Annotated in this window: 48 protein-coding genes and 2 pseudogenes (1 of these 50 running past the window's edge); 26 read left to right on the forward strand and 24 right to left on the reverse strand. The window is 60.1% G+C overall.

What is annotated here, in order from left to right; genetic code table 11:
• The 6 genes and pseudogenes from QZ460_RS09445 to QZ460_RS09470 form a co-directional block, all read right to left on the reverse strand.
• Nucleotides 1–589: pseudogene (locus tag QZ460_RS09445) on the reverse strand (metalloendopeptidase); the annotation flags it as partial.
• Between the two features lie 11 nt (nt 590–600).
• On the reverse strand, nt 601–1173 hold the full coding sequence (locus QZ460_RS09450) for a DUF3109 family protein (protein ID WP_290541332.1): 573 nt from the start codon (nt 1171–1173) through the stop codon (nt 601–603).
• The gene (locus QZ460_RS09455; RefSeq protein WP_290541333.1) at nt 1170–2153 is read right to left on the reverse strand and encodes a D-alanine--D-alanine ligase family protein; all 984 of its coding nucleotides are present in this window, start codon (nt 2151–2153) and stop codon (nt 1170–1172) included. Before QZ460_RS09455 ends, QZ460_RS09450 begins: the two co-directional genes overlap by 4 nt.
• Nucleotide 2154: 1 nt before the next feature.
• A complete protein-coding gene (gene nadD, locus QZ460_RS09460; protein ID WP_290541334.1) occupies nt 2155–2964 on the reverse strand; it encodes a nicotinate (nicotinamide) nucleotide adenylyltransferase in 810 nt (269 codons plus the stop codon).
• A 1-nt stretch (nt 2965) separates the two neighbouring features.
• Complete coding sequence (gene gmk, locus QZ460_RS09465) at nt 2966–3529, reverse strand: guanylate kinase (protein ID WP_290541335.1); 564 nt, start codon at nt 3527–3529, stop codon at nt 2966–2968.
• Between the two features lie 206 nt (nt 3530–3735).
• The gene (locus QZ460_RS09470) at nt 3736–4596 is read right to left on the reverse strand and encodes a YicC/YloC family endoribonuclease (RefSeq protein ID WP_290541389.1); all 861 of its coding nucleotides are present in this window, start codon (nt 4594–4596) and stop codon (nt 3736–3738) included.
• A 347-nt stretch (nt 4597–4943) separates the two neighbouring features.
• Here QZ460_RS09470 and serC point away from each other — a divergent pair, with 347 nt between their 5' ends.
• The 8 genes from serC to QZ460_RS09510 all read left to right on the forward strand — a co-directional run bounded on the left by serC (nt 4944) and on the right by QZ460_RS09510 (nt 12563).
• Nucleotides 4944–6017, forward strand: a complete 1074-nt coding sequence (gene serC / locus QZ460_RS09475) for a 3-phosphoserine/phosphohydroxythreonine transaminase (RefSeq protein ID WP_290541336.1) — start codon at nt 4944–4946, stop codon at nt 6015–6017.
• A gap of 83 nt (nt 6018–6100) precedes the next feature.
• Nucleotides 6101–7024 carry a 3-phosphoglycerate dehydrogenase gene (locus QZ460_RS09480; protein ID WP_290541337.1) on the forward strand — a complete coding sequence of 308 codons (924 nt, stop codon included), beginning with the start codon at nt 6101–6103 and terminating at the stop codon, nt 7022–7024.
• A gap of 82 nt (nt 7025–7106) precedes the next feature.
• Nucleotides 7107–8354, forward strand: coding sequence for a DUF1015 domain-containing protein (locus QZ460_RS09485; protein ID WP_290541338.1), 1248 nt, complete (start codon nt 7107–7109; stop codon nt 8352–8354).
• Between the two features lie 540 nt (nt 8355–8894).
• Nucleotides 8895–9122, forward strand: a complete 228-nt coding sequence (locus QZ460_RS09490; RefSeq protein ID WP_290541339.1) for a 4Fe-4S binding protein — start codon at nt 8895–8897, stop codon at nt 9120–9122.
• Nucleotides 9123–9125: 3 nt separating this feature from the next.
• Nucleotides 9126–10220: a 3-methyl-2-oxobutanoate dehydrogenase subunit VorB gene (locus tag QZ460_RS09495; protein ID WP_290541340.1), complete on the forward strand. Its 1095-nt coding sequence runs from the start codon at nt 9126–9128 to the stop codon at nt 10218–10220.
• 6 nt (nt 10221–10226) lie between these two features.
• The gene (locus tag QZ460_RS09500) at nt 10227–10994 is read left to right on the forward strand and encodes a thiamine pyrophosphate-dependent enzyme (RefSeq protein WP_290541341.1); all 768 of its coding nucleotides are present in this window, start codon (nt 10227–10229) and stop codon (nt 10992–10994) included.
• Nucleotides 10995–10998: 4 nt separating this feature from the next.
• Nucleotides 10999–11544: a 2-oxoacid:acceptor oxidoreductase family protein gene (locus tag QZ460_RS09505; RefSeq protein ID WP_290541342.1), complete on the forward strand. Its 546-nt coding sequence runs from the start codon at nt 10999–11001 to the stop codon at nt 11542–11544.
• A gap of 326 nt (nt 11545–11870) precedes the next feature.
• Nucleotides 11871–12563: a peroxiredoxin gene (locus tag QZ460_RS09510; RefSeq protein ID WP_290541343.1), complete on the forward strand. Its 693-nt coding sequence runs from the start codon at nt 11871–11873 to the stop codon at nt 12561–12563.
• A 115-nt stretch (nt 12564–12678) separates the two neighbouring features.
• Here the strand turns inward: QZ460_RS09510 and fmt are convergent, their stop codons facing one another.
• The 4 genes from fmt to QZ460_RS09530 are packed head-to-tail and all read right to left on the reverse strand — an operon-like array spanning nt 12679 to nt 17184.
• Entirely contained in the window at nt 12679–13650 is a 972-nt protein-coding gene (fmt, locus tag QZ460_RS09515; RefSeq protein ID WP_290541344.1) for a methionyl-tRNA formyltransferase, read from the reverse strand.
• A gap of 3 nt (nt 13651–13653) precedes the next feature.
• Nucleotides 13654–14877 carry a bifunctional 3,4-dihydroxy-2-butanone-4-phosphate synthase/GTP cyclohydrolase II gene (locus tag QZ460_RS09520; RefSeq protein WP_290541345.1) on the reverse strand — a complete coding sequence of 408 codons (1224 nt, stop codon included), beginning with the start codon at nt 14875–14877 and terminating at the stop codon, nt 13654–13656.
• Complete coding sequence (locus QZ460_RS09525) at nt 14852–16354, reverse strand: LptF/LptG family permease (protein WP_290541346.1); 1503 nt, start codon at nt 16352–16354, stop codon at nt 14852–14854. Before QZ460_RS09525 ends, QZ460_RS09520 begins: the two co-directional genes overlap by 26 nt.
• A complete protein-coding gene (locus QZ460_RS09530) occupies nt 16351–17184 on the reverse strand; it encodes a metal ABC transporter permease (RefSeq protein WP_290541347.1) in 834 nt (277 codons plus the stop codon). Before QZ460_RS09530 ends, QZ460_RS09525 begins: the two co-directional genes overlap by 4 nt.
• A gap of 98 nt (nt 17185–17282) precedes the next feature.
• Here QZ460_RS09530 and mtaB point away from each other — a divergent pair, with 98 nt between their 5' ends.
• From mtaB to QZ460_RS09565, 7 genes are all read left to right on the forward strand, one after another.
• Nucleotides 17283–18581, forward strand: coding sequence for a tRNA (N(6)-L-threonylcarbamoyladenosine(37)-C(2))-methylthiotransferase MtaB (gene mtaB, locus QZ460_RS09535; protein WP_290541348.1), 1299 nt, complete (start codon nt 17283–17285; stop codon nt 18579–18581).
• Nucleotides 18582–18616: 35 nt separating this feature from the next.
• On the forward strand, nt 18617–19405 hold the full coding sequence (locus tag QZ460_RS09540) for a hypothetical protein (protein ID WP_290541349.1): 789 nt from the start codon (nt 18617–18619) through the stop codon (nt 19403–19405).
• A 7-nt stretch (nt 19406–19412) separates the two neighbouring features.
• Nucleotides 19413–20858, forward strand: coding sequence for a TrkH family potassium uptake protein (locus tag QZ460_RS09545; protein ID WP_290541350.1), 1446 nt, complete (start codon nt 19413–19415; stop codon nt 20856–20858).
• Between the two features lie 8 nt (nt 20859–20866).
• Nucleotides 20867–22414, forward strand: coding sequence for an SPOR domain-containing protein (locus QZ460_RS09550; protein ID WP_290541351.1), 1548 nt, complete (start codon nt 20867–20869; stop codon nt 22412–22414).
• A gap of 86 nt (nt 22415–22500) precedes the next feature.
• Nucleotides 22501–22971 (forward strand): NfeD family protein, encoded by a 471-nt coding sequence (locus QZ460_RS09555; RefSeq protein WP_290541352.1) that lies wholly within the window; start codon nt 22501–22503, stop codon nt 22969–22971.
• Between the two features lie 8 nt (nt 22972–22979).
• Nucleotides 22980–23951 carry a flotillin-like protein FloA gene (floA, locus tag QZ460_RS09560; RefSeq protein ID WP_290541353.1) on the forward strand — a complete coding sequence of 324 codons (972 nt, stop codon included), beginning with the start codon at nt 22980–22982 and terminating at the stop codon, nt 23949–23951.
• A 68-nt stretch (nt 23952–24019) separates the two neighbouring features.
• Nucleotides 24020–24838, forward strand: a complete 819-nt coding sequence (locus QZ460_RS09565) for an alpha/beta hydrolase family protein (RefSeq protein ID WP_290541354.1) — start codon at nt 24020–24022, stop codon at nt 24836–24838.
• Nucleotides 24839–25077: 239 nt separating this feature from the next.
• Here QZ460_RS09565 and QZ460_RS09570 read toward each other — a convergent pair whose 3' ends face one another.
• Complete coding sequence (locus QZ460_RS09570; RefSeq protein WP_290541355.1) at nt 25078–25890, reverse strand: CDGSH iron-sulfur domain-containing protein; 813 nt, start codon at nt 25888–25890, stop codon at nt 25078–25080.
• 232 nt (nt 25891–26122) lie between these two features.
• Here QZ460_RS09570 and QZ460_RS09575 point away from each other — a divergent pair, with 232 nt between their 5' ends.
• The 3 genes from QZ460_RS09575 (at nt 26123) to QZ460_RS09585 (ending at nt 30264) form a co-directional block, all read left to right on the forward strand.
• Entirely contained in the window at nt 26123–27556 is a 1434-nt protein-coding gene (locus QZ460_RS09575) for a hypothetical protein (protein WP_290541356.1), read from the forward strand.
• A 100-nt stretch (nt 27557–27656) separates the two neighbouring features.
• A complete protein-coding gene (locus QZ460_RS09580; RefSeq protein WP_290541357.1) occupies nt 27657–28859 on the forward strand; it encodes an MFS transporter in 1203 nt (400 codons plus the stop codon).
• Nucleotides 28860–28926: 67 nt separating this feature from the next.
• Entirely contained in the window at nt 28927–30264 is a 1338-nt protein-coding gene (locus QZ460_RS09585; RefSeq protein WP_290541358.1) for a fimbrillin family protein, read from the forward strand.
• Nucleotides 30265–30303: 39 nt separating this feature from the next.
• Here QZ460_RS09585 and QZ460_RS09590 read toward each other — a convergent pair whose 3' ends face one another.
• From QZ460_RS09590 to QZ460_RS09620, 7 genes are all read right to left on the reverse strand, one after another.
• Complete coding sequence (locus tag QZ460_RS09590) at nt 30304–31512, reverse strand: homoserine dehydrogenase (RefSeq protein ID WP_290541359.1); 1209 nt, start codon at nt 31510–31512, stop codon at nt 30304–30306.
• Nucleotides 31513–31527: 15 nt separating this feature from the next.
• Complete coding sequence (gene metX, locus QZ460_RS09595; protein ID WP_290541360.1) at nt 31528–32541, reverse strand: homoserine O-acetyltransferase; 1014 nt, start codon at nt 32539–32541, stop codon at nt 31528–31530.
• Entirely contained in the window at nt 32541–33827 is a 1287-nt protein-coding gene (locus QZ460_RS09600; protein ID WP_290541361.1) for an aminotransferase class I/II-fold pyridoxal phosphate-dependent enzyme, read from the reverse strand. Before QZ460_RS09600 ends, metX begins: the two co-directional genes overlap by 1 nt.
• 572 nt (nt 33828–34399) lie before the next feature.
• Complete coding sequence (locus QZ460_RS09605; protein ID WP_290541362.1) at nt 34400–34981, reverse strand: TetR/AcrR family transcriptional regulator; 582 nt, start codon at nt 34979–34981, stop codon at nt 34400–34402.
• Nucleotides 34981–36351 (reverse strand): TolC family protein, encoded by a 1371-nt coding sequence (locus QZ460_RS09610; RefSeq protein WP_290541363.1) that lies wholly within the window; start codon nt 36349–36351, stop codon nt 34981–34983. Before QZ460_RS09610 ends, QZ460_RS09605 begins: the two co-directional genes overlap by 1 nt.
• 3 nt (nt 36352–36354) lie before the next feature.
• Nucleotides 36355–39540, reverse strand: a complete 3186-nt coding sequence (locus tag QZ460_RS09615) for an efflux RND transporter permease subunit (RefSeq protein ID WP_290541364.1) — start codon at nt 39538–39540, stop codon at nt 36355–36357.
• A 3-nt stretch (nt 39541–39543) separates the two neighbouring features.
• The gene (locus QZ460_RS09620) at nt 39544–40764 is read right to left on the reverse strand and encodes an efflux RND transporter periplasmic adaptor subunit (RefSeq protein WP_290541365.1); all 1221 of its coding nucleotides are present in this window, start codon (nt 40762–40764) and stop codon (nt 39544–39546) included.
• A 162-nt stretch (nt 40765–40926) separates the two neighbouring features.
• On the opposite strand from QZ460_RS09620, the gene QZ460_RS09625 reads away from it, so the two are divergent.
• The 7 genes from QZ460_RS09625 to QZ460_RS09655 all read left to right on the forward strand — a co-directional run bounded on the left by QZ460_RS09625 (nt 40927) and on the right by QZ460_RS09655 (nt 49628).
• On the forward strand, nt 40927–41775 hold the full coding sequence (locus QZ460_RS09625; protein WP_290541366.1) for a helix-turn-helix domain-containing protein: 849 nt from the start codon (nt 40927–40929) through the stop codon (nt 41773–41775).
• A 335-nt stretch (nt 41776–42110) separates the two neighbouring features.
• A complete protein-coding gene (gene gpmA, locus QZ460_RS09630) occupies nt 42111–42857 on the forward strand; it encodes a 2,3-diphosphoglycerate-dependent phosphoglycerate mutase (RefSeq protein WP_290541367.1) in 747 nt (248 codons plus the stop codon).
• A 221-nt stretch (nt 42858–43078) separates the two neighbouring features.
• On the forward strand, nt 43079–43813 hold the full coding sequence (locus QZ460_RS09635) for a DNA alkylation repair protein (protein ID WP_290541368.1): 735 nt from the start codon (nt 43079–43081) through the stop codon (nt 43811–43813).
• A gap of 15 nt (nt 43814–43828) precedes the next feature.
• Entirely contained in the window at nt 43829–44713 is an 885-nt protein-coding gene (locus tag QZ460_RS09640) for a fimbrillin family protein (protein WP_290541369.1), read from the forward strand.
• 9 nt (nt 44714–44722) lie between these two features.
• Nucleotides 44723–46417, forward strand: coding sequence for an IdeS/Mac family cysteine endopeptidase (locus QZ460_RS09645; protein ID WP_290541370.1), 1695 nt, complete (start codon nt 44723–44725; stop codon nt 46415–46417).
• A gap of 247 nt (nt 46418–46664) precedes the next feature.
• A complete protein-coding gene (locus QZ460_RS09650; RefSeq protein ID WP_290541371.1) occupies nt 46665–48209 on the forward strand; it encodes a 4Fe-4S binding protein in 1545 nt (514 codons plus the stop codon).
• Nucleotides 48210–48221: 12 nt separating this feature from the next.
• Nucleotides 48222–49628: an aldo/keto reductase gene (locus QZ460_RS09655; protein WP_290541372.1), complete on the forward strand. Its 1407-nt coding sequence runs from the start codon at nt 48222–48224 to the stop codon at nt 49626–49628.
• A gap of 115 nt (nt 49629–49743) precedes the next feature.
• Here QZ460_RS09655 and QZ460_RS09660 read toward each other — a convergent pair whose 3' ends face one another.
• The 5 genes and pseudogenes from QZ460_RS09660 to QZ460_RS09680 all read right to left on the reverse strand — a co-directional run.
• Nucleotides 49744–51141 (reverse strand): efflux transporter outer membrane subunit, encoded by a 1398-nt coding sequence (locus QZ460_RS09660; RefSeq protein WP_290541373.1) that lies wholly within the window; start codon nt 51139–51141, stop codon nt 49744–49746.
• Nucleotides 51138–54236, reverse strand: coding sequence for an efflux RND transporter permease subunit (locus tag QZ460_RS09665; RefSeq protein ID WP_290541374.1), 3099 nt, complete (start codon nt 54234–54236; stop codon nt 51138–51140). The genes QZ460_RS09660 and QZ460_RS09665 overlap by 4 nt, the downstream gene beginning before the upstream one ends.
• Nucleotides 54237–54242: 6 nt before the next feature.
• Nucleotides 54243–55508, reverse strand: a complete 1266-nt coding sequence (locus QZ460_RS09670; RefSeq protein ID WP_290541375.1) for an efflux RND transporter periplasmic adaptor subunit — start codon at nt 55506–55508, stop codon at nt 54243–54245.
• An 81-nt stretch (nt 55509–55589) separates the two neighbouring features.
• Nucleotides 55590–56057 carry a hypothetical protein gene (locus tag QZ460_RS09675; protein WP_290541376.1) on the reverse strand — a complete coding sequence of 156 codons (468 nt, stop codon included), beginning with the start codon at nt 56055–56057 and terminating at the stop codon, nt 55590–55592.
• Between the two features lie 33 nt (nt 56058–56090).
• Nucleotides 56091–56510 (reverse strand): annotated as a pseudogene (locus tag QZ460_RS09680) (DUF4357 domain-containing protein); the annotation flags it as partial.
• 249 nt (nt 56511–56759) lie between these two features.
• Here QZ460_RS09680 and QZ460_RS09685 point away from each other — a divergent pair.
• Nucleotides 56760–57074: a hypothetical protein gene (locus tag QZ460_RS09685; protein ID WP_290541377.1), complete on the forward strand. Its 315-nt coding sequence runs from the start codon at nt 56760–56762 to the stop codon at nt 57072–57074.
• 166 nt (nt 57075–57240) lie between these two features.
• Here QZ460_RS09685 and QZ460_RS09690 read toward each other — a convergent pair whose 3' ends face one another.
• On the reverse strand, nt 57241–57671 hold the 3' portion of the coding sequence (locus tag QZ460_RS09690; protein ID WP_290541378.1) for a CRISPR-associated endonuclease Cas6. 253 nt of this gene lie beyond the right edge of the window; only the last 431 of its 684 coding nucleotides appear in the window; its start codon lies beyond the right edge, outside the window; it ends in the stop codon at nt 57241–57243.

Below are 57671 nucleotides of genomic sequence, written 5' to 3' on the forward strand. Positions count from 1 at the left end.
CGTATTTGCCGTGCGGGTGCACCGAGCCCTGACACGGACAATGGTAGCTGCTCAGTGAGTCGACCAGGTCGATCACCACCGATTTGGGCATTCCCGACATGTCGACATTCTTATAGGGGAAGAGCGTCGTCGTGTCCCAGTATTTTTCGAAAATCGTGCTGTCTTTGGCCACCTCACGGTTGAGAATGTATTTCCAGCTGTTGTTGCTGTAGAGTATCACCTGAACGGCTTCGTTTTCCGTGGCGAGGGTGTCGAGCACGGTCAGGCCGTTGGAGTCGAAAATGGACTCGATCTTCGTGGGCTGGAGACGGAGACGGAGTGCCGCCACGGAATCGGCCGCGGCCTGCTCCGGGTCGATGACCGCTGCGGGCTTGGCGGGCAGGATCTCTTCGTCCGAGCAGTCGGCCGTGAGGACGATGCTCTGCAGCGAGTCGATCACTGCTGCCTGACGTGATGCCACCAGGCGCAGCGAATCGGCCGCGGCGACTTCGCGCGAGGCAACCGCTGCCGTCCGGGAGTGTTTGGGTTTGCGCGCCATCGCGGTGAAGACCATCGAGAGGGCGATGCAGGTAAGAATGTATTGTTTCATGGTCTCTTCTTTTATTGTTGTCTGATCAGTTGTGCGGCGGCTTCCAGCGCCTTGTAGAAATCCTCGCCGAAGCGGCGGATGATCGGCTCCCGGAGGGCTTTGTAGACCGGGATACCCAGTTGGGCGCCGCAGCGGCGGGCCGGGGAACACACCGACCAGCGGTGGTAGTTGAGCCCCACCGTGCCGTTCGAGAAACGCATCACGCGGATCGGATAGAGATGGCACGAAATAGGCTTGCGGAACGGGGTTTTGCCTTCGGCCCACGCTTTTTCGATGGCGCAGAGCGTCACTCCGTTTTCCGTGTAGGTATAGGCACACTGGGCGTCGTCCACCAGCGGCGTGGTCAGATCGCCGTCCTCGTCCACGACCATGAATCCCTGACGCTCGACGGACTCGATGCCCTCAGCCGTCATATAGGGCTTGTAATTGGGGTATTCGCGCTCGAGGATCTCCACCTCGTGGGCTTCGAGCGGCGCGCCGGCGTTGCCTTCGACGCAGCAGATGCCCTTGCACTGCGCGATGTCGCAGGCAAAACATTCGCGCAGCAGGTCGGCGCTTACGATTTTGTCGTCTATCTCGATCATTGGCGGCAGGTGTCGGCGATGATGATGTCGTAGAGCTCCCCGAGCGACATGCCCATTTCGCGGACCTGTTTGGGGACGATGCTTCCCCCGCTCATGCCGGGGATCGAGTTCAGCTCGATGAAATAGGGCACGCCCGAGGGGGTGACGATGAAGTCTACACGCACGACGCCCGAGCAGCGGCAGATGCGGTAGGCCTCGCGGGTCATGCGGTGCAACTCGGCCTGCACCCCGGGAGCGATCTCCGCCGGGGTGATCTCCTCCGAACAGCCTGCGGTGTACTTGGCTTCGTAGTCGAAGAAATCTTTCTTCGGGACGATTTCCGTGATCGGAAAAACATACTCCCTGCCGCCGGCGACGAGCATGCCGCAGCCCATTTCGCGGCCCGTGATGCACTCTTCGATCAGGATTTCGTCGCCCTGGGCAAAAGCCGCTTCGATGGCCGCCGGAAGCTCCTCCGGGATGTGTACTTTCGTCACGCCGAACGACGATCCGTTGGCGTTCGGCTTCACAAACAGGGGCATTCCCAGTTGCGCGACGATCCTCGCCGGGTCGAACGCTTCGCCGCGGCGCAGGAAGACCTCGCGGGCCAGGTTGACACGCCCTGCAAGCGTGCGTTTGGTGGTGATCTTGTCGAAGGTGATGACCGACGAGGCCATCGAGCACGACGAATAGGGAACGCCCATCATGTCGAGATAGCCTTGGAGCCTGCCGTCCTCGCCGGGGGTGCCGTGGATGAGGATCAGCGCATAGTCGAACGCCTTGTGCACGCCGTCGACGGTGATCGAAAAATCATTCTTGTCCACCTGCCACTGCCGCCCGTCGGGGCCCGTGTGGTGCCAGTCGCGGCCGTGGAGGTCGACGACCGTGATGTCGTATTTCGTGTGGTCGAGGGCCGCCTCGATCTGGGCGGCGCTCTGAAGGGCGATGTCCCGTTCGGGCGAATCACCGCCTGCCAGGAGGGCTATCTTCAAACGTGTCATTTCAGGGGTTGTATATATCTTTGTATCGGAATTCCAGAATCTCCTGCACCATTCGGGCGAACTCCTTGGCTTCGACGTGCGTGTCGTCGATGCGCAGCGCCGCGTTGAAGTCGTTGAGCGCCGGGCCCCATGCCCCCATTCGGTAATGGAGCTTTCCGCGCTCGACATAGAGCGCCGTGTTCCCGGGGTCGGCGGCGATCTGAGCCCCGAGGGCCGCGATGCGCGTCGCGGGGCTCCAAAGCCCCTTGCGGCGGATGTAGGCGATGACCTCCTCGTCGAGCATGGCGCCGACATCCTCGCCCCGCCCGATGCGGTTGCGCACGTCCGTCGAGGCGAACTCCTGCAGCGGAGCGTCCGCCAGCAGTGTGATGCGCCCTTCGAATCCGTCTGCCGGTTCTCCGCGCCGCGGGTAGACGTAGATCGGGTATTCGAGGATCTGTTCGTACTCCTTCCATCCCGCCAGGCGCGCTATCTGGTCGCTGCCCATCAGGATCGAGAACTGCATGTCCGACCCGAAGTTTTCCTCGAGGTAACGCAGGGTATCTATTGTGTATGAGGGTTTCGGAAGCAGAAACTCCACGACCGAAGGTTTGATGCGCTCCGGGTATTTCGAAGCGCCGCAGGCGATCTCGGCCATTTCGAAACGGGCCATTTCGGGCGCCAGTTCCGAGGGTTGTTTGTAGGGGCTTTGGGGCGAAACGACCAACACGGCCTCGTCGCAGAGACCCTGCTCGACGACATATTCCGCCAGCGCGATATGGCCTTTGTGCACGGGGTTGAACGACCCGAAATAGAGCATGACCCGTTTCATCCTACCGCGCGATGAATGGGTCGAGGATGCCGCACGTCCGGCTCACGGCCTCGTCGAGGCAGTCGTTGACCACCACGTGGTCGAATTCCGGAGCTTTCGTCAGTTCGAATTCGGCCTTGGCCACGCGGCGGTCGATCACCTCCGGGGCGTCCGTTCCGCGTGCGACGAGCCGTCGGCGCAGCTCCTCGATCGAGGGCGGCATGATGAATACCGAGCAGGCGTCGTCGCCGAAGATGCGCTTGAGGTTGATGCCGCCGATCACGTCGACGTCGAAGACGATCACATGGCCCTTGGCCCAGATGCGCTCAACCTCCGAACGCAGCGTGCCGTAGCAGGTTCCCTTGTAGACCTCCTCCCACTCCACGAAGCGGTTGTCGGCCACGGCCTGCATGAACTCCTCGTGCGAGAGGAAGTGATAGTCCACCCCGTCGCGCTCCTGGCCGCGGGGGGCGCGGCTGGTCGCCGAGATGGAAAATTCGAACTGCGGATAGCGCTCCAGCAACCGGCGGACGATGGTGGTTTTGCCCGAGCCGCTCGGGGCCGAGAATATGATTACCTTACCCATAAAATTTCAAAATTCATCATTGTCATTGAGTTCAACCTGCTACGAGTCTTGGCGCGGCTGACTGTCTTTTCCTTCGGGAGAAGGGCTGGCGCGGCCCTGTCTGCAAATGGCGCCTTGGGCGGCAGGAGGTGCGGTCCAAGGCGACCGGGGCGCGGGGAATGCGACTTCCGTTGAGGCGGGAATCGGACACTCCGTGGCCCCGGGCCTTACAGAATGTTCAGTACCTGTTCCTTGATCTTCTCCAGTTCGTCCTTCATTCTGACGACGAGAATCTGGATGTTCGGCTCGTTGGCCTTCGATCCCATCGTGTTGATCTCGCGGCCCATCTCCTGTGCGATGAAGCCCAGCTTGCGGCCTGCGCCCTCCTCCGAAGAGGCCACCTCCCGGAAGTAGTTGCAGTGGTTGGTGAGGCGCACCTTCTCCTCGGTGATGTCGAGCTTCTCCAGGTAGAAGATCATCTCCTGCTCCAGGCGGTTGTGGTCCACATCGACGGCCAGCTTCGAGAGGTTGTCCAGGATGCGGGCCTTGATTGTCTCCGTGCGGGCCTGCTCGAAGGGTACGACCTCCTCGCGGTACTGCTCGATCAGCTCCACGCGGCGCAAGAGGTCAGCGATCAGGATGGCTCCCTCCTGCACCCGGAAGGCGTCGAGTTGGGCGGAGGCCTCTTCCACGGCTGCGATCAGCCCGGCGTGTTCCTCCTCGGAGATGGCTTCGGCCTCGGTAGCCACGACATCCGGCAGGCGCATGATCACGGGCAGGATGGCGTCGTAGTCGGCGTCGATGCCCGAGAACGCAAGCGTGTCGTTCATCTGGCGGAGGTATTCGCGGAACACCTCGCGGTTGATGCGCGCCGGAGTCTCGACGGACTGCGACTCGACCGAGACGAAGACGTCGACCTTGCCCCGCTGGATCGTGCGGGCGATCAGGTTGCGGATTTCGTATTCCGACTGCCGGTAGACGGCCGGGAGGCGCAGCGATAGGTCCAACTGCTTGGAATTCAGCGAACGGATCTCGACCGTGATTTTCTTATTCCGGAGTACGGCCTCACCTTTGCCGAAGCCGGTCATTGATTTTATCATTGTGTACGGAAACTTGTAATTTTCGGACAAAGATACAAAAAGCCGAGCGCAAAAACAAGTTTACTTGTATTTTGCCGGGCGGGGCCGGTTCGGGCGGCGCGAGGATCGGCCGAGTCGGGTGCGGGACCTCTTGATTTTGCATTTTGCCGGTCCGGGGCCGGTCCGGGCGGGGTTTTATCCCCGGGGAAAGGCGCAAAAACAACCCGAAATGGGGCTCATTTTTCCTGCGGATAGAAAAATATTCGGATATCTTTGGATTACTGGATTTTTTTTATTTATATTTGTGTTAGCAAACTAACAGACAGAAGTCAGATCATTCAAATCACATACGAATTATGAAAAAGCACAATTTCAATGCGGGACCTTCCATTCTGGCAGACGTGGTCATCGAAAATGCAGCCAAGGCAATCCTCGATTTCAACGGATCGGGTCTTTCGCTGCTTTCGATCTCGCACCGGACGAAGGATTTCGACGACGTGATGGCTGAGGCCGACGTTCTTTTCCGCGAATTGCTTCACATTCCCGACAACTACAAGATCATCTACCTGGGAGGCGGTGCGAGTACCTATTTTTATGAAATTCCCGCCAACTTCCTGGGCAGGAAGGCCGGTTATGTGAATACGGGTGTCTGGGCCAAAAAGGCCATCAAGGAGGCGAAACGTTACGGCGAAGTGGAAGTGCTGGCTTCGTCCGAGGACCGCAACTTCACCTACATTCCCAAGGGATTTGCCATTCCGGCCGATCTGGACTATGTACATATCACCTCCAATAATACGATCTACGGTACGGAGTACCACGAGGATCTCTCGTCGCCCGTGCCCCTGATCGCCGACATGTCTTCCGACATCCTTTCGCGTCCGGTGGACGTTTCGAAATACGCCATGATCTACGGCGGCGCGCAGAAGAACCTGGCTCCCGCGGGCGTGGCGTTCGCCATCATCCGCGAGGACATGCTGGAGCGCATCGTCCGCGACCTGCCGACGATGATGTCGCTGCGCACCCATGTCGAGAACAACTCGATGTTCAACACGCCTCCCGTGTTCCCGATCTACATCCTGAAGGAGACCCTGAAATGGCTCAAGTCGATCGGCGGCGTCGACGAAATCTACCGCCGCAATCAGGAGAAGGCCGAGTTGCTCTACGCCGAGATCGACCGCAACCCGCTCTTCCGCGGTACGGTCGAGAAGGAGGACCGTTCGCTGATGAACATCTGCTTCGTGATGGCCGAAGGCTACGAGGAGCTGGCTCCCGAGTTCCTGGAGTTTGCCAAGAGCCGCGGCATGGTCGGCATCAAGGGGCACCGTCTGGTGGGCGGCTTCCGCGCATCGTGCTACAACGCCCTGCCGAAGGAGAGTGTCGAGGCACTGGTGGCCTGCATGCAGGAGTTCGCCGAGGCGCATAAGAAATAGCGCCGATGTGTCCGACCATCGTCCCGCTGATGCGGGATACAAAAAAAGAACAGGATATTTGTTTCACTTCATTGATCGAAACTATGAAGATACTGGTTGCAACGGAGAAGCCCTTCGCCAAAAAGGCAGTGGACGGAATCCGCAGGATCGTCGAGGAGGCCGGATACGAACTGGTGCTGCTCGAAAAATACACCGACAAGAGCCAGCTGCTCGAAGCCGTGGCCGACGTCGATGCACTGATTGTCCGCAGCGACAAGGTGACCGCCGAGGTCATCGCCGCAGCGAAAAACCTGAAGATCGTGGTCCGCGCCGGCGCGGGTTACGACAATGTGGACCTCGGGGCGGCTTCGGCGCGCGGCATCGTGGTGATGAACACCCCGGGGCAGAATTCCAATGCCGTGGCCGAACTGGCTCTGGCCATGATGATTTTCATGTCGCGCAACCGCTTCACGCCGGGCACGGGCGCGGAACTCCAGGGCAAAACCCTCGGTATCCATGCCTACGGCAACGTCGGCCGGCTGGTAGGCCGCAAAGGCAAGGCCCTGGGCATGAATGTCGTCGCCTACGATCCGTTCATCACCGACGATGCGCTCTTCGAGGCCGACGGTGTGAAGAAAGTGGCGACGGTCGAGGAACTGTATCGGGTTTCCGACTTCCTTTCGCTGCACATTCCCGCCACGGCGGAGACGAAAGGCTCGATCGGCTACGACCTGATGATGTCGATGCCCAAGGGCGCGATGCTGGTCAACACCGCCCGCAAGGAGGTGATCGATGAGCAGGGCATCGTGCGTGCCATGACCGAGCGCGAGGACCTGAAATACATCACCGACATTGCCGCCGGCAATCAGGCCGAGCTGGACGAGAAGTTCGGCAAGCGGGTGTTCGCCACGGCGAAGAAGATGGGCGCCGAGACCGCCGAGGCCAATGTCAACGCGGGACTCGCGGCAGCCAATCAAATCGTTGATTTCCTGAAAAACGGCAACACCCGTTTCCAGGTCAATAAATAGAAACCAACCGTGAGAAAAGGCGGGTGCGCATATCAATCATATGACGGCCCGCCTTTTCCACCTTAAAAACAACCGATGCATTATGGTTAGAATCAAACCTTTCCGCGCTGTCCGTCCCCCGAAGGAGTATGCTTCCGAGGTGGCTTCGCGCCCTTACGACGTACTCAACTCCGCCGAGGCGAAGGCCGAAGCCACAGAGCGTTCGCTGCTGCACATCATCAAGCCCGAAATCGACTTCGACCCCATTGCCGACGAGCATTCGCAGCCCGTCTACGACCGTGCGGTCGAGAATTTCCGCCGCTGGCAGTCCGAGGGCTGGCTGCAGCAAGACCCCGAGGAGTACTATTACATCTATGCGCAGACGATGGAGGGACGCACGCAGTACGGCCTTGCCATGTGCTGCCATTTCGAGGACTATCTCTCGGGGGCGATCAAGAAGCACGAGCTGACGCGTCCCGACAAGGAGGAGGACCGCATGATCCACGTCCGTAACCAGAAGGCCAACATCGAACCGGTGTTCTTCGCCTATCCCGACCATGCCGAGATCGACGCCATCGTCGCCGACGTGGTGAAGAACAACGCCCCGGAGTACGATTTCACGGCCGCCGACGGCTTCGGACACCAGTTGTGGGTGATCCGCGACCGGAAGACCAACGACCGCATCACGGAGATTTTCGCGGGCATCCCGGCGCTGTACGTCGCCGACGGACACCACCGCACGGCCGCCGCTGCGCGCGTGGGACAGGAGTGCCGCGCCAATAACCCGAAGCACACGGGTTGCGAGGAGTACTGCTATTTCCTGGCCGTGACCTTCCCGGCGGGCCAGCTCCGCATCATCGACTACAACCGTGTGGTGAAGGATCTGAACGGACTGACGTCCGCGGAACTGCTCGAGAAACTGAAGGAGTCGTTCACGGTCGAGGACAAGGGGACGGAGGAGTACCGCCCCGCGGCACTGCACAACTTCTCGATGTACCTCGATGGCCGCTGGTACAGCCTGACGGCCAAGCCGGGCACCTATGACGACAACGACCCGATCGGGGTGCTGGACGTCACGGTGCTGTCGAACCTGGTGCTGGACCGGATCCTGGACATCAAGGATCTGCGCACCTCGAAGCGGATCGACTTCGTGGGCGGAATCCGCGGTCTGGGCGAGCTGAAGCGCCGTGTGGACAGCGGGGAGATGAAGGCGGCCTTCGCCCTCTACCCCGTCTCGATGCAGCAGCTGATCAACATTGCCGACACGGGTAACATCATGCCGCCGAAGACCACGTGGTTTGAACCCAAACTGCGGTCGGGGGTGGTGATCCACTCGTTCGACGAAAAATAGCCGACAGGGCCGCCCGAAAAGGCGGCTCTTTTTTTGCGAGAGGGCCCGCAAGGGGGCAGCAAAGGGGGCGAGGAGGTCAGCGAGAGAGGCCAGCGAGGAGGTCAGCGAGAGAGGACCAGCGAGAGAGGCCAGCGAGGAGGTCGGTGAGGAGGTCGGTGAGAGGGTGCCAGCGAGAGGGTGCCAGCGAGAGGGGCGAGGAGGTCTGCGTGAGAACCAGCGGGGGAACCATTGGAAAGCCTGCGGAAAATCTGCGGAGATCCTGCGAGGTCCGGGGCCTTTCTGGAGCCTTTCCGGGGCCGGATTGCTGGAATTGTTCCGCGCGGGTCCGCGGTTCCGGCGTGCGGGGTGAATACTCTGGAGATTCCGGTCCGAATGGCCGATGACAGCAAACGGTTTTGTATGCAGGAGGTTCGCTCGGGGACATGCGGATTTTTCTGCTTTTTGTTTGTCGTTTCTGTCGAAAGAAATATTGCATTCCGAAGCGTTTTCTCCGATTATTTTGTATATTTGTAAGCAACTTAACAATACAATACAGGCGTTATGGCAAAAATCAAAGGAACAATCGTTGTCGACAAGGAGCGATGCAAGGGGTGCGGGGTCTGTGCGTCCGCCTGCCCGTGCAGCGTGCTGGCCTTGTCGGCTGAGGTCAACAGCAAGGGGTATCCCGTTGCGTGGATGGTCAATCCCGATGCCTGCACGGGCTGCGCCTCCTGCGCGGTGATTTGTCCGGATAGCTGCATTACGGTTTATCGTCAAAAATTCGAGTAGGCTATGGCAGAGAATGAAGTGAAACTGATGAAAGGCAACGAAGTGATCGCCCATGCGGCCATTCGCTACGGTTGCGACGGATATTTCGGATACCCCATCACTCCGCAGTCGGAGGTGATGGAGACCCTCATGGAACTCAAACCGTGGGAGACAACGGGCATGGTCGTTTTGCAGGCCGAGTCGGAGATCTCCTCGATCAACATGGTCTACGGAGGCGCATCGGTCGGAAAACGGGTGATGACCTCCTCGTCCAGCCCCGGCATCAGCCTGATGGCCGAGGGGTTGAGCTACCTGGCAGGCGCCGAGCTGCCCTGCCTGATCGTCAACTGCCAGCGCGGCGGCCCGGGATTGGGTACGATCCAGCCTTCGCAGGGCGACTATTTCCAGGCCTGCAAGGGCGGCGGCCACGGCGATTTCCACATGATCGTGCTGGCTCCCAATTCGGTGCAGGAGATGCACGACCTGGTGTTCGAGGGTTTCGACCTCGCGTTCAAATACCGCAATCCGGCGTTGATCCTCGCCGACGGTGCCATCGGTCAGATGATGGAAAAGGTGGTGCTCGCGCCCCAGCGTCCACGTAAGACCGACGAGGAACTGAAGGCCGAATGCGGCTCGTGGGCCGCGCAGGGCAAGCCGGCCGATCGGCCGCGCAACATCGTGACCTCGCTCGAATTGCAGTCGGAGAAGATGGAGGTCATCAACAAGCGGCTGCAGGAGAAATACAAGGCCATGGAAGAGAACGAGGTGCGTTACGAAGCCATCGAGTGCGACGATGCCGACTATGTCATCGTGGCTTTCGGCTCGTCGGCCCGCATCTGCTCGGCGACGGTCGAAATGGCCCGTGCCGAGGGGCTGAAAGTCGGCCTGCTGCGTCCGATCACCCTCTACCCTTTCCCCAAGAAGCAGCTTGCCGAGATGGCCGCACGGGGTGTCAAGGGATTCCTCTCGGCGGAACTCAACGCCGGGCAGATGGTCGAGGACGTGCGGCTGGCCGTCAACGGCATGGCTCCGGTCGAGCATTACGGGCGTCAGGGCGGCATGATGTTCAATCCGGACGAAGTGCTTGCCGCGCTCAAGGACAAACTGATTAAAAAGTAGAAGACGATGGCAGAGGTTGAAATCAAAAAGGAGAATCTGGTTTACGCAAAACCGAAACTCATCACCGATAACGTCATGCACTACTGCCCCGGTTGCAGCCACGGCACGGTGCATAAACTCATTGCCGAGGTCATCGAGGAGATGGGACTCGGCGCGAAGACCGTGGGCATTTCGCCCGTGGGCTGCTCGGTGTTCGCCTACAACTATATCGACATCGACTGGATCGAGGCGGCGCACGGGCGTGCGCTGGCCGTCGCTACGGGAGTGAAGCGGCTTTGCCCGCAGAATCTGGTCTTCACCTATCAGGGTGACGGCGACCTGTCGGCCATCGGCACGGCGGAGTCGATCCATGCGGCGGCGCGCGGCGAGAATGTCGTGGCCATCTACATCAACAATGCGATCTACGGCATGACCGGCGGACAGATGGCTCCGACGACCCTCGTGGGCATGAAGACCGCGACGACCCCCTACGGGCGCGATCCGCGGCTGAACGGCTATCCCTACAAGATTGCCGAGATGATGGCCCACCTCGAGGGTGCGACCTACATCACGCGGCAGAGCGTGCATACGGCGGCCAATGTGCGCAAGTGCAAAAAGGCGATCCGCAAGGCGTTTGAGAATTCGATGGCCGGCAACGGTTTTTCGCTCGTGGAGGTCGTCTCGACCTGCAACAGCGGCTGGAAACTTTCGCCCGTGGCTTCGAACCAGTGGCTTGCCGACAACATGCTGCCCTTCTATCCGCTGGGCGACATTAAAGATGTTAAAAAAGAGTAACGCTATGAAAGAGACGTTGATAATTGCAGGATTCGGAGGACAGGGCGTCCTCTCGATGGGTAAGATTCTGGCTTACTCGGGGGTGATGCAGGACTTCGAGGTGACGTGGATGCCCTCCTACGGTCCCGAGATGCGCGGCGGCACGGCCAATGTGACGGTGATTCTTTCCGACAGGAAGATTTCGTCGCCTATCGCCCATGAATTCGACACGGCGATCATTCTCAACCAGCAGTCGATGGAGAAATTCGAGCCGATGGTCAAGCCGGGCGGCGTGCTGATCTACGACACGAACGGCATCACGCGGCATCCCGTGCGCAAGGACATCGAAGTCTATGCGATCGACGCCACGGCCGAGTGTGCGAAGATGGGTCAGGCCAAACTCTTCAACACGATGATTCTGGGCGGTTACCTCAAGGTGCGCCCGGTCGTTTCGATGGAGAACGTGATGGTGGGTCTGAAGAAGTCGCTTCCCGAGCGGGCCTGGAAGATGCTTCCGGCCAATGAGGAGGCCATCCGCCACGGCGGAGGGATCATCCGCAAGGTGCGTTGATCCTGCGGAATGAGAGTTGCAACGCCCGGCTTTTCGGCCGGGCGTTGCTGTGTTTTTTGGGGGGCGGGCATTCTTGCTGTTCCTGACTTCCCGATTTCCCGATTTTCCGACTTTGGGCTGAAGGCCGATCCGGGAGAATTTGGATTCCGTGATGGCTCCGGCCACAGCAGCAATGCCCCCATCCGGGTATGTCCGGTAGATTGATGACCGATACGGTGTTGAAACGGTGGATTGTGGGCCGGCAAAGACTCCGGTCCCGGAGAACGAACTCCGGCCGGGCATCGACTTTGCATGTTCGGGTATGAACTTTTAAAAAACTCCGCTTTATGGAAAGGAACGAACAGCAGATGCCGCGGCTCGGCGAGCCGGTTCCGGCATTCGAGGCCATGACCACCAGAGGAAAGATCCGCTTTCCGGACGATTACCGGGGCAAATGGGTGATTCTTTTCAGCCACCCTGCCGATTTCACCCCGATCTGCACCACCGAGATACTCACCTTCGGGGCACGTAGCGAGGAGTTTCGGGCGTTGAACTGCGAACTGGTCGGTCTGTCGGTGGACAGCCGCAACAGCCATATCGCATGGCTCAGGACCATCCGCGAGAAGATCGAGTACAAGGGCATGAAGGATGTGAGGGTCGGCTTCCCGATCATCGACGACGTTTCGATGCGGGTGGCGTCGCTCTACGGCATGATCCAGCCCGGCGAGAGCCGGACTGCCGCCGTGCGTGCCGTCTTCTTCGTCGACCCGAAGGGCGTGCTGCGGGCGATGATCTACTATCCGCTGGCCCTGGGCCGCAACATCGACGAGATCAGGCGGGTCTTGGTGGGTTTGCAGACCATCGATGCCTTCGGCGTCGCGCTGCCCGCCGACTGGCGTCCGGGCGACGAGGTGATTGTGCCGATGACGGGCGACGAGCAGGAGGAGATTCCCGAAGGGGCCAGGTGCTACGACTGGTTCTTCTGCACCAGGCCGCTTCCGAAGGAGGAGATCGGACGGAAACTCGGCGAAACGGTCTGACCCCTCCCCTCGCCTCCCCCGCCGTGCGAAACGAAAGAGGCCTCCCCGCGGGGAAGCCTCTTTTGTCGTATCTGTTCGCTTGGCTGCAATCCGGGACGGATCGACCCGCGCCATGCTATTCCCCGAAGCGGTATTGCTGTACGTCGCGCCACCCGAGGAGCAGTTCGCGCACCGCGAGCCGTTTTTTGCCCGCAATTTGCAGCTCCCCGAGGACGATCCATCCGTCGGCACATGCCACGCGGATGAAGGTCCTTCCGTCGCTTTGGAGCGTGCCGCACCTTTGTCCGTGGGCCCCGGGCTCGAACGACGCCGCAAAAATCTTGGCACTCGACACCTCGCCGTCGCTCTCGCGCTGCATCCCGGTCCACGCCGCCGGATAGGGCGACAGTCCGCGGACGAAGTCCACGATCTCGCGCCCCGGTTTGCCCCAATCGATCCGGCAGTCCTCCTTGAAGATCTTCGGTGCCGGGCGCAGCGTCGTCTCGTCGATGTGCTGCTGCTCCGTGGGGCGGATCTCCCCCGCCGCAATGCGGTCGACGGTTTCGACTACGAGCGACGTTCCGGTTGTCATCAGCTTGTCGTAGAGCGTGCCGACGTTGTCTTCCGCAAGAATCGGAACCCGTATCTGCCCGATGATGCAGCCCTTGTCGATCTCGTGGTTCAGGAAGAAGGTGGTGACACCCGTCTCGGTCTCGCCGTTGATGATCGCCCAGTTGATCGGCGCAGCCCCGCGGTATTGGGGCAGCAGCGAGGCGTGGAGGTTGAAGGTTCCCAGCCGCGGCATGGCCCAGACAACCTCGGGGAGCATGCGGAAGGCGATCACGATGCCCAGGTCGGGCTGCAGCGCCCTGATGGCCTCGATAAACTCCGGGGCTTTCAGCTTTTCGGGCTGCAGGATCGGGAGGCCCAGTTCCAGAGCTTCGGTTTTCACCTCGCTTTGGTGGAGTTTCTGCCCGCGTCCGGCGGGTCTGTCGGGTGAAGTCACCACACCCACGACGTTGTAGCCGCCGGCGACGAGCGCCCGCAGCGACGGCACGGCGAATTCGGGCGTGCCCATGAATACGATGCGAAGGTCCTTGGCGTTCATGCGTTATCGCTTTTCCAGACCCAGCGTGTGGTGCATGCGCTCCTGCTTGGTCTCCAGATAGTGTGCGTTGTAGGGGTTCGGGGCGATGACGATGGGCACGATCTCGTCGATGCAAAGCCCATATCCCTCCAGCCCGGCCCGCTTGAGCGGGTTGTTGGTCATCAGCCGCATGTGGCGGATGCCCAGTTCGCGGATGATGCTGGCACCCACACCGTAGTCGCGCTCGTCGGCCTTGAAGCCCAGCTTGAGGTTGGCGTCCACCGTGTCGAGACCCTCGTCCTGCAATTTGTAGGCGTGGATTTTGTTGCACAGCCCGATGCCGCGCCCCTCTTGATTGAGGTAGACGACGGCACCCCGGCCCTCGCGGTTGATCATCTCCATGGCCTTGTGGAGCTGCTCGCCGCAGTCGCAGCGGTACGAGCCGAAGATGTCGCCCGTGGCGCACGACGAATGCACGCGCACCAGCACCGGATCCCCTTCGCTCCACTCCCCTTTCGTCAGGGCCACATGCTCCACGCCGTTGGATTTCTGGCGGAACGGCGTGATCTGAAATTCGCCCCACTCCGTGGGCAGGGGGACCGTCACACCCTTTTCGATGATCGACTCCTCCCGGAGCCGGTAGGCGATCAGCGAGGCGATCGAGATGATTTTCAGGTCGAATTTCCCGGCGATCTCCAGCAGCTGCGGCAGGCGGGCCATCGTGCCGTCCTCGTTCATGATCTCGATCAGCGCGCCGGCGGGCTGCAATCCGGCCAGACGGGCCAGGTCGATGGCAGCCTCGGTGTGTCCCGGGCGGCGCAGAACGCCCTTGTCGCGCGCACGCAGGGGATTGATATGTCCCGGGCGGCCCAGGTCGGAGGCTTTCGTTTCGGGGTCGGCCAGCGCGCGGATCGTCGCGGCGCGGTCGTGGATCGAGACACCCGTGGTGCAGCCGTTGCCCAGCAGGTCGACCGTCACGGTGAAGGGAGTGCCCAGCAACGAGGTGTTGTTCTCCTCCATCATCCTGAGACCCAGTTCTTCGCACCGTTTCTCCGACAGCGGGGCGCACAGCACGCCGCGGCCCTCCTTGAGCATGAAGTTCACGATTTCGGGCGTGATCTTCTCCGCCGCGACGATGAAGTCTCCCTCGTTCTCGCGCTCCTCGTCGTCCACGACGATGACGGGTTTGCCGATGCGGAAGTCCTCGATGACCTCCTCTACGCTATTGAGCACAGTCTCTTTTGCCATTTCGTTTGAGTTTTATTGCTTTCGTCAGTTTCTTGATTTTCGGAACCAGTTTTTCCCTCAGCGCCTTGGCCTTCGTGGCATACCACTCCGTGTCGAGCAGCGACGAGTCGTTGGTGGCCTTGTAGGTGAGGTATATGGCTATCGGCGTGAGGATGAAGGTCGAGAGCCACATGCCGTAGACGGCGTCCCAATTACCCTCTTTGGCCAGTTTTTCGCCCGAGAGGCTGATCATGTAGTAGATCACGAAGAAGATCACCGACACCACCACCGGAAGTCCCAGACCGCCCTTGCGGATAATGGCGCCCAGCGGCGCACCGATCAGGAAGAAGATCAGGATCGAGACCGGAAGCGACATCTTCTTGTGCCACTCGACCTTCGAGCGGTAGAGCTGGTTGAGCGCCTCCTTGGCTGTCGATTCGTCGAACGCGAACATGTTGCGCGAACTCTTGGCCAGCATCCTCGCCTGGTTCCAGACACGTTCGCGTTCGCGCGTGGGCAGCATGAGGGCCGAATCCGCCGCCAGCAGGTCGCTGAAGCCCCGCTTGTCCACCTGCAGGCTGTCGGGCAGCGGCAGCACGGTGTTGTCGCGGACGAAAATCTGCTCTTTCAGCAGCGGTTCGTAGGAGGTCGTCGTGGCGGAGTTGACCTTGATCTCCAGCGAGTCGATGTCGTGCTGCAATTCGTTGATGTTCTTGGTCTGGCTGCTCGTGAACAGGTCGGCGTCGGTGCGTCCCATGGCGAATCCCGACATGGGAATCACCTGTTTCTGCAGGTCGAAGGTGTGGTGGCGCAGGCTGCTCTTGGTGAACCACTGGCTGTTGCGGGTCTGTTCGTAGGTCTCGCCGTGGAAGAGCGTCACCAGCAGGTATTTCTTGTCGTCCGACAGGCGGATATAGCCCGAGTCGGCCACAATGGTGTTCATGTTGCCGTTGGTGGCGCGGTTGTCGTAGATCAGCACGTCGTGCAGCAGGTGGGTGTCGGGCTCCTGGTGGCTCACGCGGATCGACATGTTGTCGATGCCGTTGAAGAACAGCCCGTCCTGGAATTCGAGGGCCTGTTTCTGTTGTCGGATGTCGTAGAGGGTGCTGAAGAGCTTCTTGTTGGCGTTCGGCACGAGGTTGTTGCCGATGAAGAAACTGCCGACGGCGACCAGGCTCACCAGGACGATCAGCGGCTTGGTGATCTGAACCAGCGACATGCCCGCCGATTTCATGGCCAGCAGTTCGTAGTTTTCGCCCAGGTTGCCCATGGTCATGATCGCCGCCAGCAACATCGAGAGCGGCAATCCCATCGGGATCATGTTGGCCATGAAATAGGTCATCAGTTCGATGATGATGCCGGCGCTCAGTCCCTTGCCCACCAGCTCGTCGATGTAGCGCCACACGATGTTCATCATCAGTACGAACATGACGATGAAGAACGTGAGGACCATCGGGCCGAGGTAGGATTTCAGAACGAGTCTGTGAATGGTTTTCATGCGGCGGATCGCAGTTTTTTGCTACGCAAAGATAGCAGTTTTACCGTTATAAGCGTAAGAGTGAGGGTAAATATTATGGCGGCGCCGGGCGGAACCTCGAAATTGTAGCTGGCGACAAGCCCTGCGACGTTGCCCGCGACAGCCACGAGGGGTGCCGTGAGGGCAATGGTGCGGTATGAGCGCGAGAGCGTGTTGACGATCACCACGGGCATCGTCACGAGCGAGATCAGCAGCACGATGCCCATGATGCGGATCGAGAGCACGATGGTCACCGCCATCAGCGCGGCCATCAGATAGGAGATCACGCGCGTGGGAATACCCCGGCTGCGGGCGAAATCGCGGTCGAAAGCCGTGTACATCACCGGGCGGAGCCACAGCAGCGCTCCGATGAGGATCAGTGCCGTCAGTGCGGCGAGGGCCGCCACGTCGCTGTCGGTTACGGTCACGATGCTGCCGAAGAGGTAGGCCGACAGGTCGCCCGAGGTGTAGCCCGGGCGGAGGCTCATGAAAAGTGCGCCGACGGCCATGCCGACGGACCAGATGATGCCGACGGCCGAATCCTCGCGGATGCGCCCCCGGCTGCCGGCCCATTCGATGCCCAGAGCCGAGAACACGGCGAAGATCATCGCCCCGGCGATCGGGTTGACCCCCATCCAGAAAGCGATGCCCAGCCCGCCGAACGAGGCATGGGTGATGCCGCCCGCGAGGAACACCATGCGGCGGCAGACGACATAGGTTCCGATCACCCCGCACGTTATGCCCGAAAGCACACACGCTGCGAGCGCGTTCGAAAGGTAGCCGTATTGGATCAGGTCGCTGAAAAATCCCATCTGTTCCTGTAATTGAGTGCAAATTTACGCTTTTTTATCGGAAAAGCCTCCTCCTTTCGCGCAGTTTTCGTAATTTCGTGCCGGAAAAACACGAATCCATGCAACCTCGCAGAGTCAATTTTCATACCTTGGGCTGCAAGCTCAATTTCTCGGAATCCTCGACCCTCGCCCGCGAATTCGAGCGCGGCGGTTTCGTGCGCGTCGCGCCCACGGCCGAGGCCGATATTTGCGTCGTCAACAGCTGCTCCGTCACGGAGCATGCCGACAAGAAATGCCGCAACCTGATCCGCAAACTCCACCGCCGCAATCCTGCGGCGATCATCGCCGTGACGGGCTGCTATGCGCAGCTCAAACCGCAGGAGGTGGCCGCCATAGAGGGGGTCGACATTGTGCTGAGCAACAACGATAAGGGAGCATTATTTAAACGGGTGGTTGAACTGACGGGCAAGGGCCGGGCGCAGGTCTACAGTTGCGAAACCGATTCGCTCACGTCGTTCTTCGCGGCCTTTTCGAGCGGTGACCGCACGCGCGCCTTCCTCAAGGTGCAGGACGGCTGCGACTACTGCTGTTCCTACTGCACGATCCACTATGCCCGCGGTTCGAGCCGCAACATGCCCGTTGCCGACCTGGTGGCCGAGGCGCAGCAGATCGCTGCCGGGGGCCAGAAGGAGATCGTCCTGACGGGCGTCAACACGGGGGATTTCGGCCGTACGACGGGAGAGCGCTTCATCGACCTGCTGCGGGCGCTCGACCGGGTCGAAGGAATCGAACGCTACCGCATTTCGTCGATCGAGCCGAACCTGCTGACCGACGAAATCATCGCCTTTTGCGCCGCGTCGCCGAAATTCATGCACCACTTCCACATCCCGCTCCAGAGCGGTTCGGACCGGATTCTGGGCCTGATGCGCCGCCGCTACACCACGGCGCGCTTCGCCGAGCGGATCGCGGCCGTGAGGCGGCTGATGCCCGACGCCTTCATCGGCATCGACGTGATCGTCGGCTTCCCGGGCGAGACGGAGGCCGATTTTCGGGCGACGTACGATTTTCTGGAGGGGCTCAACCCCGCTTTCCTGCATATCTTTCCCTTCTCGGAGCGTCCGGGGACCCCGGCCGTCGATCTGCCCGACAAGGTGCATCCGTCGGTCGCCACGCAGCGCGTCGCCGAACTGGAGGGTCTCTGCGGACGGCTGCACGGGGCCTTCTGCGCCCGGGCCGAAGGCACGGAGGATATGGTGCTCTTCGAAAGCACGCGCCGCGAAGGCATGATGTTCGGTTTTACGGGCAACTACCGCCGGGTGAAAGTCCCCTACGACCGTTCGAAGGTCAATGCCCTCTGCCGCGTGAAACTCGGCGCGATGGATGAAACTCACGATTTGTTGGGGGAAATTCTGGATTAATCACTATATTTGCAGGAATGGAAATTTAAAAAGCTATGACGGGTTTGCGCAAACGGGTGACGGTCGCTTTTCTGAGCATCGTCTGCCTGCTGTTTTTTTCGGGTATGGTCTCGTTTCTCGAATTGAGCCATTTGAGTCGGGATACGGGCGAGATTCTCAAGGCCAACAAGCGGAATATCGAGCTGGCCAAGGAGATGCTCGATGCTGCACATGAGCAGAATATCGCGTTGATCCGCCTTTCGGTTTTCGGCGACAGATCCTGCGACAGCCTTTGCCGCAAGAGCATGGAGCGGCTCGAAAACACGTTGCTCGTGGCCCAGAACGAGGCCCTCGAGAAGTCGTTCCTCGATTCGCTGGCCTTCGCCACAACCGAGCTGCGCCTCGTGACGGACAACTACCTGGCTTTCGGGGGTGTAGCCCGTGCCGATGAGCCGGTGGGCCTGCGTCCCGATTCGCTGGGCGGCAAGTGGTACAGCGAAGAGTACCAGGCTCTTTACGGCCGCCTTACGGCCGCCATCAAGAGTTACATGACCTCGACGCAGAGTTCGCTGGTTCCGCGCGCCGAGCAGATGAAGAAAAACGCCTACCGCGCCGTGACGCCCGTGCTGATCTCGCTGGCCGTGATGATCGCCATCGTGCTGATGCTCTTTTACTTCATGTCGGTCTACTGCGTGACGCCCATCGAGCGGATGAACAAGGGACTGGGCGACTGGCTCTCGTTCCGCGTGCCCTTCGCCGTGAAGGGCGACTTCAAGGACGAGGTGCTCGAACTCAAGGAGAAGATCGAGACGCTGATCAACATTTCCAAACAGACCAAATCCTGATGCGCTTATGCGGGTAGACGTGGTTTTACGCTATATCGGGGTCGTGATGCTCTTCTTCGCGATGTTCATGCTGCTCTCGGCGGGAATCTCCTACCTGAGCGGCATGGATTCGGCATTCTATCCCCTGCTGCTCTCTTCGCTGCTTACGGCCCTGCTGGGCGCCTTCCCGCTGATCTTCGTGGGCAAGCGCGAGCAGATTACCAACAAGGAGGGGTTCTGCATCGTCGTCGGGGCGTGGCTCGTGGCCTGCGTCGTGTCGATGTTCCCCTATCTGATCTGGGGCGGGGAGTTCTCGCTGGTCAACGCCTGGTTCGAAAGCGTCTCGGGGCTTACGACCACCGGATCGACGATCCTGAATGATGTCGAGGCCCTGCCCCGCGGATTGCAGTTCTGGCGTATGTCGTCGACGTGGATCGGCGGTATGGGCGTGGTGATGTTCGCACTGGTGGTCCTGCCGTCGATGGGGCGCAGCAAGATGACGCTCTCCAACGTGGAACTTTCGACGATGGCCAAGGATAACTACCGCTACCGTTCGCAGATCATCGTGCAGATCCTGCTGGTGGTCTACGTGGGGCTTACTGTGCTGTCGACCGTGCTGCTCAAGATGGCGGGCATGAACTGGTTCGACGCCCTGTGCCACGCCATGTCGGCCTGCGCCACGAGCGGATTCTCGACCAAGAACGCCAGTATCGCCTACTTCAACAGTCCGGCGATCGACACGATTCTGATCTTCGCGATGGCCACGGCGGGCATCCATTTCGGACTGATCTACGCCACGGTGACGGGCCGGCGCAACAACATCTTCCGCTCGGAGGTGACGCGCTGGTACTTCGGCGTGCTGTTGGCCGGCGGCGTGCTGATCGCCGTCAGCCTCTTCGCCGCGGAAATCTACCCCACGCTGACCGCCTCGTTCCGCTATGCGATGTTCCAGTTCGTGTCGGTGGTGACCACGACGGGTTTCGCCACGGCCGATTCGAATACGTGGACTTCGTTTGCCGTCATCCTGCTGATTTTCGGTTCGATCGTCTGCGCCTGTGCCGGGTCCACGGCCGGCGGTATCAAGGTCAACCGTCTGGTGCTGGCCGGGAAGATGATGCGCACGCGGCTGCGGCAGCAGCAGCACCCCAATGCCATCATCCGCATCCGTCTCGACGGTGTCATTCAGGAGAACGAGGCCCTGCACACGGTGATGACCTTTATCGTCACCTACCTGATGCTCATACTCGCCGGCACGGTCTTCGGGACGATGCTCGGCATTGATCTGACGACCAGTTTCACCGGGTCGGTGGCCTCGTTGGGCAATGTCGGCCCCGGATTCGGGGAGCTCGGCTCGATGGACAATTTCTCGGCGATGCCCACGGCGTTCAAGGTCTCCAATTCGCTGCTGATGTTGCTGGGGCGTCTGGAGATTTTCGGACTCATACAGATTTTTTTCATTAAATGGTGGAGGTAACCCAAACTATGTTTCGCAGGATTGTCATATACGCGCTGGGTACGGTTTTCTTGATCGCCGGCGGAGTGCGGGCGCAGCAGCCCGAGGTCGAAGCCCGCATTGCGGGGCTGGAGGGGAATGCCGAGTACATGTCGCTGCTCCGCGAGGATGCGCAGCTGCAGATACGCGAGGATTCGATCGTCAACGCCGTGGAGCGCATGCGCCGGCAGTTGCGCGAGGATCCGGGCAAGCGGCAGCAGTATTCGCAGGAGATTTTGCAGCTCGAAAGCCGGATTTTCGAAATCCGCAACGCCAAGGGCCGCCTGATCGACCGGATCAACACCATCGAGCAGGAGTGGGTGCTGGCCAGCCTGAACGGCGCGGCGCAGCAGCCTGCGGAGTCCGCCGAAAGGAGCCCTGCGGAGGCGATCCCCGACTCGCTGAAGGTCCGCAACCTGGTGGACAACCTCTATTTCCGCGAACACCTCCCGGCGGAGGATTATGCGGCCCTGCGCGATGCGCAGCGGCAGGAGATGCTGGCCGTGGACTATGTCAGCCGTTATTTCGCCAACCACGGCACGCTGACCGAGCTGGCCGAAACCTACGCCGCCGTGCAGACCGAGGCCGAGGCCATGGAGATCTTCGAGCGTTACAATGCCTTGCAGGGGGTGAACCGCGCACTGGCCGACTCGCTCGCCGCGACGTGGAACTTCATTTTCGACAACAAGAGCTATGCCTACGGCTATCTGCTCGACAAGATGGGCGAGGAGCAGGTGCTCGTCCGCGAGGAGGAGGCGCTTTCGGAAGCCTCGCGCCAGCTGGCGGCCCTACAGGGCGAGACGGCTTCGGATGCCGTGGCGGACTATTTCCTGCGCAAGCGGGTCGTCGTCGACTATGAGGCTGCCGTGGCTGAAGTGCTGGCGCTGGATGCCGCACGCGATTCGCTGCGCGGCGTTGCGGCGCAGCTCGGGTCCATCGACTACCGCCTGCCGAAGGTCGAGGTCGCCGAGCGCTACTTCCTCGACTACGACAGCGTGGCCTTCTCGTCGAAGCCGGTGTACACCTACCAGAATCCCATTCCCGAGTGCCGGGTCTATGCCAACGGCACGATCTACCGCATCCTGCTCGGAACGTTCAACTCCAAGCGTGCCGCCGCAACCTTCCGGGGTACCCATCCGCTCTTCTACCTGGTCAACGACGCGGGCAAGTGGTGCTACTATGCGGGCGGATTCGCCACGCTGGACGAGGCCGAAGCGGCGCAGGGGCTGCTGAAAAAGCGTGGGTTCGTGCGTCCCGAAATCGTGGTGTGGACCGACGGCACGGCCCGCAACCTTTCGATCGACTCCGAAGCGGCGCAAGTCACCTATCGGGTCGAGATCTCCGGGACCGATGCCCTGTCGGACGACGTGAAGGACGTGATTGCCGCAACGGGCGAAGGCTACGAACTTTCGCGTGTGGGCAACTTGCTCTTCATCGTGGGGACTTTCGACGACAGGGCCGTCGCCGACCGGCTTGCCGAGTCGATTCGGCAGACGGATGCCGCACTGGAGGTGAAAGTCGCCGAAATAGCGGAATAAATCGGAACCCGGATGAAATTTATTACGTATTTCGTCCGGGTTTCTGATTTTTTTGCCTATCTTTATTGCAATATTCTACAAGCCTTATGGAGATGTTCTATATTGTATTGCTCGTTTTTTTCGGTCTGCTGTTTCTGGTGGCCGAATTGATCCTGCTTCCCGGGGTGTCGATCGGGGCCGTGCTGGCATTGGTCTGTTACGGCAGCTCGGTCTACCTCGCCTTTCGAGATTTCGGCCCCGTGACGGGGGCTATCGTCGTTGCTATCATCCTCGTCCTGTCGGTCGTCGTCACCGTTGTCTCGCTGCGGGCCAAGACCTGGCAGCGCTTCTCGCTCAAGCAGGAGATCCGCTCCTCGTCGATGCCCGTCATCCCGGCCGAGGAGCTGCAGATCGGCGACCGGGGCGTGACCCTCTCGCGGCTCTCCCCGATGGGCAAGGTCGAAATCGCAGGCCGCACCTACGAAGCCAAGTCGCAGGGTGCCTATGTCGACCAGCAGTGCGAGGTCGAGGTCGTGGGATTCGAGAATTTCAGTGTCATCGTAAAAACAATCAAATAAGCTAAATTATGGATTTTCAGGGTGGAATGATCGTGTTGATCGTTTTCGTGAGCCTTTTTGCGATCTGGCTCCTCTTCTATTTTATTCCGGTGGGACTGTGGTTCTCGGCCTTGGTGTCGGGCGTGCGCATCAGCCTGCTGCAACTGGTGCTGATGCGTTGGCGCAAGGTCCCGCCTTCGACCATCGTCTCGTCGATGATCGAGAGCTCGAAAGCCGGACTGACCCTCAATCCCAACGAGCTGGAGGCCCACTACCTCGCCGGCGGCAACGTCACGAACGTGGTGCACGCGCTGGTTTCGGCCCAGAAGGCCAACATCATGCTGGATTTCAAGATGGCAACGGCCATCGACCTGGCGGGCCGCGACGTGTTCGAGGCCGTGCAGATGTCGGTAAACCCCAAGGTGATCAACACCCCTCCTGTGGCTGCCGTGGCCAAGGACGGCATCCAGCTGATCGCTAAGGCCCGCGTCACGGTACGTGCCAACATCAAGCAGCTGGTCGGCGGTGCCGGCGAGGAGACCGTGCTGGCGAGGGTCGGCGAGGGTATCGTTTCGTCGATCGGCTCGGCCGCGTCGCATAAGATCGTGCTCGAAAATCCCGACTCCATTTCGCGGGTGGTGCTCGAAAAGGGGCTCGACGCCGGAACGGCCTTCGAAATCCTCTCGATCGATATCGCCGATATCGACGTGGGCAAGAACATCGGCGCCCAGCTGCAGATGGATCAGGCGCAGGCCGACAAGAACATCGCCCAGGCGAAAGCCGAGGAGCGGCGTGCGATGGCCGTGGCTCTCGAGCAGGAGAACAAGGCCAAGGCACAGGATGCCCGCGCCAAGGTGATTCTCGCCGAGGCCGAAGTGCCGCTGGCCATGGCCGAGGCGTTCCGCAACGGCAATCTGGGTGTGATGGACTACTACAAGATGAAGAACGTCATGGCCGATACGCAGATGCGTGAGACCATTGCCAGACCCGAGAAGAAATAGTTTTGACGGATTTGTTATCCGGGGGTTCGCGTCGAGCGGCCCCTTTTTTGTAAAAGATTCCTGCGGTTATGAGAAAGTACCTTTTGATTTTGCTTTTCGTCCTTGCCGCGGCGGGAGCCTCCGCTGCGCAGATCGACACGGTGGCGGTTTTCAGCACGAAGATGCAGCGCGAAATTCCGGCGCTGGTCGTGGTCCCCGATGCGGGTGTCGGGCAGCGCATGCCCGTGCTCTACCTGCTGCATGGTTTCAGCGGCTCGTATACGGCGTGGCAGAGCATCACCGACCTGCGGCCGCTGGCCGATGCCTTCGGGATGATGATCGTCTGCCCCGACGGTGCGAACAGCTGGTATTGGGACAGCCCCCTCGATCCGACGTCGCAGTTCGAGACCTTTGTGGCGCAGGAGCTGCCCGACTGGATCGACGCCTGCTACCGGACGATTCCTTCGCGCGAGGGCCGCGCCATCACGGGGCTGAGCATGGGCGGTCACGGCGCATTGTGGGTGGCGCTGCGCCACAAGGAGCGCTTCGGGGCTGCGGGATCGACCTCGGGAGGCGTGGACATCCGCCCTTTCCCCGATTCGTGGGAGATGAAGAAACAGCTGGGCGAACTGAGCGAGCATCCGGAACGCTGGGACGCGCATACGGTGATCTGCGAGGCTGCTTCGCTTCGGGATGGCGAGCTGGCGCTGATCTTCGACTGCGGTTATCAGGATTTCTTCTATCAGGTGAATCTGAATCTCCACGAACAGCTGATGCGGCAGGGCGTGGGGCACGATTTTCTGGTGCGCCCCGGAGCGCACAACGCGGCCTACTGGTCCACATCGCTCCCCTTCCAGATGCTGTTCTTCCAGCGCTGGTTCGTCCGGAATGCCCCCGACCGGAAGTGATGGATTCGGGGCGGCGTGTGGCGTATGCCGGTGCTTCGGCCTCTGACGGGAGGGATGCAAGGCCGCTGGGGAGTTCTCCCGACGCCGCATATCCTGAGGGGCGGCATCCGCACCTGCGGCGCCTGGCTTCCGATGGTTGATGCCAGATGACCGACCGCCGGACCGGTGCCATAACCCGCAACCGTGTCGGGAAGAGACAAAAGCGAGCCCTCGAGGGCTCGCTTTCGGTTGGTGCGGGGTCAATAGACCTCCTCGGGCAGCGTTTCGCCGACCGGTTCGCCTTCGAGGTTATCGCGCCATTTGATCCGGGCATGCGTGCCGTCGCAAAAGGGTTTGTTGGCCGATTGTCCGCAGCGGCATGCGACTACGCGGTTGCGGATTTCGTAGACGTGGCCGTCTTCGCGCCGCAGGGGAATGCCGCCCCGGATCCACAGACCGCCGCTGTCGCCGATGGTGACGTCCTCGATCAGTCCGAGGCTCGGCCTGAATCCGAATTCGTGGGGGCGCATCGTCTCGCGGTCCCATGCCGTCAGACGTCCGCCGGGGCACAGCGACGCCTCGCGGATGGCCAGCCGCCGCGCCTCGGGGTTCTCCGACTGCCCGGTGAGCGTCCACGCACCGCCCCCGGAGTGGCAGAAACGCGCGAAGACGCAGTATTTCGGATTGTCGGTCAACGTGAGGGTCCCGCCTTCGACGGTTACGGCCTTATCGGTCCCGTCTTCGCTGGTTGCGCCTTCGCCGGTCCCGCCCTTGTCGGGTCGCGATTCGTCGGGCGCGGTGAGTGTCGGGTCCCAGACGGCTGTTTCGTGGCTCCCGTCGCAGTAAGGCTTGCGCTTCGAGGCTCCGCAGCGGCAGAGCGCCGTAGGTTCCGCCTCGGTCGGGAAGCGCCGCCCTTCCTGGAAATACCAGCTTTCGTTCTGCCCGTTGGGCATGATGAACTGCTCGGCCAGCGGCGGGCGTCCATAGACCAGGTAGGGCCCTTTGTCGGTCACGGTGATGCTGAAGCGCTTCCCGGCGGGAGCACCTCCCGTTTCGATTTTCAATTTCGACATACTATATGCGGTTCTGGTTCGTTAGGGAATAGGCGGCAATAATTGTTCCCAAATACGATTCTTGGAACGGGCATGAGGCTTTTATTCCGCTTTTTCGTCCCGTCGGTGCCGTGACGCTACTTTCGGGAGGGGAGGTTTTGCAAAACCGGGCGCGATTTGGTTTTGCACCCGTCCGACTTTTTATTATCTTTGCCGTTGATTTTGAAACTGGAATGAGAAAAAAATGAGCTATATGAAAAGATTTGCAGGCTTGGTTTGTGCGGTTGCTGCCGTTGTTTTTTTCGCTTCGTGCAGCAAAGACAAGGAGTCGGGAACGGTCGCGTTCGATTCTCGGACCGTTTTCCTCGATGAGGGCGCCGAAGTGACGGTGGGATTTTCGGCCACCAATATCGAGAATTTCTGGATAACCGGCAAACCCACGGGCTGGAAAGACCCCGTTATCGACGCGGCCAACCGCACCATTACGATCTTCGCTCCCGAGAAGATCGACGGCAAGGATGTCGTAAAGACGGGTTCGGTGACCCTGGTGGGCAAGGTGTACGGCGGATCGACGGCTTCGGCGACGCTTTTCGTGGGCGTGGTCGACACCGAGGATTTGAGCGGCAAGCCGGCCAACAGCTATCTGCTCAACAGGAAGGAGACCAACTACCTGATCGATGCCTCGTACAAGGGTGACCTGAGCGAGGAGGCGATCACTTCGGTCGATGTCGTTTGGCAGAGCACGTCGGATCTGATCCAGCACCTGGAGTTGAAAGACGGCAAAGTGTCGTTCTTCGTGGCGGCCGACAGCGACGACAAGGACAAGATCCGGGAGGGAAATGCCGTGATCGGAGGCTATGGCGCCGGCGGCACGTTGATCTGGAGCTGGCACATCTGGGTTGCGGACTACAATCCCGACGCCGAGGGCGGCACGGTCGATTTCAACGGTTATTCGATGATGACCCGCAACCTCGGGGCGCTGGCTTCCGACATCTCGTCGCAGGAGAAGATCCTCGCCTCGTACGGACTTTACTACCAGTGGGGCCGTAAGGACCCCTTCATCGGTCCGTCCACCTACAACGCCAGCAACGGGACATCGGCCGGCATGTACAACGGCAGCGGCAGCCGCGTCTACCTGCAGACGGCAGCTTCGAGCGCCGAGACCGGCACGGAGGCTTACGCCGTGCAGCACCCGCTGACCTTCATCACGGGCGTCTCCGGCTCGGAGAACGACTGGCTCTGGGGCACACATACTGTCGATTTGTGGTCCGATTCGAAGAAGAGCGTCTACGACCCCTGCCCCCATGGCTGGCGGGTGGCTCCGTCGGCCGTGTTCGACGGACTGAACCTCGCGAAGAGCCCCACGGCGGCCGATGCCGACAAATTCGGCTGGGAGCTGACCGATGCGCAGGGCACCTCGTCGCTGTTTATCGGCGCAGGACGCCGCCGTTACGACAACAGCACGATCCTGAACATCTACAACCCGGTTGTGGCAACTGCGCGCAGCGTGGCCGAGGAGGCGCAGCCCTGGGAGGGCCTTTATTGGACCTCCGGGACGCTGTCGGGAGCTGAAGCCCCGGCCTTCCACTTCTGGTTCGAGAAGAAAACCTCGGGCGGAGGTCTCAAAAACAAGGTTCCCTATGCGCGTGCCAACGGCATGTCGGTACGCTGCGTGCGGGAGCAATAGGAGCATCGGAACGAAATCGAACGACGGACCGGCCTTGACGCCGGTCCGTCGTTCGTTTGGTACAACAGTTGCAGGAATCGGGGTACTAAAATCCTCAATCATGAAAATCGATACAGGAAAAGGCTCTGTTACACTCGTCGTGCTGCTGGCAATCTGGTCCGTGTCGGCCATTGCGTCGCTGCCGGGACTGGCCGTCTCCCCTATTCTGGGCGATCTGAACAAGGTGTTTCCCAAGGTTACGGATCTCGAAATACAGATGCTCACCTCGCTGCCGTCGCTGCTGATCATCCCCTTCGTGCTGCTCTCCGGAAAGCTCTCCGAGGAGCGGGACAAGCTCAAGATTCTGATCGTGGGACTGTTGATCTTCTTTTTGAGCGGCGTGGCCTGCCTGTTCGCCCGTAGCATGGCGTGGCTCATTGTCATCAGTTGCATCCTCGGAGTCGGCGCCGGGATGGTCATCCCCCTCTCGACGGGTCTGATCGTCGACTATTTCACGGGGGACAGCCGCGTTCGGCAGCTGGGTTACAGTTCGGCGATCAACAACCTCACGCTCGTCGTGGCGACCGCCGTGACGGGCTATCTGGCCGAGGTCAACTGGCATCTGCCCTTCTTGGTCTATACCCTGCCGGGCATCTCGCTCGCACTGTCGTTCTTCCTCCGGAACAGCCGCTCCACTCCCGAGCCGGAGCAGAGCATCCAGATGCGCCACAAGCGGATCGACCGGAGCAAACTCGTCGGGCTGATGCTCCTCTACTTCTTCGCCACCTATGCCGTGCTGGCCATCGCCTTCTACGCCTCGTTCCTGATCGACGACTACAAGATCCACAGCTCGTTTTCGGGGGCGCTGATCTCGCTGTTCTTCCTGGCGATCATGCTTCCCGGACTGTTTGTCAACCGAATCATCCGCGTGCTGAAGCAGAACGTCAACCTTGTGTCGCTGGGGCTGGTCGGCGTGGGGCTGCTTTGCGTGGGGATCTTCCGTGACCGGACGATGCTCATCGTTGGGGCGTTGCTCTCGGGCTTCGGATACGGGGTGATCCAGCCCATCATCTACGACAAGGCGGCCATCATCGCTCCGCCCCGCTCCGCGACGCTCGCGCTGTCGTTCGTCATGGCGATGAACTACCTTGCGGTGATGATTTGCCCCTTCATCATGGACCTCTTCCGCCATCTGTTCCACACCGGGAGCGACCGCTTCCCGTTCCTGTTCAACGCGGCGCTGGTGTTCGCGCTGACCCTCGTCACCTGGTTCCGGCGCGGGAATTTCACCCTCGGGCTCGACGAGTCGTACTACAAAAACTGACCATAAATCTTGCAGATGACGCAAAAAGGTTTATTTTTGTGAAATAAAGGCACAAAAATAATCTTGAATGATGAAGAGACATCACCTTCTTGCGCTTCTTGCGGCAGGCCTCGTCGTTGTATCCGGCTGTGCCGATAAAGGGGATGCGATCCCCGGCATTCGGATCACGCCGTCGATCAAAACCCGCGTCACGGGACTCCATTTCGATACGGGCGACTGTATCGGTCTGACTGTCACCAAAAACGGATCGGATTATGTCCGGAACCGCCAGATGACCTACGACGGCTCGGCATTCGCGGCTTCCGGCCTGCTGTGGTACAACGACCAGAGCGAAGCCTCGACGCTCACGGCCTATTTCCCCTATTCAGCCTCGGGTGTTCCCGACGAATTCTCCGTGGCGCAGGACCAGACCGCGGGCTGCGCCTCCTCGGACCTGTTGGGAGCTGTGGCGAAGAACGTGACGCCCTCGGGCACACCCGTCGGGATGCTGTTCTATCACCTGATGTCGCAGCTGACCATCGTTGTCACCAATAGTTCCGATGCCGCGATTTCGGGCGTGACCTTGAGCGGATTCGTCCCGGCGGCTTCGGTCGACCTCTCGGTGCCGACCGCTGCGGCGAAAGCCGGTGCGGCGGCCGCTGCCATCAAAGCCTTCGAAGTGACACCCGACGCCTCCTACCGTGCGATTCTCGTCCCGCAGCAGGGGGCGCTGACTGTCACGATCTTGACGAGCGACGGCAAGAGCCGCAGCAAGACCCTCTCTTCGGCAAGGCTCGAAAGCGGCCGGAGGTACGACATGTCGGTGCTGGTCACCAACATCGACATCGAACTGAAGCTGAGCGGCGAGGTCAGCGACTGGACCGACGGCGGTTCGCTCGACGAGGGCGACGGCGGGACGACTCCCCCACTGGAATACGGCGGTGATACCTACCGCACGACCCGAATCGGCGGACGGCTGTGGATGGCCGAGAACCTGCGCTATCGGCCTGCGGGCACGGAGATCGGCGAGGGGGTATGGTATCCCGAGGAGGGATTTTCCGCGGTGGCGGAAAAGGGGCTTCTCTACGATTACAAGACGGCGACGGGCGGTGCCGCGGTCCGCTCCGGGGCTCCGCTGCGGGGCATCTGTCCCGAGGGCTGGCACGTCCCCGCATTGGCCGAACTCGAATCCCTCCCCTCTATAGGCCCCGAGGCCGGATTTTTCCAGTGCGCCGGATTCTGGATCCTGAACGGCACGGTGGCCCGATACGGAGACGCCAACAAGGGCTATCTGACAAGCTGCGAGGCTACGGCCGGGCGGAGCAGCTGTCTGATCTACACCACCACGACCGATCCGGTGACCGGGGACATCCCGGTCAGCTACGGGCTCTCGCTCCGCTGTGTGAAAGACGCCGCCGGCCGATAGACAATGAAAAAGGTCCCTGAAGAGGGACCTTTTTTCGGATTAATCGCGGTTCAGGAAGAAGATCGGGATGTTGGCCAGGAAGACGTCCCGGCCCGACAGTTGCGATCTTTTTTCGAGCAGTTCGCGCAGCGGGATTTCGCCGATCACGTAGTTGCTCTCCTCGCTGATGAACTGTTCGTGGATCTTCGTGAAGTTCAGAATGCCCTGCACGTCGGTCTCCTTGTAGCGGGCATAGATTTTCAGCGTGATGTCGGTCGTGTAGTCGGGTTTCTCGATGTAGTTCATCTTCTTGTACTCGTAGCGGTAGTCGTTCAGCCGCGCCATGATGTCGCTCAGGATCGACGATGCCGTGGGCAGGCTGCCCGCACCCTTGCCGAACATGAACTGCCGGTCGTAGCACTCGCCGCGGATCACCACGCCGTTGTACTCGTCGTCGACGCTGTAAATATACTTGGAGGGCGTCACGAATTCCGGCATGACGAACATCGTGAAATGCTCGTCGCTGACCTTGACGACCTGTGCCACCAGCTTGATCTTCACGTTCTTCTCCCGGGCATAGCGGATGTCCGACTCGTGGATCGTCGAGATGCCGTAGGTGAAGATGCGCTCCGGGGCGACGTAGGTTCCCAGCGCATGCACGGTGATGATCACCAGCTTGAACAGCGAGTCGTAGCCCTCGATGTCGAACGAAGGGTCGCTTTCGGCGAATCCCAGCGCCTGAGCCTGTGCGAGGGCATTGGCGTAGGAGTCCTTGTGGTCGAAGACGCGCGAGAGGATGTAGTTCGACGAACCGTTCAGAATGCCCTTGACCTCCAGCAGCAGGTCGTTGTCGTAGTACTCTTCGAGGTTGCGGATCACGGGGATCGAGCCGCATGACGAGGCGTCGTAGAGCAGTGCCACGTTGTGGGTTTTCTGAATCTCGATCAGCTCGGGGAGGTGCTTGGCCAGCATCGTCTTGCTGCCCGACACGACCGGGATGCCGCGCAGCATGGCCCGTTTGACGATGTTGTAGGCGGCATCGGCGTCGTCGATGACCTCCACCACGAGGTTGATGTCCCGGTTGTCGAGGATCTCGTCGGCCGAGGTGGTGAACAGCGAGGGGTCGACTTCGATCTTGCGCGGCTTCCTGGGGTCGCGGACGCAGATTTTCACGATTTCGGCGTGGGCGTTCTTCGATTTGCGCACCACTTCGTAGATGCCCTGTCCGACGACGCCGAATCCGAACAGTCCGATTTTGATTTTGGTCATGGGGTATCCTGTTTTTTAATTGTTCATGAAAGGCAGCAGTATGTGGTTCAACTGCTCGTGTTCGACGAGGAATCCGTCGTGGCCGAACGGCGAATTGATCTCGTGGTAGACGCTGCCGGGGATCATCGCGTGCAGGTGGCGCATCTCCTCCGGAGTGAAGATGATGTCGGTCGTGATGCCGACGACCAGCGTCCGGGCCGTGATGCGGCCGAGCGCCTGCTCCAGCCCACCCCGCCCGCGGCCCGCATCGTGCGTGTCGAAGGCATTGAGGATCGCGTAATAGGAATAGGCGTTGTAGCGGCGCCGGAGTTTTTCACCCTGATATTGCTGGTAGGTGCACGCCCGGTGTGCCGCGGGATGCTCCTCTCTGTCCTGCTGGGTGAGGTTGTAGCCTTCGGGACCGCGGTAGCTCAGCAGGCCGATGGCCCGGGCTGCCGCCAGTCCTTTCATCCCGGCGTCGTCGCGCGGCTGGCCGAAAGAGGTGTCGGCCTCGATGGCCATGCGCTGTGTTTCGTCGATGGCGATGGCCCAGGGCGAAGCCTTGGCCGCGGTGGCGATCAGTGCGAGGCGGTCGATCCGCTCCGGTTCCGAAACGGCCCATTCCACAGCCTGGAATCCGCCCACCGAGCTGCCCACAAGCGTCCCGATGCGGCCGATGCCGAGCCCGTCGGCCAGCTGACGGTGTGCCCGCACGATGTCGCGGATCGTGAAGGGCGGGAAATCCTTGTACCAGGGCTGTCCCGTGGCGGGATTCATGTGCAGCGGCCCGGTCGTGCCGTAGTGCGAGCCGATGATGTTGGCGCAGACGACGAAATGGCGCGCGGGGTCGAGGAACCGTCCCGCCTCGACCGTATGGGGCCACCAGTCGGCGACGTCCGAATTGGCCGTCAGCGCGTGGCACACCCATGCGACATTGTCCTTGGCGGCGTTCAGCGTGCCGTAGGTGTGGTAGGCGATCCGCAGTTCGGGCAGGGTGTGCCCCGTTTCGAGTTCGAACGGCCCGGGGGTTCTGTAAATCTGCGGTTCCATTATCCGATTTGTGCAAAGGCCTGTTCGAAATCCTCGATGAGATCGTCGGTGTTCTCCAGTCCCAGCGAGATGCGCAGCAGCGTGGGCGTGACGCCTGCCGCTGCGAGGTCGGCGTCGCTCAGCTGTTTGTGGGTCGTCGACGCCGGGTGGGTCACGACGCTGATCGAGTCGCCGATCATGGTCATGTTGGCCGCCAGACGGAGCGACTCGACGAAGCGCACGGTGCTTTCGAGCGTGCCCTTGAGTTCGACGGTGAAGACCGCCGATGAACCGTAGCGGTAGTATTTGCGGGCGTTTTCGTGGCTTGGGTGCGTGTCAAATCCCACGAAGCTGACCCGCTCGACCTTCGGGTGCTTGCGGCAGTATTCGGCCAGTTTCCAGGTGGATTCCACCTGATGCTTCACGCGCAGCGAGAGGGTCTCCAGTCCGATCATCATCAGGTAGGAGTCGAACGGCGAGGGGCAGCACCCCAGGTCGCGCAACCCGTCGACGCGGCATTTGACGATGAAGGCCGCCGCACCGAACGCCTCGTGGAGATTCAGCCCGTGATACCCTTCCGAAGGGCCGTCGATCTGCGGGAATTTGCCGTTCGCCCAGTTGTAGTTGCCGCCGTCGACGATCACACCGCCCATGGCCGTTCCGTGGCCGTTGATCCATTTCGTCGCGGAGTCCACGACGATGTTTGCGCCCCAATCGAACGGATTGCACAGGTAGCCTGCCGCTCCGAACGTGTTGTCAATGATCAGGGGAACGTCGCACTTCCGGGCCAGTTTGCCCAGTGCCTCCAGGTCGGGGACCGCACAGGTGGGATTGCCCATGCTCTCGGCGTAGAGCGCCTTGGTGCGGCTGTCGATCAGCGCCTCGAAATCCTCGGGACGCTCGCTCGGGGCGATGCGGCAGTCGATGCCGAGCCGGCGCAGCGACGTGCGGAACTGGTTGTAGGTGCCTCCGTAGAGGAAGGGTGCGGCGACGATGTTGTCCCCCTCGGCCGCCAGCGAGAGCACGGCGATCAGGATGGCCGACATGCCGGACGAGACGGCGAGTGCCCCCACGGCGCCATACAGCGCGGCGATGCGCTGCTCGTAGGCCGTCGTGGTGGGGTTTTGCAGACGCGTATAGATGTTGCCTCCTTCGCTTAACTCGAAGAGCCTTGCGGCATGGTCGCAGTTTTTGAACCGATAGGCTGCCGTGGGATAGATCGCCACGCCTCGGGCGCCGGTGGATTCGTCGGGCTGCAGACCCGCATGAATCTGAAGGGTTTCGAAACGGTACTTTTTTGAATCCATGATGTGGTGTTTGTGTCAGTCTTAATAAATCCGATAAAAAAATCCGGCTTCAAGGAAGCCGGACTGTGTCATTTTCAGTGCATGAAGGAGCTACACCCGGCGAAAACGGTTGCACATGCACATGGACATCATCATCGTTGCGCGGAGATCTCCGCGGCGCTGACGGTCGTATGTCGTAGGGCTGTTCATTCGCTTCTGTTGCTCTTTCGGTGCAAATATAGAAATTTTTTTCGGAAATCCCCTTTTCGGTTCGGAATTTTGATTTTGGCGAAGCGATTGTCGCGAAGGCCCTGCATCGCCTGTTTGGCGGCGAGCCTGCCCTTCCCGTCTTTCACGCCCTCCGATTCCGGGCGGAAGTTTTGCTCCGTCCCTGTACCGGGAACGGCCTGTTCCGGCCGGAAGTCCCGCCCTGCCTCTGCGGCGCCACCCTCTTTGCCGCCCACCTCGTCACCCTCCTCACTGTCCACCTCGCTGTCCTCCTCGCCCGTCCCGTCCGGGGGCAGGTTCCTTTCCGGGCATGAAAAAGCCCCGCAGTTAAACTGCGGGGCTCTTTCATGCGGAGCGCGTGCATCTCACGGTTTGCTGTCAATCAGCTCGATGCCCTTCCGGGTTGCCGCGCCGCGGAGTATCGTTCGGCAGAAGAGCCGGAGTTCCTCGCGGACCGTGCCGTTCAGACGCAGGTCGAGGATCGTGCTCATCAACTGATCGGCAAATGCCGGGGCGTCGATTTCGGGCAGTAGAAGCTCTTCCTGACGGCACGTTTCGAGGTAGTCGGTCAACTCCCTGCGCCAGAATTCCCGGTGTTCGTCGTAGTGTTCCGCGAAGATGATCTTGCGGCTGATGTCCGACAGGAAACTGTGGTCCACCGTGTAGAGGTTGTCGATGTATTCATTCGCCAGCCGGAGGACCTTTTGCAGCGTATCGCCGCCGCGCCGTTTGCGGCAGGCGACGATGCGTTCCTGCTGCTGGAGGCTCATGGCGTCGAGGCATGCGCTCACAAGGTCATTCTTGTCGGTGAACATTTCGTACAGGGTGCGTTTCGAGATTCCCAGCGTCTGCACGATCTCATCGACCCGGACGGCACGGATGCCGTTCCGGGCGATAAGCTCCTGCGTAGCGTGGATGATCTCTTCTTTGGTCACTCCCCGTTTCATTATTTTTCCTCCGTAATGTCACGTCCTCCGCCGAGAGCCTGGTAGAGGTTCACGGTTCCCTGGATTTCGTCGAAACGGTCCGCGATCTGTGACAGTTGTGCCGCAAGCAGCGACTGCTGTGCCGTCAGCACCTCGAGGTAGGTCGTCGAGCCGTGCTGCATCAGCAGTTCGGTCGACTCCACGGCGCGCTCCAGTGCTTCGATCTGCCGCACGCGGAGATCGGTCTTGGCACGGGCCGACTGGCATTGGGTGAGGGCATTGTTGACCTCGGCACCCGCATTGAGCAACGTCTGCTGGAATGCGAGCTTCGCCTCCTCCTGCTGCGCCTTGGCGATCTTCACGCGGGCACGGTTGGCATTGGCGTTGAAGATCGGCTGCAGGAGCGATCCTACGGCGTTCCAGATCAGCTTGCCGGGATTGACGATATAGGCCCCGCCGTTGTTGGTCCAGCCCAGCGTACCGCTCAGCGTGATCGAGGGATAGAGCGACGAACGGGCACTTGCCGTGGCGTAGTAGGACTGGATGAGCGAATACTCGGCCGAACGTACGTCGGGACGGTTCGAAAGCATCTGCAGAGGTACGCCGACCGCCAGGTCGTCGGGCAGCTGCTGGTTGTCGAGACGTCCGCGCGCGATGGTGTGCGGAACCTCTCCCAGCAGCGAGCAGAGCGAGTTTTCGATCTGCGTACGCTGGTGGCCCAGGTCGTGCAGCGAAGCCTCGATGGTCAGCGTGTTGGCCTCGTACTGGGCCACTCCGGCCTCGTTGGCATAGCCCGCCTCCTTCAGGGCGCGCATCGCCTCGACGCTCTGGCGCCATTTGGCGGCCGTCTCTTCCGTCACCTCATACTGGTTGTCGAGCATCAGCAGCGTGTAGTAGAGATTGGCCACACCCGAGATCAGCTGTGTCTTCACGGCCTGCTCATACTCCCTGCTCTGGGCGTAGAGCGCCTTGGCCCTGCGCTTGGCGTTGGTCAGTCCGTTGAAGATGTCGATCTGCCAACTGGCCGCCACGGGAATCGAATAGATTTTCGTCGTCGGGGCGCCGTCGAAGCTGCTCAAGCTGCCCTGCGGGGCGAAGTTGAACGACGGCAGGTAGGCCAGACGCGCCGATTTAAGCGTGGCCTCGGCCTCCTTCACACGCCAGCCTGCCGACTGCAGGTCGGTGTTGTTCTCCAGTGCAAGCGCGATGAGCGCCTGCAACTGGGGATCGGTGAACATTTCCTGCCAGCGGATGTCGCCCAGGGTGGTCGTATCGGCGGTCTCGGCCGATCCGTAGAGCCCTGCGGTCGTCACCTCGGGACGGGTGTAGGGTTTGTAGATGCCGCAGCCGGTCAGCGCCGCTGCAGCGCATATAATCAGGATCTTTTTCATGTCTTACTCCTCCTCTTTCTCGTTTTTACACTCTTCCAGTTCGGCGCGTACGGACCACTGCGGATCGGGATCGAATTCCAGGGGCTTGACTTTCTCCTGCAACGTCTGGAAGACGATGAACAGCGTCGGCACAAGGAACAGCAGCGCCAGCGTACCTACGATCATACCGCCGATGACACCCGCACCGAGGGTCGAGTTGCCGTTTGCGCCTACGCCGTGCGCGAGCACCAGCGGGATCATACCGAACACGCAGGTGAGGACGGTCATCAGAATAGGACGCAGACGGGCTTTGGCGGCTGATACGGCGGCCTGCGAGAGACTCATGCCTGCGGCGCGACGGTCGGCGGCGTACTCCGTGATCAGGATGGCCGTTTTCGACAACAGACCGATCAGCATGATGATACCCGTCTGGAGGTAGATGTTGTTCTCCATGCCCATCATCTTGGCCAACAGGAACGAACCCATCAGACCGCACGGAACCGACAGGATGACGGCGAACGGAATGAGGAAGCTCTCGTACAGGGCGCTCAGGATGAGGTAGATGAGCAGGATACAGATACCGAAGATGATGATGGTGTTGCTGCCCGTCTGGGCCTCTTCACGCGTGATGCCGTCGAACTCGTAGCCGTAGCCCTTCGGCAGGACCTGTGCGGCGACCTGCTCGATGGCCCGGATGGCGTCACCCGACGAATAACCGTCGGCGGCCGTACCGTTCACGGCGATCGAATTGTACATGTTGAAGCGGTTCAGCACCTCGGAGCTGTAAACCCTCTTCAGGTTCACGAACTGACCCAGGGGCGCCATTTCGCCGCGGCTCGTGCGCACGTAGACGTTGTTGAGCGACTCGGTGTCGAGACGGTATTTCGGATCGGCCTGCATCGTCACGTAGTACATTTTCGAGAATCGGTTGATGTTCGAAATGTACTGGCCGCCGTAGTACCCTGCCAGCGTCGAGAGGAGTGAGGTCGGCGATATGCCGGCACGCTTGGCCTTCGCAGCGTCGATGTCCACCAGATACTGCGGGAAGTTGATGTTGAAGGTCGAGTATGCACGGGCGATCTCCGGACGCTGGTTCAGCGCGCCGATGAACTGCTGGTAAATGGCATAGAAGTCGGTCAGGTTGCCGCCGGTCTTGTCCTGCAGGTGCATGGAGAAACCGGTCGAGGTACCGTAACCCGAGATCATGGGCGGCGCCACGGCGAAGATCTGTGCGTCCTTGATGTCGGCGGTGCGGCCGTAGACCTGACGGATGATGGCGTTCACGTTGTCCTCCTTGTTCGGGCGCTCGTCCCAGTCCTTGAGTTTGATGATGGCCATACCGTACGACGATCCCTGTCCGGCAATCATACCGTAACCGGCCACCTGCATGTAGTCGCGGATCTGCGGAATGCCGTCGATGCGCTGTGCAACCTGCTCCATGACCTTGTGGCTCTCGGCCAGCGAGGAACCCGGAGCCGTGGTGACGTTGACCATGATCGTACCCTGGTCCTCGTCGGGGACCAGACCCGTCTTGGTGGAGTTCATCAGCAGCACCAGCACCACGATGCTCAGACCGAGCGTCGACCACATCAGCCACTTGTGCTTGATGAAGAGCATCACGCCGTGCTTGTACTTGTTGACCAGGGCACCGAATGCCGTGTTGAAGGCCTTGCGGAAACGTGCCGCGAAGTTGTCGCGCATCTCGCCGTTCTCGTCGAGATACGGTTTCAGGATGATGGCGCAGAGAGCCGGAGACAGCGTCAGGGCGTTGACGGCCGAAAGACCCACGGCCACAGCCATCGTGATACCGAACTGTGTGTAGAAGACACCCGACGTTCCGCCCATCATGGCGACGGGGATGAACACGGCCATGAAGACCAGCGTCGAGGTCACGATGGCCGACGTGATGCCCGACATGGCGTCGATGGTCGCCATGTAGGACGATTTGTAGCCTGTGTCGAAGCGGGCCTGCACGGCTTCGACGACGATGATGGCGTCATCGACGACCGTACCGATGGCAAGAACCAGGGCGAAGAGGGTCAGCAGGTTGATCGAGAACCCTGCTAATGCGAGGAAACTGAAGGTTCCGATCAGCGCCACGAGGATCGACACCGTGGGAACGAGCGTCGAGCGGATGTCCTGCAGGAAGAGGTAGACGACCAGGATCACGAGGAGAATGGCCTCGAACAGGGTCTTGATCACCTCTTTCATCGAGGCGTACAGGAAGTCGTTCACACTCTGGAGGTGTGCGATGGCGATTCCCTTCGGCAGTTCGGTCTGCAGTTCGTCGAGCATGTCGTTGATTTCGTTCACGACCTGCGTGGCGTTCGATCCGGCGGTCTGGAAAATCATCGTGCTGACGCCCGGATGTCCGTTGGTGTAACCCTTGTAGGCATAGGATTCGCTGCCCAGTTCGATGTCGGCGATATCCTTCAGACGCAGGAGCGTGCCGTCGGGTTTGGCGAGCAGCACGATTTCGCCGAACTCTTCGGGAGTCTGGTGGCGTCCGCGGTATTTCATCGTGTACTGGAAGGTGTTCTGGGAGTTTTCGCCCAGCGTACCGGTCGCCGATTCGATGTTCTGCTCGGCCAGTGCCGCCGTCACGTCCGACGGGATGAGTTTGTACTGGGCCATTATGTCGGGCTTCAGCCAGACGCGCATCGAGTATTCAGCGCCGAGGGTGAATACGTCGCCGACGCCGCGGATACGCTGGATACGCGGCTCGACATTGATCTTCAGGTAGTTCGACAGGAATGTCTCGTCGTAGGATTCATCGGGGCTGTAGAGCGAGAAGATCTTGACCATCGAGGTTTGTCGCTTCATGGTCGTCACACCGATCTGGGTGACTTCGGGAGGCAACTGACCGGTTGCGCGCGAGACTTTGTTCTGCACGTTGACGGCCGCCATGTCGGCGTTGGTTCCCTGGCGGAAGAAGATCGTCACGGAGGCGCTTCCGACGGCTGCGCTGGAGGTCATGTAGGTCATGTTCTCCACACCGTTGATGGCCTGTTCGAGCGGTACGATGACCGACTTCTGGATCGTTTCGGCACTGGCGCCCGGGTAGACGGCACGCACCATGACCGTCGGGGGTGCGATGTCGGGATACTGCTCGACGGGCAGCGTCGCCAGACCGATCAGACCGGCGATTACGATTACGATGGATATGACCGACGCCAATACGGGTCGTTCTATGAAATGCTTGAGTGTCATGGGTTATTCCTCCTTCTCGGTTTGGGTTTGAGCGGCAGGCTCGGCAGTTGCGGGCTCTTCGGCTGCAGGCTCGGCGGTTGCAGGCTCTTTGGGAGCGGGAGCTGCGGCAGCGGCTGCTGCGGCCTGTCCCTTCGGAACGATGGGTGTGCCTTCGCGCAGCAGACCCACGCCTTCGGCAACGATCACGTCGCCCGGCACGAGACCCGTGCGTGCGATATATTCGCGGCCGTTCGAGATTTTCTCGACGTCGATGATCGCCGAAACGGCCTTGCCGTCGATCACTTTATATACATAGACTTTGTCCTGAAGTTCGAATGTTGCGGCCTGCGGAACGGCGATGCAATCCTTGTAGATGCTGGGCAGGATGATGTTGCCTGCGCCGCCGCTGTGCAGCAGTCCGTTGGGGTTGGGGAACGCCGCGCGCAGCGACACGCTGCCCGTCGAGGAGTCGATGACGCCGCTGATCGACTCCACGCGGCCCGTCTGGTCGTAGGTCGAGCCGTCGCTGAGACGCAGCTGTACGCCCGGCATGCTCTTGAGCGTCTCGGCGATCGAGCCGTACTGGCGCGTCAGGGCTAGGAGCTGGTTTTCGGTCATCGAGAAGTACACGTACATCTCCGAGTTGTCCGACACGGTGGTCAGCGGCTGGGGGATCGAAGCGCTCACCAGTGCGCCGACACGGTAGGGCAAGGTTCCCACCACGCCGTCGGTCGGGGCCTTTACGACCGTGTAGGAGAGGTTGTTGGCGGCGTTCACGCGCTGCGCCTCGGCCAGAGCGAGCTGCGCCTTGGCCGTCAGCAGGTTGTTGTTGGCCGTCGAGAGGTCGAACTGCGAAACAACATTGCGGGCGAAGAGCTCCTTCTTGCTGTCGTAGGTGAGCTGCGCGGTGGCTACACCGGCTTTTGCGGCTTCGACATTGGCCTCGGCGGTTTGCAGGGCGGCTTTGTAGGGGACCTGGTCGATGATGAAAAGGGTCTGTCCTTGGGCCACTTTCTGACCTTCGCTGACGCAGAGCTGCGAGATCGTTCCCGAGACCTGCGGATAGATCGAGATGTCCTGACGGCCGCGGATCGTCGCCGAGTAGTTGCTCGGAATCTCCCGGTCGGAGGTGGCGATGGTCATTACGGCGTATTCGCCGGGGCCCATTGTCGTCGGGGCCTGTTTGCATCCGACGGCAGCCATGCAGCATGCCAAAACGGCAGCTTTTACAAATGTTTGCTTCATAACTTCCACTTGAAATTTACACTAAAAAACTTTTTCAGGTGCAAAAGTATTCTAAATTGGGCGCTATTGTTCCATTATATTGCGAACATTATTGGTACTTTTCGGCGCAAAAATGCGATTCTTATTGAAAATTGCATTATTTTTGTTCGAAAAAAGAATTGTATGGCACAAGTCAATCCGCTAATCACCACTTCCGAGGAGCAGTTTGTTGTGGGCGAATCCGATTTCGCCTTTTTCAGCAATTACGCCAGCCGTGTGGAAGGAGGGGCGATTCTTTTCTGTCGCAGCGGCAGTGCCGACGCCACCGTCAACCAGTACCAGGGGCAGATACGTCGCAATACGATGCTGCTGCTGCTGCCCGGGTCGGTCTTCATGCTGGCCGACCGCACGGAGGATTTCCGGGCGGCCTACTGCGCTTTTTCGCTGGATCTCTTCTCCGAGGCAGCCTTCCGGATGGACCCTTCGTTTTTCCACGCCCTGAGCGAGCGTCCGATTGCCCATCCGCCCCAGCGGATCGTCGAGGGGGCTTCGACCTGGCTCCAGATGGCGACCTACACCTACCGCGACCGCGGCAACATGTTCCGCAACACGATCATCAAGAACCGCTTGCAGAACCTGCTGCTGGAGAGTTACGACAAGATGCAGCGCTTCGCCTCCCGGCAGCACTGCATGTCGGAGACGACCACGCGCCAGGCGGAGTTGTTTCAGCGTTTCATCGCTCTGGTTTACGAGCATTGCGCCCAGGAGCGCGAGGTGGCGTTTTATGCCGACAAGCTCTGCATTTCGACCCGTTATCTGTCGACCATCGTGCGCAGCGTGGCGCACAGTTCAGCCAAGGAGTTCATCGACCGTTCGGTGATGCTGGAAATCAAGATGATGCTCCAGTCGACCGACCTTTCGGTGCAGGAGATCGCCTATCGGCTCCGGTTTCCCGACCAGTCCTACTTCGGGCGTTTTTTCAAGAAGCACGCGGGGATGTCGCCCTCCGAGTACCGCAACAAAAAGAAATAGTTCTCCGATTTCCGGCTTCGGGCTGCGCGCATGCGCTTTTCGGACCGCTTTGTGTTCCGGCAGGGCCGAAGACGCATGGCCCCACCCTGCCGCACGCCTTTCGGGGCGTTTGTTTCGGCGACGATCCACCCTTACCGCATAATATTCCGGGTCCCGAATACGTTCTTATACAAAGGGGTAGCACGTGCTACCCGGAGAACAACGCCATTCGGTACGCAGCCCCGTGAACGGGCGCCCTCTGACCGCATCCGCGACCGCTGCGGTGCGCAGATCGGGTGTACCGGCCTGCGGCTGGCGAAGTGTGCACCGAATCGGAAAAATAGAGTCGGGTCATTATGAAAAAAATTGTTTTGCTCCGCCACGGCGAGAGCGTTTGGAACAGGGAAAACCGGTTCACGGGGTGGACCAATGTGGATTTGAGCGAGAAGGGCGTCGCCGAGGCCGTCAAAGCCGGGGACACGCTCCGCAAGGAGGGTTTTCATTTCGGCTGCGCCTATACGTCCTGTCTGAAACGGGCCGTGAAGACCCTCGATGTGGTGCTAGACAGGATGGACCGGGACTGGATTCCGGTGACGAAGAGCTGGCGGCTCAACGAGAAGCACTACGGCATGCTTCAGGGGCTGGACAAGCGCGAGATGGCCCGAAAATACGGCGACGGGCAGGTGCATGTCTGGCGCCGCAGCTATGACGTGGCCCCCGCGCCGCTTCCGGAGGAGGATCCCCGCAATCCGCGCTTCGATCCCCGCTATGCCGGGATTCCCGACGCCGCGCTGCCCCGCACCGAGTCGCTGAAAGACACCGTGGCCCGCACGATGCCCTATTGGGAGTGCGAGATCCTCCCGGCGCTGGCCCGCCACGATGAGCTGCTGGTGGTGGCCCACGGTAACAGCCTGCGGGGTATCATCAAGAACCTGAAGGGGATTTCGGACGAGGCGATTTCGGAGTTCAACCTCCCGACCGCCGTGCCCTATGTCTTCGAATTCGACGAGGGGCTGAACTGCGTGAAGGACTATTTTCTGGGCGATCCGGCCGAGATCGCCTTGCTGATGGAGGCTGTCGCCAACCAGGGCCGGCAGGGCTGATTCCCGGCGGCGTGCCGATGCCGTTTCGCGAGGGGCTGCCGCCTGCCGATCCGTTTTTTGAACCGGTTCTGTGCCTGTGGCCCGGGACCGGTTTTGCATGCACGGGCCCTTCGCCCGGGCGGCCCTTTTGCCCGATATTTTATTTCCGGCTGGGGCAATTCGCAAAATGGGCAAAAAACAACTATCTTTGCACCTTGTTTCGGAACTTGCAAAAACGGCCCATGATCGAAGAGATACTCACCCCTTTCGTTGCGGAAAGGTTCATCCATGAAGAAAAATACAGACAGGGACATATCCGCATTATCAGGCCCTTGCCCGGAGTGGAAGTCCTCGGGCTCCACATTCCGGAAATGAAAGCCCTGGCCAAAAGGCTGGTCGGCGAAGGGCGCGGAGCCGCGACGATCGAGCTGCTGAGCTCCCATAAGGAAGCCATCCGCATCCACGAGGAGAAGATGATCTGGGGTCTCATCATCAACCGCCTTCCCCTTTCGCTGGACGAGAGGCTGGAGCACTTCAGGGCCTTTGTCCCGCAGATCGACAACTGGGCCGTATGCGACACGTTCTGCTCCGATGCGCAATGGCTCCGGAGGGCCAGGGCGGATGTCAGGGAGCAGACCTGGCGTTTTCTTGAGCCTTACTTTTGTTCGCACTCCGAGTTTGAAGTGAGGTTTGCCCTCGTCTTCTCCCTGGCCCACTTTCTGGACGAAGCACATATCGACCGCATATTCCATTTCGTGGAACGGCTGCACTACGAAAAAATCGTTTCGGCCTACGGCGATATGCACCCCTACTATGTGCAGATGGCCGTTGCATGGCTGATGGCCACGGCCCTCTGCAAGATGCCGGAGAAGACCCGCCGTTTTGCCAATTCGGGCAAATGTCCGCCGCCGATCATCCGATTGTACATACGCAAAGCGAAGGAATCCTTTCGCACGAAAAACATGTCTCCACTTTAATTTTATTCGACAATGATGAACAAATCGAAAATTTTAGGACTTGTCCTCCCGCTCCTTGTCGCCGGAACGACCGGTTGTCAGGTCTCTTCCGACGAACATACGGCTCCCTCCGCCGCCACATTCGCCCTTTCGGGCCGGATCTTGCCCCTCACCAAAGCGCCGCAACTGGATGCGGACGGAGGCGGCCGATTTGTCGACGGCGACCGGAATACGGTGTTTTTCTACTCGGCGGCTGAAAACATTGCCGACGGCTTTTCCTATACATACGGCGAAAAATACTTTTGGAGCCAGCTGCCGCTGACTTCCCATTCGGCCGACCTTTCCGTCTCAGCCTGCTATCCGGCCGTCGAGACCGGCAATCCGAAAAATTTCGAATGGAACATTTCGGACAACAAGCAGGAACCGGACTTCCTGCTGTCGGCACCGGTCGCCGTGAAGCGGGATACGCCCCGGCCCGTCGCCCTGACCTTTACCCATGCGCTCCATAAGTTGAAGGTAAATATCCAGGCCGACGGAACAACGATGACGGAGGGCCAACTCGCCGACATCCTCGTTCAATGCCGGAATGTCCAGTCTGTCGCCCGCCTCGACTTGCTGCAGGGCAAGGTTCTCTCCGCTTCTGGCCCGCTCTGTAGCGTTGCGTCCAAAGGTCCCCGTGCGGAATTCATCGTGCCCGCCCAGGAGGTCGGCTCCATGAGTCTGCAGATCCGGCTGGGGGCAAGAGAACAGGTCTACGACCTGGCGCAATGCAAGATCGACGGCACCCCGCTCACACGCCTTGAAAGCGGGAAATCCCTTGTTCTGAACATCACGGTGAGCGAAAAGGAATTTACGATCACCGGACAGGAGATCTCGGGCTGGGGCAATCAGGGCGAAGTCAACGACTCCATCATCATTTAACACCGCCAGATGAATATCCGGAAAAATTATACGATCCTGCTGGCCGCATCGCTCTTCGCGGCGGCTTGTTCCACCGATCTGGATGACAGCCCTGCATTCAGCCCCTCCGACCGTATCGAGATCGTTGCCTCGATCGCATCGACTCGTGTCCAGATGGATCAGCAGGGGAGAGGCGATTTCACGCCGGGCGACCGGATCCTGCTGTTTGCCACGGCCGACACTCCGACCGGGAGGGTCGCGCGCACACTGACGCTCGCCGACAACCGGTGGACGCCTTCACTCCAGTGGAGCGAACTGCATGTCTCCAGCACGGTCCTGTCGTCTTTCTACCCGGCGCATGTCGTCGACGATGCTTCCGCGGAATTTGTCCACACGGTAGCTGCCGACCAAAAGGCAGCCGAGGATTTCCAGAACTCGGATTTGCTATACGCCACGCGGAAGGTGACGGAGAACGAGCCTTCGGCACATCTTGCTTTCTCGCATCTGATGAGCCGGGTGGTTGTCCATTTGAGCAGCGACGGCTCCTTCAGCCAGGAGGAGCTCTCCCGGGCCCGGATTTCTGCGAAAGCCATCCGTCAAACCTGGGTGGACTGCATGACGGGAACAACCACCCTCCCTGCCGGCAGTGCCGCGGAACCCGTCGTGCTGCACCATGCGCAGGGGGCGGTCTATATGGCTGTGGTCTGCCCTCAGCCCGTGGCCGACGACTGGAGGACGGACCATTGGCTGCGTATCGAAATCGGCGGTAAATCGTTTCTCTACCAGGCACCCGAGACGTTGGGCGACCGGTCGGCCTTCACGGAGCTCCAGCCGGGGAAACAGGTTACGCTCAACATCACGCTGAAACGGAAGGAAGAGGATACCGATTGGCGCAACAAGACGGTCTGGACATACGGAATCAACCACCCGTCGGTGGACCAATGGGGCTACACCATGACCAATCCGTATGAGGAACGAGGGCTGAAGTGGGACACCTCCTACGGCTGGTATGACTGCAACAAGCGCTACCCCAACGGCGGAGCCGGAAACAACGACTCCAATTTGTGCTGGGCGGCGTCCTGCTCCAACATGCTGTATTGGTGGCTGGATCAGAACAAGCATTATATTGACCGATACGGCAAATATGCCGGTCCCACGGAGTATGTAAATTCGCTGGATTGCGAGATTTTCGAGTTGTACAAGAAGAATTTCCCGAATACGGGCAATGATGTCTCTGCGGCCCTGAGCTGGTTCCTCACCGGGAAATATGGCATGACGGAAAAAGAGGGGGCCGGTTTTTTCAGAGAGGTCTTCGGCCCGATCCATGTGGCGCGGATTACCCGCTTCTCGGAGAGGTCGTTCCCCGACGAGTTGAAAAAAGCCTTCTCCGAGAAGTCGGTTCTGGAGTGTACCATCAAGTATCCGAATCAGCAACTCGTCCACGCCATTTCGCTTTGGGGTGCCGATTTCGACGCCTCCGGGGATGTCAGCGCAATCTATATTACCGAGAACAACGACCGGGATCTGGCCGAACAGAACGAATATGAGGATTATAAGGGCCGGAAGATCACCCAGGCCGGAATGATTCGGAAGAGGGTCCAGAAGAAGGCCGACGGATCCTATTACATGGAAAGCAGCATTCCCGGGAATTTCACCTTCAGGATCGAAGAGTTGAATATCCTGGGACTGATGGAGGACAAGTGGGAGGCCTACTTCGCCCGATAGCAGACCGCAAGCTCAGGCAGTGCCAGCCAGCGATGACCGCATCATCCGGCTGGCACTCCTTGTTTATGCAGGGCTGTGCTATTCCGCCAGAGAATTTGGGGCGCAATTCCTGAAGTCCCGAATGCAGACCTCCGAATTGTCTGAAATTTTTGGTACCTTTGTATTCGCAACGCCCTGAAGACCGGTCCTTCGCTCCGGCCGCCGCCGTTGCGGCCGGTATGAATATACTTGATGCAGACTTAAATCTATGTTACGAAAAATCCGAATTGCGGCTGCGGCCTTTTTCTTCGTGCTGACGACGCTGCTGTTTCTCGATTTTACCGGAACGCTCCACGCGTGGTTCGGCTGGATGGCGAAAATCCAGTTCCTGCCCGCCCTGCTGGCCCTCAATGTCGGCGTCGTGGTGTTTCTGGTGCTCCTGACGCTTCTTTTCGGACGCGTTTATTGTTCGGTCATCTGCCCGCTGGGGGTGATGCAGGACCTGATTTCGTGGGCCTCGGGGAAGCGCCGGAAACACCGGAACCGCTTTGCCTACTCCCCCGCCCTCACTTGGCTGCGTTGGGGGATGCTCGTCGTGTTCGCCGCTGCGATGCTGGCGGGTGTCGGTTCGCTGCTGGCGCCTTACAGCGCCTACGGCCGCATCGCTTCGAACCTGCTGGCCCCGCTCTATGCGTGGGGCAACAACCTGCTGGCCTTTGTCGCCGAGCGCGTGGACAGCTATGCCTTCTACTCGGTCGACGTCTGGATGAAGAGCCTCTCCACGCTGCTCGTCGCCGTTGCGACGTTCGGCGTGCTGCTCCTCCTCGCGTGGCGCAGCGGGCGCACGTACTGCAATACGATCTGTCCGGTGGGCACGGTGCTGGGATTCCTCGCCCGCTATTCGCTCTTCAAACCGCGCTTCGACACCTCGAAGTGCAACGGCTGCAAACTTTGCGCCCGGAATTGCAAGGCGTCGTGTATCGACCCTGTGGCGCATCGGATCGATTACAGCCGCTGCGTGGCCTGTATGGACTGCCTTGCCAACTGCCGCCAGGGAGCCATCACCTACACCCTGCGGCGACGGAACCCCGATCGGATCCCCGTGCCGCAGAGCCCGGCCTCCGATGCTGCAAAAACAGCTCCCGATGCTGTAAAAACGCCCTCCAATGCCGCAAAGACGGCTCCCGATGCTTCGCGCCGCCGCTTCCTCAGTCTGGTGGGCCTTGCTGCCTGCACCGCATTCCGAGCCCAGGCGAAGAAGGCCGACGGCGGACTGGCAGTGATCGTCGACAAGAAGATCCCCGACCGCACCACGCCCGTTGTTCCGCCCGGGGCGCAGGGCCTGCGGCACTTCAATGCCCATTGTACGGGATGCCAGTTGTGTGTTTCGGTGTGTCCCAATCAGGTACTGCGTCCGTCGGGCAAGTTGATGACCCTCCTGCAGCCCGAAATGTCGTTCGAGCGCGGATACTGCCGTCCGGAGTGTACGAAGTGTGCCGAGGTGTGCCCCACGGGGGCCATCCGCCTGGTGGACCTGGCCGGGAAATCGTCGATCCAGATCGGCCATGCCGTGTGGATTGCGGCAAATTGCGTGGTCAACACCGACGGTGTCAGCTGCAACAACTGTGCGCGCCATTGTCCCGTCGGAGCGATCAGCATGGTGCGCCGGGACCCCGACGATCCCAAGTCGCCGCGCATTCCCGCCGTGAACGAAGAACGCTGCATCGGCTGCGGGGCCTGCGAACACCTCTGCCCGGCGCGTCCGTTCAGCGCCATTTATGTCGAAGGCCATTCGCGCCACAGAATCGTCTAAACGCAAGAAAACATGGAGAAGAAAAAGATCGACCGCCGGAACTTCCTCAAAACATTCGGTGTCGGCGTGGCCGCCGCAACGGCCGGACTTTACGGCTGCAAGACGAAAGCTCCGGCGCAGAGCACTGCTGCCGTGGGTGAGGTCCCGACCGACGGGATGAGCTTCCGGACCTGCCCCTCGACCGGTGACCGCGTGTCGCTGCTGGGCTACGGCTGCATGCGCTGGCCCCTGCTGGAGACGCCCGCTGCCGACGGCAACCCGATCGACCAGGAGGCCGTCAACGAACTGGTCGATTATGCCATCGCCCACGGGGTCAACTATTTCGACACGGCCCCCGTCTACGGGCAGGGCTTTTCCGAAAAATCGACGGGTATCGCCCTCAAGCGTCATCCGCGCAAGCAGGTGTTCATCGCCACGAAGATGTCCAACCAGCGTCTGGCCGGGCAGGGTCTCTCTCCCGCCCGGATATTCCGGGCCTCGGAGGAGATCTACCGGCGGTCGCTTCGCGACTTGCAGACGGATTATCTGGACTACTACCTGCTTCACGCCGTGGGCGGCGACAAGGGCCTTGAGACGTTCAACGAACGTTTTGTCGACTGCGGCGTGCTCGACTTTCTGCTGCGCGAGCGCGAGGCGGGACGTATCCGCAACCTCGGCTGGTCGTTCCATGGCGACCGGAAGGTTTTCGACCACCTGCTGGCCATGCACGACCGCGGAGAGGCGCGGTGGGATTTCGTCCAGATCCAGCTGAACTACATCGACTGGAAGCACGCTTCGGGCCACAACGTCAATGCCGAATACCTCTACGGCGAGTTGGAGAAGCGCGGCATCCCGGCCGTGATCATGGAACCGCTGCTCGGCGGGCGCCTTTCGCGGCTGAACGACCATCTGGTCGAACGGCTCAAGGAGCGCCGTCCGACGCAGAACACCGCTTCGTGGGCCTTCCGCTATGCGGGTTCCTTGCCCGGGGTGCTGACTGTGTTGAGCGGCATGACCTACATGGAGCACCTTCAGGACAACATCCGCACCTGTTCACCGCTCGAACCCTGTACCGACGAGGAACTGGCGCTGCTCGAAGATACCGCACAGCTGCTGCTCAAATACCCCACCGTGCCCTGCACCGAGTGCCAGTACTGCATGCCCTGCCCCTATGGACTGGACATCCCGGCGATCTTCGCACACTACAACCGCTGTGTGAACGAGGGCAACGTGCCCAAGGAGCGGCAGGATCCCGGCTACCGGGAGGCCCGCCGGGCCTTCCTCATCGGCTATGACCGTTCGGTCCCCAAGCTCCGGCAGGCGAGCCATTGCATCGGATGCAATCGCTGCGTGTCGCACTGCCCGCAGTCGATCAAGATACCGCAGCAGCTGCGGCGCATCGATCGTTTTGTCGAGCGGCTCAAGCAGGGAAAGATCTGATTCCGGCAAGCGAAGCCTCCTGCCGACGGTATTCCGCGCTGCGATCGTCGGATCCAGCCGCAGATGCGGGGCTGCATCCGGACTCCCGGGAAAGAAAAAAGGGTTGACCGAATGGTCAACCCTTTTTTTCGACATCCGACGGCTGCCACCCGCCCCCGAGGGCCTTGTACAAGCCCACGAGTGCCAGATGCTCGTTGCGCACCGCCTTGCTCACCTCGACCTGTGCGTCGAAGAATTTCCGCTGTGCGTCGAGCACGTCGATGTAGCGGATCACGCCGTTGATATACTGCAACTGGGCCAGCACGACATATTGCCGGGCCGCCTCCTTGAGGTTGAATTTCAGCTCGGCTGTCCTGCGCATGTTGCGGTAGGTCGTCACGGCATCGTTCACTTCGCGGAACACCTCCAGCACCTTCTGTTCGTAGGCCAGCCGTGCCTGGTCGTACTCCGCCAGCGTCGCGCGGTATTTCGCCCGCTTCGCTCCGAAGGCGAACAGCGGGGCGGTGATGTTGCCGGCAGCGTAGGAGAAGGGCGAATTGATCAGTCCCTTGAGCGCGTCGTTTTCGAGTCCTCCCGTCAGCGTGATCTTCAGCCGCGGGAACCGGTCGGCATAGGCCATGCCTGCCGAAGCCATCGCCGCCTTGAGGTTCTGCTCGGCCTGCCGCACGTCGGGACGGCGCTGCAGCAGCGTCGAGGGAAGACCCACGGGCAGCGACTCGGGCATCCGGACATTCAAGTCCATCTTCGAGCGCTCCACATGCGAGGGATAGTCGCCCGCGAGGACCGAAATCTGGTTCTCCTTCTGGGCGACACGCAGCTCGAGGTCAGGAATCAGCGCCGAGGCGCTCGCCAGCTCGACCTTGGCCTGCTGGTAGGCCGTTTCGGAGGTCAGACCCCCTTCGAAACGCAGCTTTGCCTGACGCACGTTCTCCTCGCGGGTCTTCAGCGTGCGGCGCACGACCTCCAGTTCGTGGTCCAGGGCCACCAGTTCGAAATAGGCCGTGGCGACCTCGGCCACGAGAGTCATCTGCATGGCGCGTGCCGCCTCGACCGAGGCGAGGTATTCGGCCGCACCCTTGCGCTTGGCCCAGCGCAGACTGCCCCACAGGTCGACTTCCCAGCTCAAGGTAGCCTTGGCGTTGAATTCGGCGTCGTCCTTGTGCGCTTCTTGGTAGTAGTCGTTGGTCTCGTGGTCGGCGAGAGCCTGTCCGTTGATTGACGGCAGCCGCGCCGCCTTGCTTATCCGGTAGAGCTCCTCCATCTGGCGGATGCGCGCCTCGGCCGAGAGCATGTTGCGGTTCCGGTCAAGCGTGCGGCCGATCAGCCGGCAGAGCGTCGTGTCGGAGTAGACCTCCCACCACTTCCGGTCGCTCAGTGTCAGCGTGTCGTTCTGCCCGGCAACGATCTCCGCGGGCATGTTCAGCTCCGGAGCCTTGCACTTCTTCTGCACGGAGCAGCTTCCGGCCGCGAGCAGCAGCAGCAGTCCGAAGAGATATGTTGTGCTTCGTTTCATCGTGTTGTCCATTTTTCTTTCAGTTTGTAAACCCAGACGAAGAAGAGCGGTACGAAGACGATGCCCACGGTGATTGCCACGAGCATGCCGAAGAAGACGCCCGTGCCGATTCCCTGACGGCTGGCCGATCCGGGGCCGCTGGCGAAGACCAGCGGCAGCATGCCGAGGATGAAGGCCAGCGAGGTCATGACAATGGGTCGGAAGCGCAGGCGCGCGGCCAGGATGACGGCCGTGAGCAGGTCGCGTCCCTTTTCGACCTCGTCCTTGGCGAATTCGACGATCAGGATGGCATTCTTGGCCACCAGACCCACCAGCATCACCAGTCCGATCTGGAAATAGATGTTGTTCTCCAGTCCGCAGGCCCAGTTGCCCAGATAGGCGCCGATGCCGGCGATCGGCAGCGAGAGGATCACCGCCACGGGGATCATCCAGCTCTCGTACTGCGCCGCGAGGAACAGGAAGACGAAGAGGAATACCAGAGCCAGCACGTAGCCCGTCTGCCCGCTGACGTGCTTCTCCTGATAGGAAAGGCCGCTCCATTCGACGCCGATCGTCGACGGCAGGTGTCGGCGTGCGATCTGCTCGAGTATGGCCATGGCTTGTCCCGAACTGTATCCCTGTGCCGCCTCGCCCGAGATGGTCGCCGCGTTGAACATGTTGAAGCGGCGGATGGTGCCCGGTCCCGTGGTGTAGGAGGTCGTGCCGAGCGCCGTGATGGGGATCATCGCCTGGTCGGCCCCGCGGACGAAGAACAGCCCGAGGTTCTCACGCTGGGCGCGGTACGGGGCTTCGGCCTGAATGTAGACGCGGTAGATGCGGTTGAACATGTTGAAGTCGTTGACATAGACCGATCCGGTGAAGCTCTTCATCGTCGAGAAAATGTCGGCCATCGGGACGCCGAGCATCTGGGCCTTGTCGCGGTCCACGTCGAAATAGAGCTGCGGGATGTCGTTCTGCATCGACGACGAGAGCCCGGTCAGTTCCTTGCGCTTCGAGGCATGGTACAGCAGCGTGTCCACGGCCCGCTGGAGGTCGTTGTACGAGGCGTTGCCGCGGGCTTCGAGCACCATTTCGAAGCCGCCCGAGGCACCCAGTCCCGGAATGACGGGCGGCGTCGATAGATAAACCTTGCTTTCGGGATAGCGGCGCATCTCCTCGCTGATGTCGTTCATCAGCTGGCGGATATCCGCACTTTTGCGCTCCTCCCACGGTTTGAGGATGACGGTCAGCTGGCTGCGCGACTGGTTGGTGCCCACGCGGGGGCTCGATCCGGTGACGTTGAGCACATATTCCACGTCGTCGAGCGACATCAGATACTCCATGGCACGGTCTGTCACGCTGCGCGTGCGTTCGAGCGTAGCTCCTTCCGGAAGTTCCAGCTCGACGGTGAAATAGCCTTGGTCCTCCTGCGGCATGAAGCTCTGGGGAGCGACCTTGTTGAGCACCCACAGCGCCACGAGCGTCAGTCCGAACAGCGCGAACATGCGTTTCGAATGGCGCACGCCGCCGCGGATCATCCGTTCGTAGAACTTCGTGCCGTTGCCCAGCCAGATGTTGATGCGTCGGAAGAGACGGTTCTTCTTCTTGCCCGAATCGGGACGCAGGATCAGGGCGCAGAGGGCCGGCGAGAGGGTCAGGGCCACGAACGTCGAGATCAGCACCGACACGGCAATCGTGATGGTGAACTGGCGGTAGAGCTGTCCGGTGATGCCCGAGAGGAAGCTCACGGGGATGAACACGGCGCACAGCACCAGCGATGTGGCGATGATGGCGCTGCCCAGTCCGCTCATGGCCTTTTTCGTGGCTTCGTAGGGTGAAAGCCCCTCCTCGTCCATCGTGCGCTCCACGGCTTCGACGACCACGATGGCGTCGTCCACGACGATACCGATGGCCAGGATCAGACCCAGCAGGGTCATCATGTTGAGCGAGAATCCGAATGCCAGCATCACGCCGAACGTACCGATCAGCGAGATCGGCACGGTGATCGTCGGGATCAGCGTCGCGCGCCAGTTTTGCAGCGAGAGGTAGACCACGAGGATCACCAGCAGCAGGGCCTCGAACAGCGTGTAGTAAACCTCCTTGATCGACTGCGAGATGTAGGAGGTCATGTCGAAGGGTATCTTGTAGGAGATTCCCTCGGGGAAACTGCGGCTGATCTCCTCCATGGTTTCCCGCACCGATCGCGCCACCTCCATGGCGTTGGCACCCGGCAGCATGTTGATGTTTATCACGGCCGCATTGCCGCCGTTGATACCGCTCTCGGTGCTGTACGACGAGGCCTCGAGTGAGATGCGCGCCACGTCGCGCAGGCGGATGAGCGATCCGTCGGGGTTGGCGCGGATGACGATCTCCTCAAATTCTCTCACCGACGAAAGACGTCCGCGGGCGGTGATCGGGATCGTGATGTCGAGGTCCGTGATGGGCTGCTGGCCCAGGACACCCGCCGCCGATTCGCGGTTCTGGTCCTTGAGGGCCTTTTGCAGATCCTGCACCGTCAGTCCGAGGTTGGCCAGCCGGTCGGGCTGCACCCATATCTGCATGGCGTAGTAGCGGCTGCCGACGTTCGAGAGGCTGCCGACACCCTTCACGCGGCGCAGCATGTCCAGCACGTTGAGCGTGGCGTAGTTCGAGAGGTATATTTCGTCGAACTTGGGGTCGTTCGACAGCAGCGTGATGGTCATCAGCCGGCTCGAAGACTGCTTCTCGACCGAAATTCCGTTCTGGATGACTTCGGCCGGGAGCCGGGCCTCGGCCTGCTTCACGCGGTTCTGAATCTCGACGGCCGCCAGGTCGGGGTCCGTGTCGATGTCGAAGGTCACGATAGCGGAGAATCCGCCCGAGTTGCTGTTCGTCGACTCCATGTAGAGCATGCCGGGAGTACCGTTCAGCTCCTGTTCGATGGGTGTCGCCACGGCCTGCGTCACGGTCTGGGCGCTGGCGCCCGGATAGGATGCCGTGATCTTGACCACCGGAGGCACGATGCGCGGATACTGGTCCACGGGAAGCATCATCAGTCCCAACAGACCGACGATCACGATGACGATCGACAGGACGGTTGAAAAGACGGGCCTGTCGATAAAGAAATCCGATTTCATGGCTCGTTATTTTACAGACTCCTCCGTCTCGGTTGCACTGTCTTTTTCGGGGACCGGCATGGGGTCGACCTTGTCGCCGTGTGCCAGTTTGTGGAAGCCCTCCACGATGATCCTCTCGCCGGGAATGACGCCGCGCTCGACGATCACCCGGTTGTTGACCTCGGGTCCGAGTTCGATCAGACGGCGTTCGGCGATGCTGTCGGGGCGCATGATGAAGATGTAGGCGCCGCCCTTTTCGATGACGACCGACTTGGTCGGCACGACCGTGGCGCCCTCGCGCACATCGAGCAGCAGGCGCACCTTCGTGAACTGTCCCGGCATCAGGATGCGGTCGGGGTTGGCCATTTCGGCACGCACGGAGAAGGTTCCCGTTTCGGGATCTACCTGCGGATCGGCGAAGTCGACCAGTCCGCGCAGCGGATACTGGGTGTTGTCGGGCAGCGTGATGGTGATGTAGGGGTCCCACTTGCGTGAGGAGTCCTTCTGGCCCAGGTTGACGTTTCGGGCCTTGCTTTTGAGGTAGTCGAGCCCCGTCATGCTGAAGTCCACGCGCACGGTGTCGCTCTTGACCACCGTCGCCAGCAGCGATTTGCCGTTGGGTCCCACGAGTGTGCCGATGTCGACGCTGCGTTCGGAAATATAGCCCGACAGCGGCGAGCTGACGGTCGTATAGCTCAGGGCGGTTTCGGCCTGCGTGAGGTCGGCCTCGCTCATCGCCACGGAGGCCGTGGCGCTTTCGTACGAGGCGATGGCGTTGTCGAGGTCCAGCTGGCTTGCGGCGTTCTGCTCGTAGAGCGGACGGATGCGCTGCAGGTCACGGTCGGCCTTGAGTTCCAGAGCCTTGTCTTTGTTCAACTGGGCTCTCGCCTTGTTTACGCGGGCTTCGTAGAGCTTGGGGTCGATGATGAACAGCGGCTGTCCTTTTTTGACGTAGGTTCCCTCCTCGAAAAGCATTTTTTCGAGGAAGCCTTCCACCCGGGCGCGGATTTCGACGAACTGCTGGGCGCGGATGCGTCCCACATATTCGCCGTAGAGGTTGATGTCGTCGGTTTGGGCCGGTTCGACCTGAACCACGGGCAGCAGGGGTTTTGCGGGTTTGGGGCGCAGCCACCACCAAAGCCCTCCGACAATCAATACGGCCACTCCCATCAGGACCAGCCAGGAGCGTTTCGACAGACGACGTATTCTGCCGCCAGCCTTTCCGCTGAGTTGCAGCGTACGACGGCCGGTACGGGCAGCCTGCTGCGCGATTTTCTCTCGTGATAATTTCATGTTGTTGCTACATCCGGAATTGTTTGCCTGGTTTCCGGTTTTTCGGCGCAAAAATACTATTTTTTTTCGCCGATACGCTATTTAAACGTAAAAGTTAGGTAAATATGATGTCAGACCCCTTGTTTTTGTTCCAGCAGGGCCGTTCGACGCATTTTTGTGTGGGCTGATTGCCGCTTTCCCGGCGAGGCTGTTCGTCTCTTTCCCGTGTGGGCTGATTGGCGCTTTTCCGGCGGGGCTGTTTGCTGCTTTTCCGTTTGGTCTGATTGCCTCTTTTCCGGCGAGGTCGTTCGCCTCTTTCCCGTGTGGTCCGATTGCTTTTTCCCGGGGACTGTTTGCTACATTCTTCCGCAATGACGACAGAAAACGGTAAAAAAGAAAAGCGAGGGACAATCCTTTGATTATCACTCGCCTTCGAAGAGCGGAAAACGGATTTTCGACCCAAGCATATTCCTCGTTTACAATCAGCGCATTACGTGAAGCATTTTCCTCGAAGGTCACTCCCGCGATGCGGTCATCATACACTCGTTTACATCCCAATGCTTTCGGCAAAGATAAGAATTATTTTTACACAATTTAAGAACGCTATTCCGGTTGTTTTCTATATACGGAATCCAGTGTATTTCCATCCTTGTCTTTCCATTCTGTCCATCCGTTGGAGGGGCTACCCGTACAGAAATCAGCGGCTGTACTGGGGCTTGAAAAGGTCTTGTCTGAGCCCATCGTCCATACGCCGTCATGCAAAGTTGCATACTCCTCGACCATCTTTTCCCACTTTGCTTTCCAGGTGAAAGAAGAAACGCAATTATTAGCAATGATACTGCCTTTTAAGACGGTAAATCCTGCGGAATTATAGAATCCTGTTGCGTTACAGCCGCGGGCTTTTGTATAAAACAGATGTTCTTCCTTAGGCTGGGATATTTCGAAGATATTACAGCCTATAAACGATGCCAGGAACTTGATGTCCTCAAAAAACTCATCCATAGCGTTCCGTTGATGCTCGGGAGGTTGTTGGCTGATGAATCACCTGTACGGCAGTCCCGTATTTTCTGCACACGTTGGAACGACCTGGATATGACCAGCGGTTTGAGAGAAGCGATTGATGATGTCGAATTGGAAGGTTGTGTGATTGGCCAGTTGCAGGATGCCGTGTCGTTCATTGTCAGAAAAGGAGGTCGGAAGAATGGAATGTGGAGAATAATAGACGGTGATTACGAAGATTTCTTTGAAAGAATCTGATGACATCTGAAAGATATGGATAAACTCACGAAAGAACAGAGGCACCGTTGTATGTCAGTAATAAAAGGGCGGAATAAGATAGATCGTAATAAATTTAGAGACAAAGAAGAACAGGGAAAACTTGCATCAATGGGGTGGCACTGCATTACCGTTTGGGAATGCCAGTTGAAACCGAAAGTGCAAAAGCAAACTTTAGAAGCATTAGTTTATACGCTTTGTCATATTTTCCTTGAAGACAGAAGAATTAAACATTACGAACCGGCTGAAAATGATATTCCAATGGTTGCTGAACCAATGATTGATTATAACACTAATATTGACACGCTGTGATGTTTCTGTTGATTATCAATAGTTTGCGATTTGATGCGTATAGTACCCAAAGGGTGCCAGTTGGAGCGGAGTAGTCTTCTCAAACAGTTCTTTCTCCACATGAATAAAAAAACACTCCTCGCAAGGATTACCTTTTGCTCCACTATCTTTGAAAGCCCCTCAGCCGTCACCCCATTTGCCGCGACACGACTCCGTGATTCAGCGCGGCGCCCTTGCCGAGTCCTATGCCGGCAGGAAGAAACAAATCGACGGAGAAATCGAGCGAAAAAGCCATCAGTGTCTGTTCCTTGTGGCGGCACGGCCGCGAAAATACCGATTCGGGATCGATGGCCACCTTGAAGTGCTGCCCTATCTGCCACCCCACGCCCTTGGCAAAGGAGATGATGTTGCCCGTGAGTACGGCGTCGAGTTTGTCCAGCCGCATCTGTTTGGTGTCGAGCGACTGCCACTCGCGGTAGTTGGTTTGGTTGAGCGGCAACCAGTCGTGGAGGTGGTAGCCCACAGGCGTATCCAGTTCCGACAGGCACAACTCGCGGACGCGGATATCCTCCACGCCGACAGGTCCTCTGTTGTCGCCACCAAGCACCACATCATCGG

The sequence above is a fragment of the Alistipes sp. genome, assembly GCF_020026455.1.
Taxonomy (GTDB): Bacteria; Bacteroidota; Bacteroidia; order Bacteroidales; family Rikenellaceae; genus Alistipes.

Coding starts and splice junctions, on each gene's coding strand:
- QZ460_RS09450 (WP_290541332.1), bottom strand. CDS start 1,173: ATGATCGAGATAGACGACAAAATCGTAAGCGCCGACCTGCTGCGCGAA.
- QZ460_RS09455 (WP_290541333.1), bottom strand. CDS start 2,153: ATGACACGTTTGAAGATAGCCCTCCTGGCAGGCGGTGATTCGCCCGAA.
- nadD (WP_290541334.1), bottom strand. CDS start 2,964: ATGAAACGGGTCATGCTCTATTTCGGGTCGTTCAACCCCGTGCACAAA.
- gmk (WP_290541335.1), bottom strand. CDS start 3,529: ATGGGTAAGGTAATCATATTCTCGGCCCCGAGCGGCTCGGGCAAAACC.
- QZ460_RS09470 (WP_290541389.1), bottom strand. CDS start 4,596: ATGACCGGCTTCGGCAAAGGTGAGGCCGTACTCCGGAATAAGAAAATC.
- serC (WP_290541336.1), top strand. CDS start 4,944: ATGAAAAAGCACAATTTCAATGCGGGACCTTCCATTCTGGCAGACGTG.
- QZ460_RS09480 (WP_290541337.1), top strand. CDS start 6,101: ATGAAGATACTGGTTGCAACGGAGAAGCCCTTCGCCAAAAAGGCAGTG.
- QZ460_RS09485 (WP_290541338.1), top strand. CDS start 7,107: ATGGTTAGAATCAAACCTTTCCGCGCTGTCCGTCCCCCGAAGGAGTAT.
- QZ460_RS09490 (WP_290541339.1), top strand. CDS start 8,895: ATGGCAAAAATCAAAGGAACAATCGTTGTCGACAAGGAGCGATGCAAG.
- QZ460_RS09495 (WP_290541340.1), top strand. CDS start 9,126: ATGGCAGAGAATGAAGTGAAACTGATGAAAGGCAACGAAGTGATCGCC.
- QZ460_RS09500 (WP_290541341.1), top strand. CDS start 10,227: ATGGCAGAGGTTGAAATCAAAAAGGAGAATCTGGTTTACGCAAAACCG.
- QZ460_RS09505 (WP_290541342.1), top strand. CDS start 10,999: ATGAAAGAGACGTTGATAATTGCAGGATTCGGAGGACAGGGCGTCCTC.
- QZ460_RS09510 (WP_290541343.1), top strand. CDS start 11,871: ATGGAAAGGAACGAACAGCAGATGCCGCGGCTCGGCGAGCCGGTTCCG.
- fmt (WP_290541344.1), bottom strand. CDS start 13,650: ATGAACGCCAAGGACCTTCGCATCGTATTCATGGGCACGCCCGAATTC.
- QZ460_RS09520 (WP_290541345.1), bottom strand. CDS start 14,877: ATGGCAAAAGAGACTGTGCTCAATAGCGTAGAGGAGGTCATCGAGGAC.
- QZ460_RS09525 (WP_290541346.1), bottom strand. CDS start 16,354: ATGAAAACCATTCACAGACTCGTTCTGAAATCCTACCTCGGCCCGATG.
- QZ460_RS09530 (WP_290541347.1), bottom strand. CDS start 17,184: ATGGGATTTTTCAGCGACCTGATCCAATACGGCTACCTTTCGAACGCG.
- mtaB (WP_290541348.1), top strand. CDS start 17,283: ATGCAACCTCGCAGAGTCAATTTTCATACCTTGGGCTGCAAGCTCAAT.
- QZ460_RS09540 (WP_290541349.1), top strand. CDS start 18,617: ATGACGGGTTTGCGCAAACGGGTGACGGTCGCTTTTCTGAGCATCGTC.
- QZ460_RS09545 (WP_290541350.1), top strand. CDS start 19,413: ATGCGGGTAGACGTGGTTTTACGCTATATCGGGGTCGTGATGCTCTTC.
- QZ460_RS09550 (WP_290541351.1), top strand. CDS start 20,867: ATGTTTCGCAGGATTGTCATATACGCGCTGGGTACGGTTTTCTTGATC.
- QZ460_RS09555 (WP_290541352.1), top strand. CDS start 22,501: ATGGAGATGTTCTATATTGTATTGCTCGTTTTTTTCGGTCTGCTGTTT.
- floA (WP_290541353.1), top strand. CDS start 22,980: ATGGATTTTCAGGGTGGAATGATCGTGTTGATCGTTTTCGTGAGCCTT.
- QZ460_RS09565 (WP_290541354.1), top strand. CDS start 24,020: ATGAGAAAGTACCTTTTGATTTTGCTTTTCGTCCTTGCCGCGGCGGGA.
- QZ460_RS09570 (WP_290541355.1), bottom strand. CDS start 25,890: ATGTCGAAATTGAAAATCGAAACGGGAGGTGCTCCCGCCGGGAAGCGC.
- QZ460_RS09575 (WP_290541356.1), top strand. CDS start 26,123: ATGAAAAGATTTGCAGGCTTGGTTTGTGCGGTTGCTGCCGTTGTTTTT.
- QZ460_RS09580 (WP_290541357.1), top strand. CDS start 27,657: ATGAAAATCGATACAGGAAAAGGCTCTGTTACACTCGTCGTGCTGCTG.
- QZ460_RS09585 (WP_290541358.1), top strand. CDS start 28,927: ATGATGAAGAGACATCACCTTCTTGCGCTTCTTGCGGCAGGCCTCGTC.
- QZ460_RS09590 (WP_290541359.1), bottom strand. CDS start 31,512: ATGACCAAAATCAAAATCGGACTGTTCGGATTCGGCGTCGTCGGACAG.
- metX (WP_290541360.1), bottom strand. CDS start 32,541: ATGGAACCGCAGATTTACAGAACCCCCGGGCCGTTCGAACTCGAAACG.
- QZ460_RS09600 (WP_290541361.1), bottom strand. CDS start 33,827: ATGGATTCAAAAAAGTACCGTTTCGAAACCCTTCAGATTCATGCGGGT.
- QZ460_RS09605 (WP_290541362.1), bottom strand. CDS start 34,981: ATGAAACGGGGAGTGACCAAAGAAGAGATCATCCACGCTACGCAGGAG.
- QZ460_RS09610 (WP_290541363.1), bottom strand. CDS start 36,351: ATGAAAAAGATCCTGATTATATGCGCTGCAGCGGCGCTGACCGGCTGC.
- QZ460_RS09615 (WP_290541364.1), bottom strand. CDS start 39,540: ATGACACTCAAGCATTTCATAGAACGACCCGTATTGGCGTCGGTCATA.
- QZ460_RS09620 (WP_290541365.1), bottom strand. CDS start 40,764: ATGAAGCAAACATTTGTAAAAGCTGCCGTTTTGGCATGCTGCATGGCT.
- QZ460_RS09625 (WP_290541366.1), top strand. CDS start 40,927: ATGGCACAAGTCAATCCGCTAATCACCACTTCCGAGGAGCAGTTTGTT.
- gpmA (WP_290541367.1), top strand. CDS start 42,111: ATGAAAAAAATTGTTTTGCTCCGCCACGGCGAGAGCGTTTGGAACAGG.
- QZ460_RS09635 (WP_290541368.1), top strand. CDS start 43,079: ATGATCGAAGAGATACTCACCCCTTTCGTTGCGGAAAGGTTCATCCAT.
- QZ460_RS09640 (WP_290541369.1), top strand. CDS start 43,829: ATGAACAAATCGAAAATTTTAGGACTTGTCCTCCCGCTCCTTGTCGCC.
- QZ460_RS09645 (WP_290541370.1), top strand. CDS start 44,723: ATGAATATCCGGAAAAATTATACGATCCTGCTGGCCGCATCGCTCTTC.
- QZ460_RS09650 (WP_290541371.1), top strand. CDS start 46,665: ATGTTACGAAAAATCCGAATTGCGGCTGCGGCCTTTTTCTTCGTGCTG.
- QZ460_RS09655 (WP_290541372.1), top strand. CDS start 48,222: ATGGAGAAGAAAAAGATCGACCGCCGGAACTTCCTCAAAACATTCGGT.
- QZ460_RS09660 (WP_290541373.1), bottom strand. CDS start 51,141: ATGAAACGAAGCACAACATATCTCTTCGGACTGCTGCTGCTGCTCGCG.
- QZ460_RS09665 (WP_290541374.1), bottom strand. CDS start 54,236: ATGAAATCGGATTTCTTTATCGACAGGCCCGTCTTTTCAACCGTCCTG.
- QZ460_RS09670 (WP_290541375.1), bottom strand. CDS start 55,508: ATGAAATTATCACGAGAGAAAATCGCGCAGCAGGCTGCCCGTACCGGC.
- QZ460_RS09685 (WP_290541377.1), top strand. CDS start 56,760: ATGGATAAACTCACGAAAGAACAGAGGCACCGTTGTATGTCAGTAATA.